Annotated in this window: 39 protein-coding genes; 16 read left to right on the top strand and 23 right to left on the bottom strand. The window is 41.4% G+C overall.

Annotated elements, in window-relative coordinates:
- Nucleotides 1–203: 203 nt before the first annotated feature.
- The 4 genes from P2W73_RS06535 to P2W73_RS06520 form a co-directional block, all read right to left on the bottom strand.
- Nucleotides 204–3,017 (bottom strand): CHAT domain-containing protein, encoded by a 2,814-nt coding sequence (locus tag P2W73_RS06535; protein ID WP_276501202.1) that lies wholly within the window; start codon nt 3,015–3,017, stop codon nt 204–206.
- Nucleotides 3,018–3,112: 95 nt separating this feature from the next.
- A complete protein-coding gene (locus P2W73_RS06530; protein WP_276501201.1) occupies nt 3,113–3,685 on the bottom strand; it encodes a hypothetical protein in 573 nt (190 codons plus the stop codon).
- Nucleotides 3,686–4,063: 378 nt separating this feature from the next.
- On the bottom strand, nt 4,064–4,801 hold the full coding sequence (locus P2W73_RS06525) for a tetratricopeptide repeat protein (protein WP_276501200.1): 738 nt from the start codon (nt 4,799–4,801) through the stop codon (nt 4,064–4,066).
- Nucleotides 4,802–4,812: 11 nt separating this feature from the next.
- Entirely contained in the window at nt 4,813–5,403 is a 591-nt protein-coding gene (locus P2W73_RS06520) for an RNA polymerase sigma factor (RefSeq protein WP_276501199.1), read from the bottom strand.
- Nucleotides 5,404–5,646: 243 nt separating this feature from the next.
- Here P2W73_RS06520 and P2W73_RS06515 point away from each other — a divergent pair, with 243 nt between their 5' ends.
- The 7 genes from P2W73_RS06515 to P2W73_RS06485 all read left to right on the top strand — a co-directional run bounded on the left by P2W73_RS06515 (nt 5,647) and on the right by P2W73_RS06485 (nt 9,904).
- Nucleotides 5,647–6,198 carry a hypothetical protein gene (locus P2W73_RS06515; protein ID WP_276501198.1) on the top strand — a complete coding sequence of 184 codons (552 nt, stop codon included), beginning with the start codon at nt 5,647–5,649 and terminating at the stop codon, nt 6,196–6,198.
- 139 nt (nt 6,199–6,337) lie between these two features.
- Complete coding sequence (locus P2W73_RS06510) at nt 6,338–7,174, top strand: helix-turn-helix domain-containing protein (RefSeq protein WP_276501197.1); 837 nt, start codon at nt 6,338–6,340, stop codon at nt 7,172–7,174.
- An 87-nt stretch (nt 7,175–7,261) separates the two neighbouring features.
- Nucleotides 7,262–7,900: a DinB family protein gene (locus P2W73_RS06505; RefSeq protein ID WP_276501196.1), complete on the top strand. Its 639-nt coding sequence runs from the start codon at nt 7,262–7,264 to the stop codon at nt 7,898–7,900.
- 35 nt (nt 7,901–7,935) lie between these two features.
- Complete coding sequence (locus tag P2W73_RS06500; RefSeq protein WP_276501195.1) at nt 7,936–8,379, top strand: ester cyclase; 444 nt, start codon at nt 7,936–7,938, stop codon at nt 8,377–8,379.
- Nucleotides 8,380–8,404: 25 nt separating this feature from the next.
- Nucleotides 8,405–8,812: a nuclear transport factor 2 family protein gene (locus P2W73_RS06495; RefSeq protein WP_276501194.1), complete on the top strand. Its 408-nt coding sequence runs from the start codon at nt 8,405–8,407 to the stop codon at nt 8,810–8,812.
- A 26-nt stretch (nt 8,813–8,838) separates the two neighbouring features.
- The gene (locus P2W73_RS06490; protein ID WP_276501193.1) at nt 8,839–9,195 is read left to right on the top strand and encodes a hypothetical protein; all 357 of its coding nucleotides are present in this window, start codon (nt 8,839–8,841) and stop codon (nt 9,193–9,195) included.
- Between the two features lie 292 nt (nt 9,196–9,487).
- A complete protein-coding gene (locus P2W73_RS06485; RefSeq protein ID WP_276501192.1) occupies nt 9,488–9,904 on the top strand; it encodes a DUF4293 family protein in 417 nt (138 codons plus the stop codon).
- A gap of 157 nt (nt 9,905–10,061) precedes the next feature.
- Here the strand turns inward: P2W73_RS06485 and P2W73_RS06480 are convergent, their stop codons facing one another.
- The 5 genes from P2W73_RS06480 to uvrA all read right to left on the bottom strand — a co-directional run bounded on the left by P2W73_RS06480 (nt 10,062) and on the right by uvrA (nt 23,732).
- Nucleotides 10,062–11,894, bottom strand: a complete 1,833-nt coding sequence (locus P2W73_RS06480) for a T9SS type A sorting domain-containing protein (protein ID WP_276501191.1) — start codon at nt 11,892–11,894, stop codon at nt 10,062–10,064.
- A gap of 320 nt (nt 11,895–12,214) precedes the next feature.
- Nucleotides 12,215–14,743: a T9SS type A sorting domain-containing protein gene (locus tag P2W73_RS06475; RefSeq protein ID WP_276501190.1), complete on the bottom strand. Its 2,529-nt coding sequence runs from the start codon at nt 14,741–14,743 to the stop codon at nt 12,215–12,217.
- A 399-nt stretch (nt 14,744–15,142) separates the two neighbouring features.
- Complete coding sequence (locus P2W73_RS06470; RefSeq protein WP_276501189.1) at nt 15,143–17,197, bottom strand: beta strand repeat-containing protein; 2,055 nt, start codon at nt 17,195–17,197, stop codon at nt 15,143–15,145.
- 612 nt (nt 17,198–17,809) lie between these two features.
- Nucleotides 17,810–20,548: a T9SS type A sorting domain-containing protein gene (locus tag P2W73_RS06465; protein ID WP_276501188.1), complete on the bottom strand. Its 2,739-nt coding sequence runs from the start codon at nt 20,546–20,548 to the stop codon at nt 17,810–17,812.
- Nucleotides 20,549–20,843: 295 nt separating this feature from the next.
- Entirely contained in the window at nt 20,844–23,732 is a 2,889-nt protein-coding gene (gene uvrA, locus P2W73_RS06460) for an excinuclease ABC subunit UvrA (protein WP_276501187.1), read from the bottom strand.
- A 306-nt stretch (nt 23,733–24,038) separates the two neighbouring features.
- Here uvrA and P2W73_RS06455 point away from each other — a divergent pair, with 306 nt between their 5' ends.
- Nucleotides 24,039–24,620 (top strand): RNA polymerase sigma factor, encoded by a 582-nt coding sequence (locus tag P2W73_RS06455; RefSeq protein ID WP_276501186.1) that lies wholly within the window; start codon nt 24,039–24,041, stop codon nt 24,618–24,620.
- 218 nt (nt 24,621–24,838) lie between these two features.
- On the opposite strand, the gene P2W73_RS06450 is transcribed toward P2W73_RS06455, so the two are convergent.
- From P2W73_RS06450 to P2W73_RS06430, 5 genes are all read right to left on the bottom strand, one after another.
- Nucleotides 24,839–26,815: a protein-disulfide reductase DsbD family protein gene (locus P2W73_RS06450; protein WP_276501185.1), complete on the bottom strand. Its 1,977-nt coding sequence runs from the start codon at nt 26,813–26,815 to the stop codon at nt 24,839–24,841.
- A gap of 70 nt (nt 26,816–26,885) precedes the next feature.
- Nucleotides 26,886–27,338 (bottom strand): protein-disulfide reductase DsbD domain-containing protein, encoded by a 453-nt coding sequence (locus P2W73_RS06445; RefSeq protein ID WP_276501184.1) that lies wholly within the window; start codon nt 27,336–27,338, stop codon nt 26,886–26,888.
- 106 nt (nt 27,339–27,444) lie between these two features.
- The gene (purQ, locus tag P2W73_RS06440; protein ID WP_276501183.1) at nt 27,445–28,119 is read right to left on the bottom strand and encodes a phosphoribosylformylglycinamidine synthase subunit PurQ; all 675 of its coding nucleotides are present in this window, start codon (nt 28,117–28,119) and stop codon (nt 27,445–27,447) included.
- Between the two features lie 151 nt (nt 28,120–28,270).
- Complete coding sequence (locus P2W73_RS06435) at nt 28,271–29,176, bottom strand: hypothetical protein (protein WP_276501182.1); 906 nt, start codon at nt 29,174–29,176, stop codon at nt 28,271–28,273.
- A 107-nt stretch (nt 29,177–29,283) separates the two neighbouring features.
- Complete coding sequence (locus P2W73_RS06430) at nt 29,284–30,804, bottom strand: hypothetical protein (RefSeq protein ID WP_276501181.1); 1,521 nt, start codon at nt 30,802–30,804, stop codon at nt 29,284–29,286.
- Nucleotides 30,805–31,037: 233 nt separating this feature from the next.
- On the opposite strand from P2W73_RS06430, the gene P2W73_RS06425 reads away from it, so the two are divergent.
- The 3 genes from P2W73_RS06425 (at nt 31,038) to P2W73_RS06415 (ending at nt 35,120) form a co-directional block, all read left to right on the top strand.
- Nucleotides 31,038–33,011, top strand: coding sequence for a KUP/HAK/KT family potassium transporter (locus P2W73_RS06425; protein ID WP_276501180.1), 1,974 nt, complete (start codon nt 31,038–31,040; stop codon nt 33,009–33,011).
- 72 nt (nt 33,012–33,083) lie between these two features.
- On the top strand, nt 33,084–33,872 hold the full coding sequence (locus P2W73_RS06420; protein ID WP_276501179.1) for an alpha/beta hydrolase: 789 nt from the start codon (nt 33,084–33,086) through the stop codon (nt 33,870–33,872).
- A gap of 99 nt (nt 33,873–33,971) precedes the next feature.
- Nucleotides 33,972–35,120 carry a hypothetical protein gene (locus P2W73_RS06415; protein ID WP_276501178.1) on the top strand — a complete coding sequence of 383 codons (1,149 nt, stop codon included), beginning with the start codon at nt 33,972–33,974 and terminating at the stop codon, nt 35,118–35,120.
- Between the two features lie 79 nt (nt 35,121–35,199).
- Here the strand turns inward: P2W73_RS06415 and P2W73_RS06410 are convergent, their stop codons facing one another.
- The 5 genes from P2W73_RS06410 to metG all read right to left on the bottom strand — a co-directional run bounded on the left by P2W73_RS06410 (nt 35,200) and on the right by metG (nt 44,701).
- Nucleotides 35,200–36,378, bottom strand: coding sequence for an ABC transporter substrate-binding protein (locus P2W73_RS06410; protein WP_276501177.1), 1,179 nt, complete (start codon nt 36,376–36,378; stop codon nt 35,200–35,202).
- Between the two features lie 40 nt (nt 36,379–36,418).
- The gene (guaA, locus tag P2W73_RS06405) at nt 36,419–37,954 is read right to left on the bottom strand and encodes a glutamine-hydrolyzing GMP synthase (RefSeq protein WP_276501176.1); all 1,536 of its coding nucleotides are present in this window, start codon (nt 37,952–37,954) and stop codon (nt 36,419–36,421) included.
- 74 nt (nt 37,955–38,028) lie between these two features.
- Nucleotides 38,029–41,862: an AsmA family protein gene (locus tag P2W73_RS06400; RefSeq protein ID WP_276501175.1), complete on the bottom strand. Its 3,834-nt coding sequence runs from the start codon at nt 41,860–41,862 to the stop codon at nt 38,029–38,031.
- Nucleotides 41,863–41,984: 122 nt separating this feature from the next.
- On the bottom strand, nt 41,985–42,422 hold the full coding sequence (locus P2W73_RS06395; protein ID WP_276501174.1) for a YbjN domain-containing protein: 438 nt from the start codon (nt 42,420–42,422) through the stop codon (nt 41,985–41,987).
- Nucleotides 42,423–42,565: 143 nt separating this feature from the next.
- A complete protein-coding gene (gene metG, locus P2W73_RS06390; protein WP_276501173.1) occupies nt 42,566–44,701 on the bottom strand; it encodes a methionine--tRNA ligase in 2,136 nt (711 codons plus the stop codon).
- Nucleotides 44,702–44,873: 172 nt separating this feature from the next.
- On the opposite strand from metG, the gene P2W73_RS06385 reads away from it, so the two are divergent.
- The 4 genes from P2W73_RS06385 (at nt 44,874) to P2W73_RS06370 (ending at nt 49,938) form a co-directional block, all read left to right on the top strand.
- Nucleotides 44,874–45,920, top strand: coding sequence for a S66 peptidase family protein (locus P2W73_RS06385; protein ID WP_276501172.1), 1,047 nt, complete (start codon nt 44,874–44,876; stop codon nt 45,918–45,920).
- Complete coding sequence (locus P2W73_RS06380) at nt 45,917–47,551, top strand: amidase (RefSeq protein WP_276501171.1); 1,635 nt, start codon at nt 45,917–45,919, stop codon at nt 47,549–47,551. The genes P2W73_RS06385 and P2W73_RS06380 overlap by 4 nt, the downstream gene beginning before the upstream one ends.
- Before the next feature lie 16 nt (nt 47,552–47,567).
- A complete protein-coding gene (locus P2W73_RS06375; RefSeq protein WP_276501170.1) occupies nt 47,568–48,479 on the top strand; it encodes a S66 peptidase family protein in 912 nt (303 codons plus the stop codon).
- Between the two features lie 61 nt (nt 48,480–48,540).
- A complete protein-coding gene (locus tag P2W73_RS06370; protein ID WP_276501169.1) occupies nt 48,541–49,938 on the top strand; it encodes a glycine-rich domain-containing protein in 1,398 nt (465 codons plus the stop codon).
- 103 nt (nt 49,939–50,041) lie between these two features.
- Here the strand turns inward: P2W73_RS06370 and katG are convergent, their stop codons facing one another.
- On the bottom strand, nt 50,042–52,345 hold the full coding sequence (gene katG / locus P2W73_RS06365; protein ID WP_276501168.1) for a catalase/peroxidase HPI: 2,304 nt from the start codon (nt 52,343–52,345) through the stop codon (nt 50,042–50,044).
- A 103-nt stretch (nt 52,346–52,448) separates the two neighbouring features.
- Here katG and P2W73_RS06360 point away from each other — a divergent pair, with 103 nt between their 5' ends.
- Complete coding sequence (locus P2W73_RS06360) at nt 52,449–53,384, top strand: hydrogen peroxide-inducible genes activator (protein ID WP_276501167.1); 936 nt, start codon at nt 52,449–52,451, stop codon at nt 53,382–53,384.
- Between the two features lie 9 nt (nt 53,385–53,393).
- On the opposite strand, the gene P2W73_RS06355 is transcribed toward P2W73_RS06360, so the two are convergent.
- The 3 genes from P2W73_RS06355 to P2W73_RS06345 form a co-directional block, all read right to left on the bottom strand.
- The gene (locus tag P2W73_RS06355) at nt 53,394–54,212 is read right to left on the bottom strand and encodes an alpha/beta hydrolase (RefSeq protein WP_276501166.1); all 819 of its coding nucleotides are present in this window, start codon (nt 54,210–54,212) and stop codon (nt 53,394–53,396) included.
- Between the two features lie 18 nt (nt 54,213–54,230).
- Complete coding sequence (locus P2W73_RS06350) at nt 54,231–54,635, bottom strand: Dabb family protein (protein WP_276501165.1); 405 nt, start codon at nt 54,633–54,635, stop codon at nt 54,231–54,233.
- Between the two features lie 102 nt (nt 54,636–54,737).
- On the bottom strand, nt 54,738–56,570 hold a 1,833-nt coding region (locus tag P2W73_RS06345; RefSeq protein ID WP_276501164.1), incomplete at its 5' end, for a T9SS type A sorting domain-containing protein.

Genomic DNA, 56,570 nt, shown 5'->3' with positions numbered 1-56,570 from the left:
CTGACATATCTAGTTTTAGATGCACGGTTTTTTTTCGCTTTTGCCATTTTTCCTTGCACTTTGGTTAATCTAAATTAACCAAACTTCAACATGGGCAAGGCTTTGATACAAAATCAGCAAACCCTAAATAGAAGAGTAAATTTTTTAAATCTGTTTTTCAATTATTGATTTATGCTTACGCTAATCTTACTACCACTCATCCTTTATGCTGCTTTTTTAGAAATGGCCCACTTGCGTGCAGCAAAAAAAACAATGCACCCAACCCCAGTTAATAGAACTATCCATTTCCAGGGTTGAGCCTTTTCCAAATGTATGGAATCACTCTTTCCTACCAGCACCGGTGCCGCCCAGTAAAATGGCAGCAATCTTTCCCCCGAAGCAGTTTCTAAAAATTCAAGTTTGGCCTTTTGCAGCGCTATATCAATCGGCAGATCTTTCGCCAGCCACTTATAAAACAACTCCGTAAGCTCATACGTCGATTCATTGTCTACAGCCCATAAATTTGTAATAGCCGAGGGAATTCCCAAAGCAGCGAAGCCACGGTTAAAGCTGAACACGCCTTCACCGTTATATAGCTTACCTCTGCCTGTTTCACAAGCTGATAGTACAATAAGTCTTGTCACAGGTTTAGATTCATGGATAAGATCGGACAGATACAATGCTGAGTCAGCGAAATAAATCACAGGTTCATTGTTAATACTGCTGTCAGCCGCATGGGTATACAGCTGAATGATTTTATAACCGGAGAACTGTCGCAAGAAATTATTTCGTGAAGCGTTGATTGCAACTTGTTTTGTACTATATCCAAAATAATTTGCTATTCGTTGCAGCGACTGATCGCTGCCCGGCAAGGATGCCAGCGAAAAAGAAACGGGATAGTTAATAGGTGCCACCCCCATAAAATTTCTTCCATTTCCCGAAGAAGTCTTAAAATCATTCATTAGAAACCTCGCTGAATAGGTATAGCTGACAGCATGATCATTTATTAAATATCCCGGCGATTTGACAGCATTAGTTGAAACCAATGATTCAAATGGAAAATATTGTCCATCTGGTGATATGATAATACGTTGCCCTGGCGGTAACTTATCGTTAAAGATCAGGCTATACAAGTGGGATGCGACCTTGATATAACCGGCAAAATCACGATTTAACAAACTACCGTTGGAAATATAGGAAATGTATTCGCTTACCGTGTTTTCATAGTCCTGCTTGTCTATTCTTTTTAAAAAACTGTGGCGGGCAGTTATCAGTAAAACGTATACCGCACTATCACCGGAAAATATTTCCAGCAGCGCCTGATTATGATTCAGTAAGTTCTTTTGTGTATAAGACAATGAAATAAACCCGGTATCAAGAAAGTTTTGATAATATAACGGGTTTTTAGTTTTTATTGATTGCTCCAGCCTGTCCAGTTCCTGTTTGGCTGAAAAAATTTGCGATTGAAATGCTGCATATTTTGCTCCCGAGCTTTTCTCGCTGACTAACCCCCGTTCAAGATTCAGGATACTTTTCTTAAGTTGAGTTTGTTTTAAAATATCCGTTTCCCCCATCCATTGCTGTTCATTGAGTTGATCATTGAGTAGTACTGCACGGCTTTTTTCAAAAAAATAAAACGCATCAGTCGTATTGCCTTGTAAGTAACAGGCTTCAATGGCATTTTCGTAAAGGCGCCGAGAATCGCTTCGCCAAAAAAGTTTTGACTCAAGTTCCTTTTGTTTTAGTTTAACCCTGTCCAGTAATAGATCCGCCATTTTATAAATACGGATCGCTTCATGGAGCGCATTCCTTTGCCTGCTGTTTTCATATTGTTTCAGAAAGGCGTTGCCCTTATCGATAAACAAGCCTGTCAGGTAATGTATCTTTCTATGCGTTATAAATTCCGCCTGCGAACTTTCTAAAACATCCTTTTCGTTACTGCCGGACTTAATTTGATCAAAGGCCAGGCGGAAGCATTGAAAAGCGGAATCATAAAGACCTTTCTGCACATATACATTCGCAATTTGGGTAAATATATTTAACGATTCAAAAACGTCATATGATTTCATGTTTTCTTCCTTATTCACATACTTCAGCGCTTTTTTGTAATAAGCAAGCGCCTTATCTCCATCCTTGAAATGCATGAAATAAATTTTATACCCAATATCTTTCAGCGTTTGTTTATAATTAAAACGGTCCCCGGTCTCCTGGTAACATTTAAGACACTGGTTATAATAAAAAAGGGCCATTTCAAAATTTCCCTTTTGTTGCTGCACTTCTGCTAATTGGCCGTATGCTAATCCCAAATACTCTTTTAGCCCTTGCTTGCGGTATTCCTCTATTTTATTTTTCATGAGATCTTCCGCCTGTTCATTTTTTTTTAATTTCAGCAGGGCATTTACCTGCCAACCCAGGCTACTGAAAGCATAACTTTCACCTATTTTTTTTTCCAGGCCTGTATTATTATCAGCATAGCCCTGGCCAAGTGATCTGCATTTGGCCGCATAATCTATACAGCGGTGGTAATCTCCAACATCATAGAAATATTTAACCTGGGTATACAATGCCTTCAAAGAGGCGTTGTCCACATGATTTATTCTCATTGCGATAGTGAAACAACTATCCAGCGCTTTCATTCTTCCGGCAATATTGTTTAATGAATCGTACATAACAGATAGATAGTAATAGTTTCTAGGCAGGGCTTCTATCTTTATGGAAGGTTTGTGAGCATTTGCAGAAATAATATCAATAACCTGGCGGAGGTATTGGGCTGCCTTTAAAAAGTCAGCCTGCTCAAAATATATATCTACAATTTTGCGGAGTAAAAATACATGGGTGGAATCATTCCGGTAAGGGCAGCTATCCATCTTATCCAGGTAGCCAAGTAATTCCGCTATTTTTTCTTGTGGAGTAAATCCGGAAGAGTCCTTTACAAAACGAATGCGTTTAAATAAAAAATCCTTATCGGGACATTGCCCCGATAAGGATGCAGTTAAGAGCAACACAGAACTTATCAGTATAAGAAGTCCTCTTCGCATAAGTGCAAAAACATTAGCAAACCGGAGTAAATAAAAAGTTGGCAAACATTCCCGGAATGTCAAGGCTGCTGCTTATTTATTGACAAGTCTATTCATTAATATGGTGGTGGCCCTCCTGGTGGATCAGGCGGATCGGGATTTAGGTCGGGTGGAGTTGGAGTGATGTAAATGGTTACCTTTTCTGCTATTTCTGTACTATCTTCATTCAACTTTATATCACCTTTACCAAACCATTCGAAATAGATCTTGTGCTCAAAAACTTTCTTATCATGGTTTTCACCGTAATATTTTAGATATAGATCTTTAATCTGATATTTTTTAAATATTACATCATGATAATAAAGAAACCCTCCGCAAAATACTTCATACCTTCTTCGTCCTTCCTTATCCAAAGCTAGCGGCTTTGTTAAATTTAAACCAGGAAAAAACTTTTTAGGATAAGTCGCTGAGTCTTGCGTTAAAGATGGATAAGTAACCCATTCTCCAAATGTATCTAAAGCAGCGCTATTTTTCACTTCTCCCTTTTTTTTCTTCTTTCCATCTTGCCCTGTTTGTGTTCCATCATCATTTATTGACGTATACTCTTCAAAACATAGGTCAATCGCTGCTTGACCTATATGATCCAGGTTCATAGCGCTTAGTTCTTCCGTTGTTTTTGCCCATTTCATAAATAAACATTTTAGTGGTGAATAAATAGTTTACATTTTTATAGCCAGGCCTGAGCTTCTTTTTTCCCATCTAATCCACTTTTCACTACCGTCTGCAATAGTTCCCTAGCTTGCTGTTTATCACCGGGCTGATCTCGTTTCATCAGAGTGAGGGCATGATAAAATTTTCCGGGCTGGAATTAAATAAATGGTACTTCAATTGTTCAAGCAAGTTTATATGCTTAATCCATCGCAGAAATCATAAGGACATATAACATTAAGGTTATTAGGAAGTAGCGATTGAAAATAGTTTTGATTTAGAATCTGTAAAACTAACTATATGTCGCAAAACGTTCTCATCCCTAATATACTTACTATTCAGCCCTTCGCAAAAAATTACTATTTCTTCAGCCACTCTTCCGCCTCTTTTTCCCCTTCAAGGTTATTTTGCACCACTTCATTTAAAAGTTGCTTGGCCGTTTCAGCATCACCGGGCTGATCCCGTTTCATCAGAGCAAGGGCATGATAAAATTTTCCGGGGTTGGAATAAAGATGAGTATAGCTTTCTAATTGAGTAAAGTGATTTATTGCTTTGTCGTATTCCCCGAGCCGGAGAGCAACAATTCCGGCATATTTTTTTGCTTCAACAGAAGCCGTATCATTTGCCACCAGGGATTCAAATTGTTTTTGCGCTTCCTGCAATTTACCTTCATTATACAAGGCCAAACCTGCCTGCAGACTGTCCTGTTTACTGCCCATCGTCACAGATAGTACCGACAAATTTTCTTTTACATATTTATCGGCCAGTTCTTGGTAAGACGAAGGTTGCCGGAAAATAGTTAAGCCCCATACAATAGCGGCGACGACTGCTGCTGCGGCAACCCAAGGCAGGATTCTTCGCATCAAAGCTGGCTGTGGTTTCGATAAAGGCCTTTCCTTTTTATACTCCTCAAAAACCCTTCTTAAGTCTGCCCGCTTCTCCATCATGGCCGAAGCAGCGAATTGCTTTGTTGACATATAAAAAGCGACTTCGTCTGCAAAAAGCGGATCGCCGACAATTCTTTGTTCAAACTCCCTTTGCTTTTCTTCGGAAAGCTCGTGGTTACAATATGCCTCTATCATTTCTATATTGCTCAAGTTATTTTGTTTTAACTGGTCCTATATAATTGCCGTAGTTTTTCCAGGCAGCGCAACCGCGTCGTTTTAACTACGTCAGCTGTTTTGTATTCAAATATGGTCGCAATTTCTTTGTCACTAAATCCGTCGGCCCAATGCAGCAGAAGCTGACGACAGTTCTCTCCTATCTCCTTCAACTTCTGCTTTAACAGGTCAGCGTCTGTTTTATCCATCATCTCCTGGATTATCGTCTTTGCATTATCGGCCATGTGCAACAATACTGCTGAAAGATCACCGGTACGATGCACACTGTTTTTATTTGTCGTCTTCTTGCGAACAAGGTCAACACATTTATGATGAAAAATCTGGAATAGCCATGTTTTCAAAGAGGATCTTCCTTCAAAAGAATGATCGCTTATCCTGGCAATTGCCGCAATAACGGTATCAGCGTAAATGGTGAAGGCTTCGTCTTCCCGGAAAGAATATTTGTGCATGGCTTGTTCAATGAAGTAAGCATATTGCGTAAAAAGTTGCTCTTCTGCTTTTTTCCGGTCAATACCGTCCTGCAATAAATTATTAATGATGTCCTGGTCAGAGCGGGATGATAGTTGGTGAAAAGGCATATACCTTTTTTGTACTCATAAGATACTGAAAAACGGGGATTAAGAAAAAAACTCTTTTGTATGTTTCCTGTATCATCTTTTATTCGACCAATACTTCAAATACACATTTTTTCGAAAAAGTGAGCCGGTTTGCCTGCCAGTTGTCAACAACTCTTTCCCCAGCCCAGGGCCCATCCTGGCAGGCGCCGGCTTTTTGAAATCATTCTTCCTTATCAAGAACCATTAACCATTAAACTTTACAAAATGAAAAGACTATTTTTTCGCTATACAACAGGGTTCATCCCGTTTATAGTACTATGCAGTGGCCTCTGCGCCCAGGAAAACCTCAATACAATATCTCCTGATCCCGGAGCAAAGGATTTAGCCCATAACGCCAAAGCTAAATCCCGGAACCTATTCGTAAACCAGGGTACGACATCTATCAACATCAACGCAAAAGCAGTAAAAGATTTTGACAAAACTTATAAGCACGCCTCAAATGCCAGTTGGTTTGAATTGAGCGATTGCTACATGGCAAAATTTGAAAAAGATGGAGTGACAACAAAAGTTTATTACGACAATAAAGGAAGGTTGCTTGGAAACATCCGCTCATATTTTGAAAACAAACTGGCCCGTGATATCCGTCACCAGGTGAAGAGCAGCTATTATGATCACAACATCTATTACATTCATGAGCTAAACGTCGGTACTCACACAGTATACCTGGTAAAATTAGAAGGCAAAAACGATTGGAAGACAATTCGGATTGTAGATGGCGAAATGGAAGAAGCGGAGTCTTTTCAAAAAGCCAAATAGCTTGCCGCAATGCTCAAAAAACCAGTTCAGTCAAGGGGTAGGTTAACCGTATTAAACTTAAGCCCCGTCTTAAAATGACGGGGCTTTTTGTTGGAAGCCTGCCTATTATTTGCGAACTTTAAATACCAAGCTGTCTCTGATGATTTATCAGAAATTTCAACCAAACGAAACACTGTCGCAATATGTGGAATGTTATTTCAATTGGCATTGCGATGAGCCATTAGATAGTGAATTTATCGTCGAGTCACCACCCAATAGTTTTTGCTCGCTTGTGATCAACTACGGAGATTCTTATTTCTTGCAAAATAAAAAGTATGACCATTTACCGGTGCCCGCACAATTCGTCTGCGGTTTGTCAACGTATAGTTACAAATTATCCCTAAAAGGTAAAATCGGGATAACCGGCATTGTCTTCAAACCAGCGGCCCTGGCCACACTCTTTGGCTTAAATGCATATGAACTAACAGAAGAACGAATCGACCTTTTCTCCGTATTACCGAAGGATTATATAAAAAATTATGCTTGCAAGGTCAGGGACGCTGCGACGGCTATTCAAAAAGCAAACTTGCTGGAAGAACTTCTTCTATATCATATCCGGCGGGTGAATCCCCAACCTGATTATATTGATAAAGCGGTCAACATTATTGTAGAAAAAAATGGCATGTTGCAGGTAAACGATTTGCTTGCCGACAGCTGTATGTCACGAAGGACTTTTGAGCGACGATTTTTTCAAAAGGTTGGATTAAGTCCAAAATATTATGCAAGGGTCAGGCGTATCGGGTACATCTTTAACCTCATGGCTGGCAAGAAAAAGGTAAACTGGCCTGAAATATTTTATGAAGGTGAGTTTTATGACCAGGCTCACTTTATAAAAGACTTTGAAGCTTTTACCGGCAGAACTCCACAGCAATATTTAAAAGAAAACCTGGAACTGGCCAACTACGTGGAGAAGCCTGTTACTCAGAAATTGACTTAGTCCTGCCGCAATTTTACAACGGGTTGACGCAGTTTTACAATGTTTCTGCACATGGCTGATGATACCTTAGCAGTAAATTAAACTGCTATGAAAAAAGCTTTTTTCTTTTTATTACTCTTGAACTTTTCAATTACTTATTCACAAAAACCGGACGGGGCTTTTACAATTGACCCCGAGGTGAAACAATGGACCAACAGCGACCGTCAATATCTTCTTGAAAATCTAATGCGCAGTAAAGCTGAGCTTGTAAATGAAACGGCGGATCTTACGAAGGAACAATGGAATTTCAAAGAAACGTCGGACAGGTGGTCTATCAACCAGGTGGTTGAACATATTGCAATTTGGGAAATGCTAATTAGCCATGATATAAGCAGAGCCCTGGCTGATGGTCAAAAACCTGATCTTTCAAAAACGTCCAGGCCTGATAGCGTTTTTGTAACTTTTATCATGGAAGAGAAACCGCATATTTCAACAGATTATACTAAACCCTTTACCTATACAGTTCCCATGGGAATAAATGAAGGGAAAAACAATTTAGAATGGTTCTTAAAACTGAGAAATGAAGCGAATACCTTTCTTATTACTACAAATGACGACCTGAGAAGCTATAATCTTAAGCCTGGAAGTCCCAACATTCATCAGCGGTATATCACCATATTTGGCCATTGCGATCGCCACCTTCGTCAAATTCGAAAGATCAAACAGCATAGTAACTATCCCGGCTAAGCCGGTATTATTCAATAATCATTCAATCTTATATTATGGACACACTCGTAAAACAACAACAGGAACTAAGTTTAAAAAACGCCTGCGTCTCTTTTATGTTTGCCTATCAGCAAAGAGATGTAGACAAGATGCTGAGTTTTTGCAATCCCGAAGGTGAAGTTTATTTCAAACCACTTGGCGATTCGGGTAAAGGAAAAATCGGCGAATTGGGAAGAGCTATCTGGGCTTCATTGATCGATTGCTTTCCTGATATTGATAACACAGTAGATGCCGCTATAGCTGAGGATGGTGATACAGTACACTGCCAGGTAGTGATAAGGGGTACGCAGGCGAAAGATTTTGCAGGTATTCCCAATAAAGGAAAATCATTTGACAGCGATCATATTTTTATTTTCCGCCTGAATCCGGCTGGAAAAATTGAAAGAATAGAGATTGAATGGGATCACGCCGATTTTCAACGGCAACTGGGGGCAAACTAATTCTTCACCATTAACCATTAATCAAATGCCAACAATTACCTTATCAAAAAGCCAACTCCTTCACCAGTTAGCCAAAGACTATGTATTAAAAGGACTAGGAGGTAAAAACTTTGACGCTATACCTTATGCCGATGATGTGGTACTAAGAGCTCCTATTTGTCCCGGCGGTTCAGCAAATCCTTTGAAGGGAAAAGAAAATTTAAGAACCCAGTGGTGGGCGCCTTTACCATCCTTGCTGGGAGGCGTTGAACTCATCGATACGTTTATCAATAGCGACGAGACAACGGTTGCTGTAGAATTTCATTGTCATATTATACAACCAGCGTGTACGCTACGGATTATTGATCGTTTCATTGTAAACGAGGAAGGGAAAATAATAGACCAGGAAAACTTTTTTGACCCAAGGGATATTACGAATCCGGGCTGGAGATGATTTTCATAACATATAAATCGGCTACGATGACAAATCGAGCTTGTAGGCCAATACTATTGGCCCTGCTGGTCATCTTTTTCTCCAGGTGTACTGATGGCCCTGCCAAAGGCCAGGATACAGCAGAGGTCAAAGGAAATTCCACGACCGCACCGATCGGTGGCGCCTGGGAGTTCGTGGGAAAAACTGTCGATGGGGAGTCTATAGAAAAGGAGAAAATCAGCCAGTTCAAAATGTTTCACAATGACTTCTTTTTATTAGCGAAAGATTCATCTGGTAATGAAACAAGAGCCGGATCGGGCACATTTTCCTTAAATGGAAATATTTACCAGGAAACGTTCAAATACAGCAAGGCACCTGAATATACCGGCGCCGCCGATTGGTAGGAATCCGAATTGAAAGGAGATACATTAATTTTTAAGAGTTTTAAAAAGTGGCATTTGCTAATGGATCTGATAAAAAACATCGAGCCACCCAAGGTTTGAAGAAAAAAGACTGAGAGTTAAATACTAGTTTCTAACCATAATTATTTTACCTGATCAATAAAATTTCATGCTTCGATTTTTGTCAAAAAGCAATCGGTAGGATACAATGAACTGTCCAAATAGGCATTATTGACTGTACCGAAAAATACCATGAAAGCATTTATGCTTATTTTTGACAGAAACAATTCATTTTATGATTCAACGGCAGCAGACACTTTGGTTATTGTTAGCGGCGGTATCTTCTTTTCTAAGTTTCAAGTTCTCTTTTTATACTGGCAATATCCTGGAGGATAATATATCACGGTTTGCAGAATTGAATGGCGGAAGTACTTTTTTTCTTTTGATTTTAACCGGTGCTTCTTTATTGATCTCAGCAATAGCTATTTTTTTGTTTAAAGACCGGAAAACACAAGTCAAACTAACCATCACCGGCACACTAATAGCCACGGCTCTTGTCGTCCTTTATTTTCTTCAGGTAAAAAAATTTACCAACGGCAACTTTGCACTCACCGCTATTTTTGTATTTGCTATTCTTATTGGGTATATAATGGCTACAAGAGGCATATTGAAAGACGAAAAACTGGTAAAAAGTCTCGATAAATTGAGGTAAATATTTTCCGTTAAGTAATAAAAGCCACAAGTTAGATTTAAACTTGTGGCTTTTTTATTGCCAGTCTCCAAACTGCCCAATCGTTTACTGAATAAGAAAAGGGCCGGCACAACTCTGAAATGGCCAGCCCTTTCTTCTCTATTGGTACTCTATACCCTCATTGAACAATGAGTGTCTTGCTTTCCCGATAGTTGTCACCGGTAATTACTAAATTATAAATGCCTGGCCTTATAGCTGAAGGCAGCTTTAATGTCTTTATGGTAGAACTTCCTTTATTATTAATGATGTCGCGAAATGCGTTTTGACCAGCACTATTAAATAGTGTCAGGTTATAATTACCCTCCCGGACGCCACTCAGTGCAATAATCAACTGGTTATTGGTAACAGGATTGGGGTATAAACTAATACCATGTTTTTCTTTATCCCTTTCCACCCGCAACACCTTACTAAAAATGATCTTCATCGATTTTTCAATCACCTTAATCCGGTAAAAATTCAGACCAGGCAATGGATTGTTATCAAAATATTGATAACTGGCTTTGTCGTCGCGGTTGCTTTTGGGAAGAATTTGGGAGACAATGGAATAGTCACTGCCATTTCCTGAGCGTTCAACAAAATAGGTGGCAATATCTCTCTCAGTAAGATTACTCCATTCTATAATAACGCCATTATTTTTCCCGTAAGCAATAACATGGTCAAACATTACCGGCAAAGGATCATTAGCCGTTGTAATATTACCCAGTGTAAAATATTTTTCTTTTTGTGTCAGCGTTACTCCCGCTGAATCTGATACCACGAAACCATTTATCCCATCAATGCTATCTTTCGAATTGCCAATTTGTGTCCATGCTGTCCCATTAGACCTGGCTACCCTTGCCGCGGAAAGATCCCTCATACTTGAAACAGGACTGCAGTTGCTATAGGCATTCCGGTATAATGTTACAAGCCCTTTGACATTCTCTCCTGTGGGGAACAATTCCCAATATTCGCAATAGCTGATATGGTGCAAAGGGGCATTGATTGTATTTCCCTTGTTTGTAGCGGGCAGCCTTTTATATTCCGCTTGTATAGACGCATTTGAATCCATAACACTAACTCCAATGGGTATTCTGCCGCCGCCACTTCCCACCCAACCTGTCGGAAATGTAAAAGGAGTATTGCCTATTTTTCTCATCGGCCCCGCCACAAATGCCTGTTCGCTACCCACTGCAACCATTCCGCCATCATCTACCACAAGCATACCTTGTTCTGAACTTTGGATAAATCCATTTTTTAGCATCAATTCACCGGTGACAGTCGTCGACCTGGAGAGGGTTACTCCATTATCTTGGTTTGATCCGCTTGCATTGTCAATAGTGAGGTTTTTGACTTTGGCCGGTAATCCTAACCCGGTTACCTGTTGTCTGGAGCCTGAATAAGCATATGTGGCATTACTATCAAAAATTCTTTTTCCTGCAACCCTTACGGCGCCCATTGATCCTGTCAAAGAAATGCCTTGTGCATGCGCTGTTATTAACTTAGCTCCTTTGTCAATTGTAACGTCACCATCGCCATCCACAACTGATTCTCCAAGATTAAGAGTAGCACCCGCTGAGACAATAAAGGTGCCATCAATTTTTGCATAAGCGTTATTAAATAGCTCCAACCCCAGCTTATTGGCAATCGTCAATGAAGCACCCTTGAAAACCGTTAATGCATTCTTTTGAGAATTGTCTCCTAACAATACCCGTTGCTCACCACCTGGTACGCCGTGTAAAGTAATTTCACCGCCACTAACAATAATTCCTTTAAAAGAATAAGCTGGTACATTGAAGATTGCAGCAGTGCCACTATTAAAATCAAGTATATCCGTTTCAACCGGAACTCCTACCGGTGTCCACTTTGATGCATCATTCCAATTACCATTCCCTCCATTCCAGGTACGGGTTTGTGACCGGGCAATTAAAACAAGCAGTAAAAGAAAAAATAGGGAATAAGATTTCTTTATCACTGTAAATAACTTTTATTATTACTGTGCAATGTTTTTTAAAAAAGACCGACAGCTTTTTTAAAGGAGTTGGATTAACTGTAAACCTGGTAGGTTATTTTAAAGGTTTAGCAGTTATCAATAAAAATTTTCAGTTACTCACCTGTTTGTAAATGGATTCGAAGGATCGGAATTCAGAAGGATTGGAGAAGATAATAGCAATACAAGGCTGTTCTCTGGCCTGATTTGAAAATAAAGTTGCTTAGGAGAGAGGAGGGACGATTCTGATAAATAATATTTAATCAATAGAGGGCCACGTTGTAACCCCCTATTGATAATATACATTATTGTACTATAAACATTTTGCTTTCACGATAGTCATCTCCGGTTATCACCATATTGTAAACTCCTGGCTTAATGGAAGATGGTAAATCAATAGTTTGAGTGAAATTGCTGCTCTGATTGGTTATAACTTGTTTATGGATGTCCTGGCCACTAACATTTACCACACGAATATTGTATTGACCACGTTTGATATTAGACAAGCTGATTGTAACCTGGTTACCGCTTACGGGGTTTGGATATAAGCTTAAACCTTTTGCGGCTTTACCAAGGTTTACACTCAACACTTTACTGTAAACAGTTTTACCGGTAGTTTCAACCGCTTTGATACGATAGTAGTTAACACCTGCAAACGGACTTGCATCAAATGCACTGTAGTCAGCCTGGTCGTTTTGGTTACTTGTTGGCGACTGTTCAGCTATGCTGCTGAAATCCCTGCCATTGGCAGAACGTTCAACGGAATAAGAAGCAACATCTTTTTCTGTCAGATTGCTCCACTCGATTTGTACACCTGTATTTTTTTCGAAGGCTTTTACGTTAGCAAATACAACAGGAAGCGGGTTTGCTGCGCTGGAGCTTGCTAAAGCAAAGGCATTGTTGATACCTCCACCAATAACGCCTGATTGAACCGTGCCAGCAGCCAACGTACCTGTAATGCCATCATTTCCTTTATCAGTCCAAACCGTTGTTTCTAAACGTGCAACACGCAGATCTAAAGGCTGGCTAACATATGCGCCGCCATTGCATGAGCTGTTAGCAGCCCATGAAAGAGTAACCCTGGCAGGGGCATTTCCTGCAGTACGATTCATTGTCCAATATTCGCAACCGCTAACTCTTGTAAGGCCGCTGCCGATTGTACCAACAGGAGGAGTTCCTCTAAAGAATTCTGCACGATAAGTATTATTAGTTCCGTTTTGAGGAGTAATTCCAATCGTCCGAAGACCTCCATCAACTTTACCAACAGGGAAAGTAAAGGATTGTCCCTGTACAGTGGTCATTTTTGCCAACGGACCGTTTACGAAAGCACCATTCAGCGTCGATGCAGTTCCCGTAAATCCCACAGTTACTAAATTAGTTGCAGTAGTCGTAACATGTCCATTAGATAGTGTTAATGCATCGCTTACCAAAAAAGACCTTGCAGCTATCACTTCACCAGTCGTAGAATTATTAATAATAAGGCTTCTCACTTGTCCTGCCGCACCACCTGTTGTGGTAAACACGCCTGTTGTAGGACCCTGGAACTCATAGTCGGCTCCACTCGAGAAAACTCTGGCTATACGGATGGAACCCGTACCACCCAATCCAGCGGGGTTCGAAGTAATAATTTTACCGCCGGGATTTAGTGTAAATAATCCAGCACCTCCGCTTAGAATAGAAGTGCCGAAGTCAACCTTGGCATTGTTGTTTATATTAAAATCTATAGTTTGAGCGATAACGCCATCATCCGTTTTTGTAAAAGATTGTACAGCTGTGCCTGCAAAATTGACTATGCCTTTACCTGCTCCGTTCTCAGTGATCCTTCCACCGGTAAGTGAAAAATCTCCCATAACATTTATAGTGCCAATGCCACCCAGTGCTGCATAGATACCTGCGAAAAGGTCGCCGCCTGTAATTGAAACATCTCCGCTAACATTCAAGGTTCTTGATGCAGGAATTGGAAGTCCCGCCACAGTATTATCGGTTCCGATTGCAAAATTACCTCCGCTTTGGCTGAAGTTACCTACGCTCAAATTTTCCTGGTCCATCTGTAAACGGGACTCGCCGGTATTCACTATAGAAAAAGTGCCTGCTACGGACATTCCCGCAGCTGCAAGCCTTGCAACCCTTTTTTGTCCCGGAGCATCCCAAACAAAATTGCCAAATGCCCTGTTGAGGAAACGGGGAGCGTCAAATATCATCCCTGTGATTCTGACAGTTGATTCAGCATCAAAGCTGGCATCAGGAATATCTCCTTCGTCTTCAGCATGTATATAAGTACTTCCTGGCAGGAAAAGAAGTCTTGTTGTTGTCCCGGTTACCAATCCCCTGTTCTCGATGATACCGCTAACTGAAGTGCTAACAGCATTAAAATCGGTTTCGTACGATGTACCGAAGTTGATAATAAAGGTTCCGGCAATAGATGCTTTTACAAACTGATCCACTTGTAAATGAATACTAATTCCATTTGGATATACACCATTACCCAATGTAAGAACAGAGCCGCCTTCAACTCTAAAGTCTGTTACATTCGGGCCGTCCTGGATTGTAATGGTATTAGCACTTGACGTGTTCTGAAGTGTTACGGTGGAAGTATTGGCGATAGTCAGCCCACCAAGAGTGATCGCTGGTACATTTAATACAGTACGGGTATTACCGTCGTCAAATACTACAAGATCACCTGTTTGAGGGACACCCGGTGCACCAACTCCTGTTTCCCAGTTAATAGGCGAAGTCCATAATCCGTTATCCGGACCTATCCATCTGCGGGTTGTTTGTGACCACAAGGTCGTTGTAGCCAAAATCATGGCTAAACCAAAGTAAATTTTTTTCATCATTCAGAGTTTTAGGTTATAGAGAATAAGAGTTCACAATCCGAGGATTTGCATGAGGAGGATCTGTGATCTTTAAACAGGAGTTGGATGAAAAAAATACTGGTTAGATATTAGTATAGCTTAGCACAACGGCTCTATACACGAAGCATTCCTTATCACAATAAAGTTTTTAGGATTTGGGTACGGAATTCAGAAGAATGTGGATAGTTGAGGATGTGTTACAGATAACACGGAACAAATCTATATTTCCATTTTCAATTCTGCAACTATTTCAGGAAAATTTTTAAATAATATTTGAGTAGCTGATGCAATGTTAAGTTGAGCTGAACCTTTAGGTTATTTACTATAAAAAGAAACCGGCTAAATTAGCCGGTTCTTTTGGTCCTCTATTTGTACACTTTATTGAACAATGAACATTTTGCTTTCACGATAAGTGTCTCCAATTACTACGAGATTATAAACACCGGGTTTAATAGTAGAAGGTAATTCCAGTGTTTGGGTCAAGGTATTGCTGCTTGCATTGATAGCTTGCCTGTATACACCTTGTCCGGCTGTATTTAAAACCCTCAGGTTATATTGACCATTTTTCAGGTTGGAAAGACTAATTGTAACCTGGTTGCCTGTTACCGGGTTTGGATACAATCTTAAAGCCTGACCCGATTTACCAAGACTTACACTTAACACCTGGCTGTAAACAACTTTACCAGAAACCTCTACTGCTTTAATGCGGTAGTAATTAACTCCGGTATTAGGGGTAGCATCGAAAGCACTGTAGTCAGCTTTGTCATTTTGGTTGCTAGCAGGCAACTGTGTAGCGACACTGCTGAAATCGCTGCCATTTGCAGAGCGTTCAACAGAATAAGAAGCTACATCCTTTTCTGTCAGATTGCTCCACTCTACCTGTACACCTTTATTCTTTTCATAAGCTTTTACATTGGCATATACTACAGGAAGTGGGTTAGCTGCGGCATCGGTAGTACCCAAAGCAAATGGGCTAAACGTGCTCACACTTCCCCAGGTTACTGATCCCGCTGCAGGAGTTCCAGCCCCAAAACCTGTGCTGGCAGCATCCCAAGACGTTCCGTTATAGTGAACAGCTCTCATAGATTGTACATCTGAAATATAAGTTCCACCACAAGGACTATTAGCATTCCAATGCAGGATAAGGCTTATGGCAGTAGTACCGGCGCTTCTATCCAATGTCCAATATTCGCATGAGCTTATGGCCTGGATGCCAGCCGCAGTAATGTTGGTACGATTAGGAGCTGTTGCACGAATATATTCTGCCGTAAAGGTATTACCTGCACCTCCAACTGCACCAATTTCAATGGGTACAAATCCATTTGCTTTTCCCACCGGGAAAACGAAAGCATCATTCCCTACTTTTCTTACCGGTCCGTTTACATAAGAAGTTGTTGCTGCGTTGGTAGCTACTAAGGAAGAAGTAGCGTTATCGTTAAATATTAATAAGTTGGTTGCATCAGTTGTTACGATACCGCTTGTAAAGGTTGCAGATTCTGTAATTGTTACTGGTTTAGTTAAGCTAATTCCTCCGTTCGTGTTTGCAAAAGCAATTCTTCTGAAACTCGTCGGCTGAGTACCACCAATTACCTGAGCGGCATTTCCGCTAAATGTAATTGTTCCAGGTCCGGAAGTGAAAGAGCCGTCATTTGTCCAGTTTCCGGCAATAGTTAAAGATTTATTGTTATTGTCAAAAGTAACTCCTGTACCAATTGTTACATTTCCTGAAATGGCTAACGTTGTCGCTCCACCTGCGCCGGGTAAACTTTTAGTTCCGGTACCTGATAAGATCAAATTGTTATAGGCTGTGGCAAACATTGTTTGATTACCATTGCTTGTATACTCAACCGTCGAACCAGGATTGCTGGTAAGATTATCAATAGAATTATCAATAGCACCACCAATCTTCAGCACGCCATTCACAACTACGTTATAGGTCGTCTGGTTATTACCTGCTCCGCCTGATAAAGAAGCCGCCGCTACAGTTAATCCTGTGCCAATGGCAAATGTTGCGCCATTACCGTCCGTGCCGTTAATTGTTAAGGCACCAGCACTGATACTACCTGCACCCGAAACTGTAGAAGTTTGGTTAGTGAGAGTGGCACTTGCCAATGTAGTTGTTGTAACCGGCACTGCAATGGAAAGATCATTACCACCAGCTATAGTAACCGTGTTTAGTGTCAACACACCTGTACCTGAAATAGCTGATGTACCAGCATTCGCTGTTGTCAATGTTGTAAATGACTTGGAAACGTCCATGTCTAACGTTCCACCGGCGTTGATAATGATCGCAGTGTTAGCGGTAATATTACTGGCTGCTACTGTTTGACCATTGTTGATAGTTGTTTGCGCAAAACTTGTTGCTGTAAAAAGCACACCAGCAAATAACAGGCTCACCTTTACGTGTACGGAGTTGAGTAGATTTGTTTTCATTGTTCAGAGTTTTATTTAGAGTATAGAGAACACGAGTACGACAACATAGGATTGGATCGGGCAAAACATGGACATATTGCTATCTTCTGATATCAATCAACAGTTCAAAACCTGGAACTGCCTCAATAAACTATTTTATATGTCACGGGTATTTGGTACGGATTTCAAGGAGTGGTTGGATGATTAGTGTTGTATTATTAACACGCAACAAAACTATATTGCAGTTTCCGATTTCGCAAGTATTTTCCACAAAAAATTTCGCTATTCAACGTAAAACTACCCGAAAACAACGCTGCATATATTACGATCAAGTATTACAAAATGTTCCTTATCAACATTATAAATAAAAATACCGCTTAAATAAATAACCAGTATTTTTTTCGAATATTATTTAAACAGCATGTTGCGGAATGGTAAATATTTGGCTCCCCTGTAATCTTACCAAGACAATTACGATAGTACAAACGCCAGGGTCGATAGAAGAAAACATACCTGGTAGTGGAAAAATTACTGGCCGGAGAGATGCTTAAAAACGGGAAGTGAGCCCTGAAATAAAACACCCGGCAATATTTTGATTGCCGGGTGTCAAAACCAGATTTATATGAAAGAACTTTATTGCACAATGAAAATTTTACTTTCATTAAACCCATCTCCGGTTACAATCATGTTGTAAGCTCCGGTTTTGAGCGAGGCTGGGAGATCAATCACCTGGGTTATTTTGCTACTAATGCTATTGATAGTTTGCGTGAATACCTGCTGACCAGATGAGCTGACAACTTTCAAATAATATTGTCCGCGTCTCAAATTGGCAAGGCTGACTGTAACCTGTTTACCAATAACAGGGTTGGGATACAATTGCAGGCTCAACACATTATTTTTCAAGTTGACACTCAAAATCCTGGTATAGGTTACTTTTCCCCCTATTTCTTCGACCCTGATACGATAATAGTTCACTCCTGTCATTGGAGCGGCATCAAAAGCCAGGTAATCCGCTTTATCATTCGCATTGCTGATTGCCTGCTGCTGAGCTATCATGGTAAAATCCCTTCCGTTGGTTGAGCGTTCAACGGAATAACTAAGAACATCCCTCTCGGTCAAATTGCTCCATCCTATCTCTACACCATTGTCTTTCTCTATTACACGTACATTGGCAAATATAACCGGCAGTGGATTAGCGGCATTACTGCTGGCTAATGCAAAAGGACTAAACGCCGATACGGCATTGGCTGAAGTAATCGTGCCGGCAGTATTATTTCCGGTTGGATTTACTCCGCCCTCATTAAGCCAGGTGCCCCCTACGAGGTGAGCCACCTTTAATGTCGACGGCTGAGTAACGTATCCGCCACCCGGGGTACAAGGGCTATTAGCAGACCACGATAATACAACTTGCGCTGCTGCTCCGGAAGGTCTTTCAAGCGTCCAATATTCACACCCACTTATCCGGGTAAGAGTTGGCGCCAGGGCGCCTGTTGGCGGAGTCGCCCTGAAAAATTCAGCTGTAAATGTAGAAACAGTGGCAGCAGTTGTAATAATCCCTACTGTCCGTAGCCCACCGGCAGCTTTTCCAACGGGGAAATTGAAAATCGTTGCACTGTTGGTATTCTTAGCAAGCGGTCCGTTTACAAACGCTCCGTTAGCAGTCGTAGCGGTTCCACCGGTTCCCACTGTCAACAGATTGGTAGTTGTGGTAAGATAACCGTTTGCAAGAGTCAGGGCACCTGTTACCAACATTGGTTGAGAAAGTGTGACATTGCTGGTTGTAGAGTTATTTACAATGAAATTTCTTGCCGTGTTAGCTGTTGGTGAAGTTGCGAAAGTTCCTGTAGCCGCACCACGGAACTCATAATCTGCCGCACTACTAAAGGTGGCTGTCAGGTTGTTTCCTGTATTAATAGCTCCCTGGACACCATTTGCACTTCCTGTAATCAATTTACCGCCCGGTAATAATTGAAACTCCGCGAATGCCGTTTCAGGAGCAGGCACATCGCCTTCAATTTGTGACGAAACCACGAAGGTGGCGGTATTTAAAACACCACCATCTTCTACTATTAACTTACCAACAAAGTTTGGAAGATTATCTCTGCTGATTCTTAAGCCGGAAGCCAACCTCAATGTACTTCCATTTGCCACTGTGAAGTTTGTATAGGTGATGTTGGTAGGCGTTGTGGCCGTGTAAATTTGTTCCCCTGCTTTATTAAAAGTAATCAAGCCGTTAATAACCGCATCATCAATTACGGTAGTTCGGATAGTACCCGCGGTTTGTGTTAAATTTCCTTTCAAATTTAAAAAAGCTCTTCTGCCGGCCGGCCCTTCATCACCACTGGTAAAATCAACATCGCCACCCTCCTGTAAAAAGTTCCCATTCAAATTAACAATGGTAGTTCCATTGTCGCCATCACTATTGACATCAGCAAAAACAAGATTTCCGCTTTTGTGATTGTAATTACCTGTTATGTTCAGGGTGATACTGCCCGTTCCTTCGTCTAACAAAACAACATTTGTTGTTGCCGGTGCTGTTTGCTGAATAATTAAATTACCAGTAACATTAAGGATAGTTAAGGGTCCATTTTCCTTGAATTCCAGTTGTCGGACAGTAGCATTTGCACTGGTTTTTACAATTTCTAAATTGCCGGCGATTGTTGTGAGAACTCCATTAAGATTAATATCTGCGGTTTGTGCATTATCCCACTTTACATTCCCAAAGGTCTGGGAAAGGTTAGTAGGTGCTGTAGCTGTGATACCGGTAATATTTAAATTGGAAGCTGCATTCCAGGTAGCCGTTGGGATTGCTCCTGCATTCCTGGCATGAATATAAGTGGCACCACTGTTAAACAAAAGTTTAATGACCTGGCTGCTGGTAACTGTTCCGCCATTATTGTTTATTATCCCAGTGGAAGTGACAGTGGTAACGGCAAAAGCGGCGTCTGTGTTATAAGTACGACCAGTCTGCACATTTAACTGGCCATCAATGGAAGCATTCGCATTTGCTCCCATTGCTAAATTTACATTAGTACTAAGGGTTAACTGGGCTCCGGCATCTATGGCTAAATCATCTCCGGCTGCGCCGTTGGAAATAGTCAAAACTCTGGCAGCTGCCGCCTGCAATGTAATAGTTGAGTTGCCCTGAATTAACAAACTGGCTAAAATTATGTTGCCGGACTGAGCCACCTGGGTTACAACAGATGTAGTGTTAGTGGGGAAAATTACTATGTCACCTGCGACCGGGATTCCATTGTCCCAATTAGTGGCAACATTCCAGCTAGCGCTTGCACTACCGATCCATGTAGTTGTTTTTGCCAAGCCGGTAATTGAAATAAAAGTAAGAAGCAGAAATAAGTAAAAATTTTTCATTGCTACCTTTTTTGTTTTATAGAGAATAAGAATTTACCAACCGTCAGGGTAGATAGTTTGTAAATGGCTTGCCGAAATTTTAAAGGAATTGGAAAAACTAAAAAGGGGTACTTCAAAACCTGACACAATTCAGACAGGTTATATTTTTTCTAAGGGTAGAATGAATAACCCAGGGCAGGAGAATGGTGTATTAATCTAAAAGGGTGGATTACAAAGCTAGGCGATTTTATATTACCTGAAATATTTTGGTGGAAAAATAATCCCTGTAAATAAAGCCAGTGTTATCAATACCTGATCAAACAAACCGGGCTGTATGACTTTCTTTTATTGACTTTATACCTGATGGCTTCCCGGCATAAACAAGATTACCTCCACCATCCCCGGCTTCGGGTCCTAAATCTATCAACCAGTCCGCACTTTTTATTACGTCAGTATTGTGTTCTATTACAATTATTGAATGGCCCTGTTCTATCAAAGCATGGAAGGATGTGAGCAATTTTTGTATATCATGAAAATGAAGACCCGTAGTAGGCTCGTCAAAAATGAAAAGAATTTTATTAGCACTTCGCCCCTTCCCTAAAAAAGAAGCCAGCTTTACCCGTTGCGCTTCGCCGCCCGACAGGGTATCAGAAGATTGACCGAGCTTCACATAGCCAAGTCCGACGTCGCTTAAAGGCTGTATGGCCCTGGCAATATTTTGTTCATCTTTTCCGGCGCCCGAAAAAAAATCAATCGCTTCATCCACGCCCATTTCCAACACGTCGAAAATATTTTTGTCGTTATACTTTACTTCCAGGATTTCTTCTTTGAATTTTTTACCGCCGCAAGCTTCACATACCAGGTGCACATCGGCCAGGAATTGCATCTCTACTACCTGTTCTCCCTCACCCTTGCAGGTGTCGCATCGGCCACCATCCACATTAAAAGAAAAATGTTTGGGCTGAAATCCACGCATTTTACTCAAGGGCTGCTTCGCAAATAAATCCCTTATTTCATCATATGCTTTGATGTAGGTAACGGGGTTACTTCGCGACGATTTGCCAATAGGGTTTTGATCGATCATTTCTATCTGACCAATACTATCTATATCACCGGTAATAGCTCTATGATAGCCTATCTTATCACCAAACTCTCCTTTAAGCTTTCTTAATGCGGGGTAAAGAATTTGTTTTACCAATGTTGTTTTACCACTTCCGCTAACACCACTTACGACACATAGTACGTTTAGAGGAAACTCAACAGTAATATTTTTAAGATTGTGCTGCCTGGCGCCTTCCACCTTTATTGACCGGTTCCATTTTCTTGCTGTTTTTGGCGGCTCGATTTTTAAAATGCCATCCAAATATTTCCCGGTTAGACTCTGGGGATTGTGAATAATATCATCATAGTGACCTTCAGCAATTACCTCTCCGCCAAGGTGAGAGGCCAATGGCCCCATGTCGATAATATGGTCGGCCTCCCGCATCATCATTTCATCATGTTCAACCACTACAACTGTGTTGCCTAAATCCCTCAACTCCTTCAACACATTTATCAAATTCGAAGTATCTCTCGAGTGTAGTCCGATGGAAGGCTCATCAAGGATATATAATGAATCAGTCAAATTACTTCCAAGACTACGTGTTAATTGAATACGCTGGCTTTCTCCACCACTCAGGGTATTGGCCAGGCGGTTCAAAGTCAAATATCCAAGCCCAACATCCAGCAATGTTTTGAGCCGATGATGAATTTCCAGCAAGATCCTTTTTCCGATTTGCTTATCATGATCGCTCAGCTTCTTTTCCATTTCGATAAACCAAACGTTCAGATCTTTTACCGGCATTTCGCCTAATTGCCCTATGTGTTTATCACCCACTTTTACATACAATGCTTCTTTTCTTAAACGATAGCCTTTGCATTCGGGGCAAAGGGCCCGGCCACGATAGCGGCTTAACAAAACACGGTACTGAACTTTGTAAAGATTCTGCTCTACTTCTTTAAAAAAGTCATTAATCCCTTCTACATATTCATTTCCCTCCCATAAAGCCTGGTATTGCTTTTCGGTGAGATCGGCAATGGGTTTATGGACAGGGAAATTAAATTTCTTCGCCTCTTTAATAAACCTTTCTTTCCAAAGACCCAGTTTTTCTCCTTTCCATGGTGCAACGGCACCATCATAAACACTAAGGCTTCTGTCGGGTATCACCAATTCAGTATCTATTCCAAGCACCTGGCTAAAGCCCTCACAGGTCGGACATGCACCAAACGGGTTGTTAAAAGAAAAAAGATTTGGCACGGGTTCTTCAAACTGTATACCGTCTAATTCGAAGCGGTTGTTGAAGTGAAGAAGTGAGTTGTTATTTTTTGCCTTTGCCTTCAACCCGTTATCAGTTGTCACCTGATCACTATCAGTCACTGGTTGCGCTTCGATGTATACATCGCCCTCTCCCTCGTAAAAGGCAGTGCCGACCGAATCAGATATCCGGTGGATATCATCTTCATCAAACTCTTTTACAACCAGCCTATCAACCAAAATATATAAACGGGATCCTTTACCGCCAAACTGCCCCTTAAGGTCTTTATCCGCCAACTCCAGCAAGTCTTCTATATTATAAACAGTGCCGGCGGGATTTTTTCCCTCTTCATGATTATAAACCCGCGTAAAGCCTTTTTGTAAAAGAATATTCAATTCTTCTTTTATATTTCTGTTTTTATGCTGCTTAAATAAGGCCAGGATAAAAACTTTGGTCCCGGGTTCCATGCTTGTTATGGCTTTCACCACATCGGTTACATCATCTTTTTTCACCTGTTTTCCTGAAACAGGTGAAATAGTTTTACCGATCCTGGCAAAGAGCAGTCGCAAATAGTCATAGACCTCTGTCATACTCCCCACCGTGCTACGTGGAGTTCGTGTAATTACTTTCTGTTCAATAGCTATGGCGGGGCAAAGACCTTTTATAAAATCGACATCCGGCTTATTCATCCGGTTCAGAAACTGGCGGGCATAAGCACTGAGGCTTTCCGCATAACGCCGTTGTCCTTCGGCATACAGGGTGTCAATAGTCAGCGAAGACTTCCCCGATCCGGACACACCGGTTACAACTACCAGCTTGTTTCTGGGTATTTCGACTGTAACGTTCTTTAAGTTGTGGACCCGGGCACCCTTGATAAGGATGTTTTCTGCGGGATTTACGGTTTTCGTCACTAAGGGTTTTTTCCCTATTATTTCTTTTTCCATTTTCTAGAATATCAAAGTTAAACCCTTATCCCACGCAAACTTCAAGGGATATGATTAACATTTTTTTTGCAATAAATTTTAAATCTTTTTTTGGAAGGGTGTTTGGAACATCAACTAAAAACTATATTTTTATTATCCAATATCCAAAAAAATGAATAACCAAAAAATTACCCCGCCTATCGCATATACTTCTACTTTTTATTAGCGAATCACCCATTTTTATTTTTAGTTTTTAAACCTATCCCATTCAACCACCTAAACTGTAGAAGTTTTATGAAAGCTTTTATCGAAAAAACCGACCATGAACTCATCCATCTTTTTAAGGATGGCAATCTTAGTGCCCTTGAAGCTTTAGTGCTTCGCCACAAGGACAAGTTGTACACTTCAATCCTTTTTCTGGTAAAGGACAAATACCTCGCTGAAGACATTTTCCAGGATGTTTTTATCCGGATCATCGACACGATGCGTGGTGGCCGCTATACTGAAGAAGGCAAGTTTCTGCCCTGGGCTATGCGTATTGCTCACAACCTCTGCGTTGATCATTTTCGTAAAGTAAAAAGAACGCCTACGATCCGCAATAGCGAAGACAAAGACATTTTTGAAGTCCTGAACTTTGCAGATGACAGTGCCGAAACTGTTTTGATAAAAAGACAAAGTCACAATCGTGTCCGTGAAATGCTTGAAAGATTACCTGAAGATCAACGGGAAGTAATCATCCTTCGTCATTATGCCGACATGAGCTTTAAAGAAATTGCAGCTACAACCAACTGCAGCATCAACACAGCATTGGGCCGTATGCGCTACGGTCTTATCAATCTCAGAAAATTGATGATTCAAAAACAAATTGCTTTATAGTCTTTGTTGATTGAATCAGTTCTTTATATCTTTGATGCAGCTTATTGAAAAAAATATTGTCATTCTGTTTCTCCCGTTGCACCTGAAAGATTCGTACTAAAAGAATTTTTCCTTTGCTTGCCCGGCAACAGGCTGTTGCAGAATGACACCAAATTGAAACGTCCCGATCAATGATCGGGACGTTTTTATTTAATATGACTAATAGTCGAATGATGATCTTATTTTGCCATCGTTGTTTGATTATGTTTTTGAAATGCATCTAGTCCACACTGCAACCATTCGGCAAACTCGGCTGGATCAGGGGTATAAAACTTTGTTTTGACCATCGCTTTTTCATCAGCACTGATGATTGCGTATTGTGGCTGGGAAGTAGCGCCAAAATTTTCTGTTTGAAAAGTCGACCATTTGTCTCCCACGGTTATAATGGACTTTTCACTGCCATTGGGAGCTCTATACGTAGTTTGTTCTGTTAATGGCAGTTTTTTTCTTTCATCAACATACAAGGATAACACAACAAATTTTGTCCGCATCAGGCTATCCACCATAGGATCGGGCCATACTTTCTCCTCCATTCTACGGCAGTTTACACATGCCCAACCCGTAAAGTCAATCAGAACTGGTTTATTTTCTTTTTTGGCAATAGCCAAAGCTTCTTCATATTTATTGTGTATGGGCTCGAAGACACTTTTATTATTATCAAAATTGTATAAGCTGTATGTACGTGGCGGTGGAAATCCACTGATCAATTTCAAATCCGCCCATTTTGTTTTAGAAAGGCCCGGCAACAGATAAATAGTAACAGATGCAAACAAAACAATAAAGGCTATCCTGGTAAAGGAAAAACGCTTTACTGGTGAACTATGCGAAAATTTCAGTTTTCCCAGCAGGTATAATGTAAGTAATATTCCAATTAGAATCCAAAGGCCTATAAAAATTTCTCTTTTCAAAAATCCCCATTGTTTTACAAGATCCGCGTTAGATAAGAACTTAATCGCTAACGCAAGCTCCAGGAATCCTAACACTACTTTCACATCCGTCATCCAGCCACCTGATTTTGGTAATGAATGAAGCCAATTTGGAAACATGGCAAACAATGCAAAGGGCAATCCAAGCGCAATACCAAAACCAGCAGCCCCTGCTGTTAAAGGCCAGGCACCTTGCTCTGCAACACCAACCAACAGCGTTCCCAATATCGGGCCTGTGCAGGAAAATGAAACGATCGCCAGCGTTGATGCCATAAAGAAAATCCCACCAATATTTCCTAGTCCGGATTTTGAATCCATTTTATTTGCTAAGCCAGCCGGCAGCCCTATTTCAAAGAGGCCAAAAAAGGACAGAGCAAATACAACAAAGACAGCGAAGAATAGTAAGTTCAACCAGACATTAGTGGAAATATTATTAAAGATCTCCGGGCTTATTGCTTTGTCAGCGATATGAAAGGGAAGAGTGATCAGTACATAGATCAGGAAAATGAAAAGGCCATAAAGAATAGCGTTGGTTATTCCCCTGCTTTTATCATGCGATTTTTTGGTGAAAAACGTTACCGTTACAGGTATCATAGGAAATACGCAGGGTGTCAGCAAGGCTATGAGTCCCCCGAGTAAGCCAAGCAGGAAAATTGACAATATGCTTTTATTTTTCGTGCCCTCATCCCCACACTCGTTTACAGGCTTTCCTATATTTATGGAAGGAACTAAGATTTTTGTTGAAGAAGCAACACCTCCCTCCAGCTCTACAACAAAAGGAATAGCCGTAGCCGGATAAAACTCATCATTCTTACCATAAGTATATAGCAACCTCCCTTGCAATTGCGCCGGTGTATTGCCGTCGATTGTGACCGTTACTCTCCAAACAGCGTCGCCGGGAAATACTTTGATGATTGTATTTTCAAAAATTGAACTGGGTTCCTCTTTTACTTGCGAAGCTTCTATCTTAAACTCTCCTTCCTGCCGGATAGAAGAATCGGCAAAAACTAATTCAGTTGTTTTTACGTCAAGCAGGGTTTGATTAGGCGCATAAATTTTCCACTCACCAGTCGCAGCAGCAGAAAACGAAAGCTCATATTTACCTTCAGCCAGCTTCTTGCTTGCAACTTTCCATTGATGAGGAACGGGGATAGAATCCTGGGCAAACGAAGTGAGAAATAAAAATAGGTTTGCAACAATAAAAATAATGGCTTTGCTTTTTCTACGCATTCGTTTGCCTGTTTAATAAAAAAGGGTTCTAAAGAAGAACCCGCTAAATTTTGTACAACAATTTAATCAGCTATTTGACGGGAACACTAAAATTAACAGTCTTTGGTGGCAGACATTTCTTATCATCACAAGTCTGAAACTCCACGCTGCCGGTAAGATTTGTTTTTGCGTTGGCCTTTAATTTCACTACCTGCACAAAATCTACTTTATTGGCGTATTGATTGGCCGATACCTGCAGCTTTGCATCATGAAATTTTTCCATTTTTCCAACCTCTTTAATCTTTCCGTCCAGGGAAAGTAAAGGATTATTATTGATCTTAAAATCCGTAGGCTGAGCGATGGCATCCTCCGGCTGAACCTGTGAATATAAATGCCATCCCGACTGCATGGTTGCTGTCAGGTGTATTTCGTAAGTTTTATCATTTATTTTTTTTGAAGAAAAAGACCAGCTAACAGGATTCAATTGGGCATTCACCGAAGTCGTTGCAAAAGCCAACAATAAAATTGCTAAATTTTTTTTCATTCGAACGTGGTTGTATTAATACAAGGCAAAAATAGAATACAGCCGGGTATTTAATTGTCAGCAAAGTGATAAAAGGCTGCTAAATATTTCCTTGTAGACGATGCAATTACCCTACCAGTTGCCCCGCCATTAACAGATCTTTAATTATCTGGCGCCCATCCGTATTACCCAGCGTGTCAGAACAAGCCCTTTCGGGATGCGGCATCATACCAAATACGTTACGATTTGAATTGCAGATTCCTGCAATATTGTTAATAGCGCCATTAGGATTAGCAGCAGCATTTACCTTACCATTCTCGTCGCAATAGCGGAAAATGATCTGTCCATTAGCCTCCAAATCACTGAGTATTTTGTCATCCGCGTAATAGCGGCCTTCTCCATGCGCCACTGGTATTTTATAGATATTTTCTGCCTGGTCTTTTATGTAAACGTTTTTACAAACAAATTGTTGATTACCGTTTCTTAACAAGGCGCCCGGCAAAAGATGAGACTCACATAATATCTGGAAGCCATTACATACTCCTAATACCTTACCCCCGGCATTAGCAAATTCGATAACACTTTGCATCAATGGACTAAACCTTGCAATGGCACCACAACGTAAATAATCGCCATAAGAAAAGCCACCGGGGAGTATGATGCAATCTTCCGTATTAAACTGGCTGAGATCTTTGTCTTTGTGCCAAAGCATCGTCACTTCCTGCCCCAGGTCGTATTTGAGGGCATCATGCATATCTCTGTCACAATTAGAACCAGGAAAAACAACTACCCCGAATTTCATTTGCTGATGTATTATTTTGTTAAGCCCAATGGAAACGATGCTGCATTTTCCATCTTTTACGGCTAAAATTTAAAACGCAAATATAAGCAACAGTGCCCAAGCTGCAAGAGGGATAAATGACCTGTTAAACTAAACAAGTGTTGGTTTGAGCCTACCAACCGGGCCCATAATATTGATAAGTAAAAATAAAGGCAATGGTTAACCAGAAAATAATAAGCGGGAAAACTCTCCATTTTGACTGCAGATAACCATATCCATGAAAAGTAGCCATCGGCACCATGGCCATGATCCAGTTTTCAAATGTGGCGCTGCTATTCACAAAGGGAAGCAACAAAGCCGCCAACAGGTACAATAACAAAAGGCTCCAGCCTTTCCTGATGTTGATCAACATCTTCCGGAGATTTTCCTGCACATGATACCCCCCGCTTAAAAAAGGTATCATCACCAGGAAAATGCTGCCAGCCAGCCAGGCTGATTGCTTAAGCGATGGAACACCCAGGCTAAGCTGGGGAATAAATTCCTGCCACGTGAAATTTCCATTTATTACTGTATAGATCGCATAAAAATAAAAGGGAGTTGTTATACCAAGTAGGCAGATCAGCCATTCATTGATTCTAAACGGCCGCATTACAGCTAATGCCAGCAAAACCCAGATGATGAATGTCAATGAAGAAATAAATAGAAACCCGGCAATTCCTAATGCTAAGCCCACATTGTAAATGGCGCCTTTGGCATTGGGCTTATTGTAAACCCCAAATAATGCCGATAAAATAAATAACAGTATTGTATTACAAAGCAACGGGGCTGAAAAATAATTCCACTCCGGCAAAAGCGAAGTGATAAGCATGTAAGCAATCCCCGCCAGGTAATTGGGCTTATTCATCATCCGCTGGTTATTGATAAAGCGGGTGATCATTACAGCCTGCAAAAACAATAAGGCAAAGGTCAATACCGGATAAAATACCGGGTTCGATTTAGCGATAGGATCAAAAAATGCAATAATTCCTTCAAACAGGATTCCATCAGCTGGTCGCACTACAGCCGCATGCGGTCTCATAAACATGGGCATTTTGATCAAAATGCCGGTTATAAGCAATAGTAAAAGGTTGGCCGGGTTTTTCTGTTTAAATAGTGCGATCACGGATAAAGGAAAAATTATATCGTTTAATTGTACTCAAGCTTTGCAAAGCAAATATAATTCCTGTACACACACGGTATAATCACCTGCCTCGAACTAACCTGCTTAGCGTATTTGGGCATTAATTCGTAACCCCTGTCAAGGTTTTTTAAAGTTGGATTACGGGTAATCTTACCATCGGGTTGTAAGCTAAAATCGCTGAGAAGATTAGCCCTTTTTTCAAGGTTGTTAAACAAAAAATGCAGTTGTCCGCCGGTGTTCATGACCTGGTAAGATAACAGGTCATCCGATTGATCGTCAAATTGCTCCTTGGTGATAACACTGCTCCATTTATGCTTTCCATCTTTATCGAAAGATAATATCGTTATGTTATCAGCCTGGTAACGGACCGATTGCCCCATATTCCACCTGTTTGCCCACAGGCTGTTATAAGAATACGGTGAATAGTAATAATAATCATAAGACCGAAGGAAAGGCGAACCGTAAAGGTTGCTCCACCTATTCCAGCCGCCACCTCTTGAAGTAGTATAGTAAGATTCACTCGTAATAATGAAACCGCCATCACGCTGGTTAATGATATTACGAATAAAGTAGTCATTAAATGCCGTACGGGTTCCCGCATTGCCTCTTGCTTCACGCCGCAGCTCATCACTAAAAATCAAGGTATCCTCTGCAACCGGCTGCCCTGTTTGCTTATCCCAGATATAAAAATAATAGCCGTCCACATTACCACGTCTCTGCTTGTAGTAGAAAGAAGTGATCAGGTACCGCTTATTATAATTATCAGGTTTTATTCTTATTTCATCCAGGTATCTTTTTTCTGTATCCAATGGCGTTACTTTAAACGAGTCAGCCTGGGCATATTTAATTATAAAAGCAGCATTACCGATGTTTTCACTGTTTACCCGGTCGAATTTGGTAAAAATCAAATCACCGTCATTGTCTACCTGGAACTCGTTCAGGTAATCATCCCGGTCATTCATTTCCAGTGATAACCTGCTTTTTTTAATAAGGGAAAGCTTATCATCCATCAGCAGGGTGGTAATTTTATATAACTTCTTGTTCTTGCTATTGATTTTAAACAGCATGATCTTACTCTTGTCTTCGCTCGTCACCACAGAATAGATCTTATTATCAGCACCAAAGTTTACCTGCGTGGTATCCAGTTCAGTCAGCTCCCCTACTTTTTGACCGTTGCCGTCAATCTTAGCGGCGATGCAATAAATAATATTTTTCTTGCGGTACTGGTAAATCATGTACACAAAATCGCTGTACGGGAAAAAATCAACATTGATCACCCTGTCATTATCGGGGAGATAATCCTGTTCAACACTTTTAACCAATTTCATGTCGTTGTCGAGCAGGGCGATCCAATTTTTATTCCTTACATTTTTATAGACAAGAAAATTGCCGTTGATCTTTCCAACTATTTCAAAGTTCAGCCGGCGGGTATCGTCTTTTTCAGGCTCGGAATAAACGAGTTTTTGTGATTGGGCGGATAACGCGACGAAAAACAAAAAGACAATCAACAATCGTCCACGAAGCATAATATTCTGATTTTTTGCAAATTAAAGTTACACGTTGGCTGCCAAAAAATGTGAAGTTTTATTTTAGTTTGGCGGCATCAGGGAGACGGCTTTTGGTAACGTTTAGTTGTATTAAATATTGCTATGCACAAAGTTTTAACAAGCCCTTCTTTGTAATTGAATTTTGCCTATACCTTTGCAGGCAAACTGTTACAGAATCAATTTCTGTACCTGGATAACAACAACCCCCGATAGTGAAAAAAAACACTAACCAAGCTACAGCGGCTGGACTACTCATTGCACTAGGAATTATTTACGGAGATATAGGTACATCCCCCCTCTATGTATTTAATGCGATCATCAATGGCCGGATAGTCGATGAAGCTCTTATTCTCGGTTCGCTTTCCTGTATCATCTGGACGCTTACTTTACAAACGACCATTAAGTATGTAATTCTAATCCTTCGTGCAGACAACCGCGGTGAGGGTGGCATATTTGCGTTGTATGCATTGGTAAGAAGAAGGCGGAAATGGTTGGTAATTCCAGCCATGCTCGGAGGGGCGGCTTTATTAGCTGATGGCATTATCACCCCTCCTATCTCCATCACTTCGGCCATCGAAGGACTTGGCGAACTTCCGGCCTTAAGAGGCATGCCTGTTGATACTATTGTGATCATTGTGTTGGTTATTCTCGCTTCGTTTTTCTTCCTGCAACAATTTGGCACAGCTTCTATTGGCAAAATTTTCGGACCAATTATGTTTCTCTGGTTCACCATGCTGGCAATGTTTGGAATCATCCACGTCTTTGATGACCCTACGATTTTCAAAGCAGTAAGTCCTCATTATGCTATTGAGTTTCTCCGGACTTACCCGGAAGGATTTTGGTTATTGGGCGCCGTCTTTCTCTGTACCACGGGTGCAGAAGCACTTTACAGCGACCTGGGGCATTGCGGCCGGGGAAATATTCGTATTTCGTGGATTTATGTAAAAACCTGTTTGCTGATCAATTATTTTGGACAGGGGGCAAACTTGTTAGCACACAGGAATGGGCTTCAAATCACCCCGGAAATCAAAAAAGCAATGGGCATTAACGCTTTTTATGACCTGATGCCGGAATGGTTCATTATTCCCGGGGTAGTTATCGCAACAACGGCCGCCATCATTGCCAGCCAGGCTTTGATCTCAGGCGCCTTTACGCTGATCAGCGAAGCCATGCGATTGAACCTGTGGCCAAAGATGAGGATCCGCTATCCCTCGGAAGAAAGAGGCCAACTTTTTATTCCCGGCATCAATATTATTCTTTTTGTCGGTTGCGCTGGTGTGGTCCTGCACTTCAAACAGTCTTCTTCCATGGAAGCTGCCTATGGCCTCGCCATTATTATGACTATGCTTTCAACGACCATTTTGTTTGCCAATTACCTGGTACTCCATCGATATAAGGAGTATAAGATATATATATTTCTAATAGGCTACCTGATCATTGAGATCGTGTACTTCGTGGCATTAATGGACAAATTCGTTCATGGAGGTTATATCACTTTATTGATCGGCGGCGTGATGTTTACGATCATGTATGTGTGGTATCGTGCCCGTAAGATCAAAAACCGCTATGTGGAATTTGTCAGGATGGAACATTATGTACCCAAGATACAGGAGCTGAGCAATGACAAGGCCGTGCCGAAATATGCTACGCACCTGGTTTATCTTACCAGTGCTAATAATCCAAAAGAAATTGAGCATAAGATCATCTATTCCATTCTCAATAAAAAACCGAAACGTGCCGATATATATTGGTTTGTTCACGTAGACACCGTGGACGATCCTTATACCTGCGAGTATAAAGTGGACCATATTATTCCGAATGATATTATTCGTATCGATTTCAGGCTGGGTTTCAGAATGGAGCCACGTATTAATTTGATGTTCCGTAAGGTAGTGGAAGATTTAGTCGCCAATAAAGAGGTAAATATTATCAGCCGTTATGAAAGCCTCGCCAGCAGTAATACCGTAGGCGACTTCCAGTTTATGGTCATGGAAAAATACCTGAGCCAGGATAATGAATTACCCTTTATGGAGCGGGTAGTCATGAAACTTCATTTCTGGTTGAAAGATCATAGCCTTTCCGAAGAAAAGGGTTTTGGATTGGATGTAGCGAATGTTACCGTAGAAAAATTCCCCCTGATCGTGGCGCCGGTTACCAATATAAGATTGAAAAGAGTGGAAGATTAGTTTGTGTTACAATAGTTTTTGAGTTTTTCGGGAATCAGGCTATCTTAACTCCAAAACTATAAACCTTAAGAATTGCCCCCATTTGTTCTGTATATCATTGGAGGTATTATTGCCTTATCAATCGCTGTTTATTTTTTACAGGAAAAATTCATCTTTAAGCCCGAAAAGCTAAACCAGGACTTCCAGTTCAAATATGATATTCCGTTTAAAGAATACTTTTTTGATATAGAGCCCGGCGTACGGATCAATGGCCTGCATTTTTTCAGGGAAAATCCCGCAGGACTTATTCTTTATTTTCATGGTAATACCCGTAGTATCAAGGGCTGGGCGAAATATGCCCGGGATTTTTATCGTTACAACTACGACGTGGTGTTAGTGGATTACCGGGGATTTGGCAAAAGCACTGGCAAAAGAAGTGAAAGGGAAATGCTGAATGATATGCAGTTTGTCTATAAAACACTATTGCAGTCGTATCCTGAACAGCATTTGATAGTGTATGGGCGAAGTATCGGCAGTGGCTTTGCTTCAAAAGTTGCTTCTGATAACAATCCCAGGTATCTTATTCTCGATGCACCCTATTATAGTTTTTTGAAAGTAGCGGAGAGATTTTTGCCGATCCTGCCTGTTCGTTATGTGTTACGATACCATTTGCGGACCGATAAATGGATTGCTTTGGTAAAATGTCACACTTATATTATTCATGGCACTAGAGACTGGCTTATCCCCATTAAACACAGCGAAAGGCTGCAAAAGATCAACCCTAAAAAAATCACCCTGATCCGTATACAGGGAGGTGGGCATAACAATCTGCCGATGTACGACGAGTACCATAATTTCGTAAGGGATATCCTGAAGTATTAAACCCCCATCCCCTAAAGCGGTGTTAAGGTTTATTTAATTCACCTTTACGTTAATAACATCTGATATAAGAGAAACGTCCAACTATTTAAATGAAGATTTATGAAACTGAAACTTTACTCACTTCTTTTTTTTGCCAGCAGCCTTTTTTTCTTCTCCTGTAAAACGGCAGAGAAGCTTTATTCGAAAGGCCACTATGACCAGGCAGTAATGCTTGCCACTAAAAAGTTGCAAAAGAAACCGGGTGATACCAAACTTATCAATATTGTCCAGGATGCTTATAGATTTGCAGCAGAGGATCATGAAAGCAGGATCCGCAATTATTCCAATAGCATTAACACGCTGAAGTCGGAAAGCATTTATCATGAGTATTTGCAACTTCAGGGGCTTTATGAAGCTATCCGCCGTTCACCTTCCGTCTTCAAAATTGTTCAACCTATAGATTATTCATCGTATATAACTACTTATAAAGAAGAGGCTGGCAACGCCCGGGTGGAACGTGGGTTGGAGTTAATGAATCAAAACAGTAAAGCCGGTTTTCGTGAAGCTTATTATGAATTTCAAAAAGCATTATCACTAAAGCCAGGCGATCTTTCTATCAAGCAAAAAATTGATGAGGCATATGAAAATGCCGTGACCAATGTTGTGATTCGTCCACTGAGCCGGTACGGATTCCAGCACGGGTCTTATAATTTTGATTATAATAATTTCAACTACAACCTGCTTCGCTATCTGAATAATAATAACAAAAGCAAGTTTCTTCGCTTTTACCAACAGGCAGGGCCCGGTAATCAGCAGGTGCGTACGGACAATATGGTTGACATGCGTTTTAGCGATGTAAATATTGGCCGCTATCGTGATGAAAGGGATACAAGGGAAGTATCGAAACAAATTGTAGGCAAAGAAATTGTTGTCTCGAAGGACTCCGTAAGAAAAGAATATATCACTGTTAAAGCCAAAATCACAACCACTACCCGTACTATACAAGCTAACGGCCTGCTGCAGGCTACGATCAGGGATTACGACAACCGCTGGTTATGGAGTGATACATATCGCGGCGATTATAACTGGATAGCATCCTTTGCCACCTTCACCGGCGATGAAAGAGCATTAAGCGATGAAGACAAAAAACTCATCAATCAAAAGGAGCAATGGCCACCTTCGAATGATGAAATCATTCGTATCATCATGGATGATATAAGAAGAAAAACGGAATGCGGTATCGGGGAATATTTTAACCGGGTAAATTAGGTTTTTCAAATAACTAAAAGGAAAGGGGAAAATTGTTTAAAACATCTTTCCTCTTTCTTTTTCTGCCTATCCAAAACTCTTACCAATTCACTCCTTTCACTATCCCATCCTCCCATTTAAGAAAGTATAATTTTTTATTTTCGAAATAATCCAGCTCCATTGTTTGCTTATTCAAAACAGGCTGAATATCGAAGTCGGTAAATATATTGCCTTGTTTGTTACCGATGTTAGAAGCAAGATCGTTTTTATATTTCGCAAGAAGTTTGGCAAACTTCCAGGTTACTTCATAACCACGAAATACCATATCACTTGGCCTTGCAAACATAACAGTGTTAAAATACTCATTAATGGACTCGCTTACTTTATCGGTCTTGGCATTGTAGAAAGGAGAACTGTAGATAATTTCTATTCCTTTAAACTCAGGCTTGTTAAACTCTTTGATGCCATCCCAGGTGGGCATCCCCATTACCACGGCAGGATACTCATTTACCAAAGATGCAAGGCTTGAAGCAAGACGCTTCCCAAAATTTATATCCAGGCTTCCGGCCATGCATAAAGTGGTGCGATTGGAATCAAGATAGGCTTTCAACTGCGTTGTCGAAAAGTTGTCCGGCAACTCAACGTATTTAATTTTCAATGGTACAGATGAGGTGCTCTTACTATAGTCATCCAGTATTTTTTTTATCTGGTCATCAAACGTTCCTTTTCTTTTAAACATTATTACCGGGTTGATAGCAAAATATTTCTGGATATACCGATAGATGCCTTCACACTGTGTTTTCAAAGTGGGGTTAAGAATTACAAAAAAAGGATTGGAAACAGTACCTGCATCATTAGGTACCGTCGTATTAATTACCGGTATCTTTTTTTTGAGAGCCGTCTCTGCTAGCAAGCGTACTTCATTATTGCTGCAATGGGCGATAATGAGAGACACGTCATTTAATTCGGGCTTCATTAGCTGCTCTTCAAATTTCTCAGTAGCGGATCTTGTATCATATACATACACTTCCAGCTCTGCGCCTTCTTTATTTAATGAATCAAGGGCAAGGCGGGCACCTTCATAGAACTCAAGACCAGAGTTAATAAATTTTGGAAAAACGTTTTTTGCGTATTTGTAATTATTGACGCCGTCAAAAGCTGAGTCAAGATAAAGCGGGGCAAAAATGGCAATCTTATACTTGCTGAGAGTGTCCTGGGAAAGTACAACTGATTGTGAAAGCACTAATGCAAAAATCAAGTACCATGCTTTTATCTTCATTTCTAGTAATTTTTTAATTACAATTTCAGTTTATACTGCCTTACTCCCATTCAATAGTAGCCGGTGGTTTGCTGCTTATATCATACACTACCCGGTTGATCCCCTTTACGTTGTTGATGATCTCATTGGAGATATAAGCTAAAAAATCATACGGTAAATGCGACCAATCTGCCGTCATTCCATCTACGCTGGTAACGGCCCTTAATGCCAGGGTAAACTCATAAGTCCTTTCGTCACCCATCACTCCCACACTCTTTACCGGAAGCAAGATTGCCCCGGCCTGCCAAACAGTTGCATAAAGATTTCGATCCTTTAACCCTTTAACATATAGATGATCGGCCTCTTGTAATAGTTTTACTTTTTCCTCCGTGATTTCACCCAGGATGCGTATGGCCAATCCAGGGCCGGGAAAAGGATGCCTGTCGATCATCTCCGCAGGTATTCCCAACTCACGGCCTACTTTTCTCACCTCGTCTTTAAACAAAGAACGCAATGGCTCAACCAACTCCAGGTGGAGGTGCTCCGGTAATCCGCCTACATTGTGATGCGACTTGATGGTCACAGAAGGTCCATGCACGGAAACACTTTCTATCACATCCGGATAGATGGTTCCCTGTCCCAACAACCCGATACCTTCAATTTTTTTGGCTTCTTCCTGGAAGATGTCAATGAACAAACTCCCGATTACTTTTCTTTTTTGTTCCGGATCTTCTTTGCCCGCCAGGCCGTCATAGAATCTTTGCTTTGCGTCAATGCCTTTTACATTCAACCCCAGTTTGGCGTAAGTATCTAATACATTCTGAAACTCATTCTTTCTTAATACTCCATTGTCAACAAATATGCCGAATAGCCGATCTCCAATCGCTTTATGAATAAGGGTTGCTGCAACGGTTGAGTCCACTCCCCCGCTTAATGCCATTACTACTTTCCGGTCACCAATCTGTTTTTGTAATGCCTCAACAGTATCGGTAATAAAATGAGCAGGCGTCCAGTCCTGGCTGCAACCACAGATATTGACCAGGAAGTTTTTTAGGATTTTTTTCCCTTCCGTAGAGTGATATACTTCCGGATGAAACTGTACTCCGTATAAAGGGTTGAAGTCAGCGCCATTTTTTTTGAAGGCCGCTACCGGTATACTTTCGGTATCAGCCAATAGTTCGAATCCAACAGGCAATTCCTTAATGGTGTCACTGTGGCTCATCCAGGCCTGGCTGTGTGCCGATACATCCTGCAATAAGATATCCTGCCTTTTCAATTGCAGCTGGGCCCGGCCATACTCTCTTTTATCGCTTTTTTCTACCCTTCCACCATACCGTTTGGCAGTCAGCTGTGCCCCATAGCAAATGCCTAAAACGGGTACTTTTTCAATAAATCCCTGCACATCCACATCAGGAGCATCCTTTTCGTTTACTGAAAAAGGAGAGCCGGAAAGAATAATTCCTTTTAAAGCCGGTTCAAATTCAATTTTTTTATGATAAGGGATTATTTCGCAGTACACACTGGCTTCTCTTACAGCACGGGCAATTAACTGAGTGTATTGAGAACCAAAGTCAAGGATCAGTATCTTTTCTGTCATGGGGGCGAAGGTAAAAAAAGGTTTTGATTAAGACTTTACCATATTAAAACCGCCCTGACCCAAACGTTTGTAACCTATCCCGGCTTTACTATTTTGAAACTGCGATGAATGGTTTGTTGTTTATTCTTTCGTGCAAGCCGGTCGTTTTTTTTGAGGCCAATGCTGCTGCTGACTCCGCTCAAGGTAATCTTAACAAGGTAGTTAACAGCCGACCGGTTGCGAAGTCGTTTGAAAAAAACTGTTCCTAATTTCTCCGTGTTTTTATTCTTTACCATGCTATTGGCAAAAAAAGTAATGACCCCGCGGAAAACAGACTTCTTTTCATCCTTTGCTATTATTCTGACTTTTAAATCGTGGTAGGCCATTTTTATTTTCCCATAAGCCATTTCCTCACGACCAACCACATACATATACATGCTATCAAGATAACCTGACTTTAATTCCGCCAGGGCCAGCGGCTTTAAAACGGGATTTAAAACAGTCAGGTCTGTAGAATCCATTTTTACAGTCATCACAAAGCCACCCAGCGGGTCGGTATAAGATTCTTTTACATTCAAGTGAGTGTGCAGTTTGTTCTCAATATAGCCGGTTGCTTTTAGCTGCAGGCTGTCACGGTTCCCTAAATTATAGTTCCGGATTTGCGTAACTGTACCATTTAAATCACCCACGGTTATTTTTCCTGGAACACCTGTTTTTTCATTCACTTCTTCATATTCTACATGGGCATTTTTCAGGTTCAATGTATCAACCAACAACCGCACGGGGATTTTTTTAATAAGATTGGCCGGCAAGAGGCGAATGACACCTGGCTCTTGCGGCTTTCGTTTATCACGATAACTACTAAATGAAGCTTCGTTAATAGTTACAACACCCATCTCGAAAACACTGTCCTTTCCATACCTGTCAATATCAAATGGGCCGATAGCGATTGCACCTGTTTTCGCCACGATATAGTCAGCCTGGTAAGCTGCGTTTTGAATAAACTCATCCCTGCTTGCCATTGGATGATAGGTAAAAGAGTCCATGGTAAAATACCTGGTGCTTTTGTCATAAGTTGTATTATACCAATCAAAGCGGCTTTTGCTGTTTTGATAACTTCCTGTTATTTCCTGCAATCGGGATGAAATATTACTCTTCAGCATTTCATGAAGACTGAACAGGTTAGCAGAATTTATTGAGAGGTTCTTCAGTTTACCTTTTTCAATAAAAAGTCTTCCTGCATTTTTGCCGAGGCTATCTGCTGTAATATTGCTGGCGCCGAGGCTTCTGATGAATCCACTCCAATCCCAGGCGCCCACATCATTTTGTTGTAACCTTATTTTTTCTATGTCCGCTTCCAGTCGACCTTTTCCCGCATCTATTGTCCGGCCCTTTGGAGTTGAATAGGAAAACTTATGAAGCGACAGTTTCAGGGCAGCAGCGGAAATTTCAGGCGACGATTGATGATTGATAAAGAGATTGGTCAATTCAAAAACCTTCCCGTCGCCATTCCATTTTAAGCTTGACATTCCATTTTCCGTTCTTTTGCTAAAGTCAAGGACCGGCCCTTCAAGGACAAGACTGCCAATTTTTGTCTCCGGCCATTTCTTAATCTCTTTCGTTTGGCTCGCCAGTTGTTTGACAACATAACTGGTGATAAGCGGATTTACAATATGCACATCGCCTGCATATAGTTTGCCATCGATAATCGTGTTGATATCCGGCGTTGTCCGAATAGATGGAATTATCACTCTTAACGAATCTGTATCTGTTTTTTTCAGGTATAAAATATCTTCAAGCACCGATGCCCGTTTATCTGCAAGATTAAATTGCCCAACCTGCAGTTTTTCGTTTCCGTGCGAAATGCTCAACTTATTGCCAGTGGCCGCCAACCCCGCAAGCAATAGTTTGTTACCGTCGCCCGTTGACAGATCATCTACCTGAATATTTTTAAGATATACCGAAAGTTTCCTGGAGCTATCTTCGATTGACACCTGTGTATTCGCACCCTTAATGCCGCTCAACTTAAATACAGTTGAATTAGCCTTGTTTTGCTTCGGAGATGTGAAGAGCCTTATATCAGCCTGTTTCCAATCAATACCGCCGATCCTGGTGTGCTGAAGATCGTCGTTGATGATCATGGAATGAATGGAAGCGTCTTTAACCAATACATCCAATTCATTTTTATTTTTGATACGAATGGTACCGGCTTGCAAATGGTTCGCAGGGCTTCCTGTAAAGTTTACATCAGCCAGGTCCGCAACCAGTTGCCCCATTTTAAAAACCCCTTTTTTAAAATAAAGTGCCGTAACAGAATTTTGAATGTTGCTGATCTTACGTGAATCTACGAGGCGCCGGCCCAATACATTGATGTTAGCATTCTCAAGTTTTAGCTGGATATTATTCTTAAAAAAAAGATTTACCTGGCCATCATTGATCGTAAGGTTTTCCAACTGCATAAAGTTTCCAATATCAGCCAGCGTTTGAAATATATCTTTTGATTTATACTTTTTTTGCGCAACGGTGTAATTGATAACCGGCCTGTAGAGATTCACTTTATTGGCGGCAAGCCGTTTGTTAAAAACCAGGTCATCCCAGGACAGACCCTGCAATTCAAACTGGGGCATGCTCAGTGTATTTACCGGTCTTCCATTCTCCAGATCCTGGAATTTAAAATTACTCAGGCTGATCCTGTTGTCATTGATATGGATACTATCAAACTGCATTGCATAACTGCTGTCACGCAAAAAATTTTCATAGTTGCGGATAGCCATTACAAATTTTTCAACCGTCAAAGGTTTGGGGCCATACTTTCTTATCTGTAATCCCTGCAGCTCAAAATTATTTTTCTCAGAAGTAAAAGAACTTAATTGTCCATCCCTCGTTGTGTTAATATCAAAAGACCCATTTTCCACCACCACGAAAGCCAAGTGCATATTACCAGTTAATTGTCTTATCAATTCATCGAGACGGGGAATTGATTTGCCTGCATCAGACCGGCGGGTAATATCTACATCCAGTTTAAATCTTGGGTTAATACAATAAACAGAATCAGCTTTGATGATCTCATCATGATAAAGTGTTGAAAAATCAATATTGGTCATTTGCAGCTTATCAAAAAAGATGCTGAACGAATTATTTGTACTGTCGCCTTTCGTAGCCATGACGGTACAGCTATCAAACTCCGCCAGCCGGTTCATGATATTGATGCGGAAATTTTTAAAACTCAACCGGTGCCTTCCATCAGGAAACACAATATTCTGATTGGATGTATGAAGGGCAACATTATCGCTGAACAATATCTTTTCTTTATTCTCTTTTTCCGTTGTATCAACCTGCAGGTTTTCCAAATGAAAATTTATATCCGTAATGACGACTGGCGGCTCTTTGGGCCTGATCTTGTTGACCAGTGAAAACCTGCCTTTGTCTATCTGGAAACGATCTACTTGCAGCACCCGCAAGGCATCCTGTATGGAATTGTAAATCCGTCCCATTTCCTGCGGAATGGACATGCTGGTATCCGACTCATCGGTTGAATCCTTCAGGGATCTTAACCTGGTCACTACTATATCGGGATTGATGAGTTGAATCGAATCAATCAGTATTCTTTTTTCTAAAATAAGCGGCAGTATTTCCTGGACCTTTACTTTAATTCTTGCTACGTTGAACTGGTAGGAAGTAGCAGCACCAGTATCAGCAGAGTAAAAATTTGCTTTCCGCAAATCCATCCTGTAGGTAAACCAATCAAATTTGAACCGGTCAATTTTTAATTTCAGTTTTCCATTCGACTGTGCACTCACCATATCTTCCAGCAATTGCCCGGCATGATTGATAAACCAAATATGAAATGCCGTCATCAATACCAGGATACCACCCAGTATGAAAGCGGTAATCTTCAGCGTTCGTATTGACAGGCGTTTTAACGTCAAGGTGCGGAAGGATTAAGACCTGAATTTACTAAAAATAGGCGGGGTAAAAAACACAAAATCAAATAAATACATTGATTATGAATCTTATTTGACGCATGAATGGGAGAATTGTTACCAGCTGGTCAGGCGTTGCCAAACTTAGCGGTAAGATAATCATCCAAAAGATCAGCGTAGTTGCTGATATCACTAATGAGACTAATGAATTCGTGGTAGTCCATTCCATCGATATCCCGTTCAGCAATGACACACAGCAACCCCTTGTCGGGAATGCTGCTGAGTTTAATGCCCATGTGTTTTGTGTTCAATTCAAGCGCTTCCTGGAAAAGATTATGCCTGGCAACAGGGTTATTGGGTATTGAAAAAACAGGAGCGAAACAGCGAATGAATGTGCGGCTGCCGCCATCTTCTTCTTCTTTACTGGTCAGGAACACTTCAATAGTGGATGAACCTCTTGAAAAATACCAGGCACAGGTTTTCGAATTGTAGATCTGGTGCGATGTAGTCCCTATGTCTTTGCAAAGACGTTCAATATAAGCTTTTACAAATTCAATGGTTGACATTTCATGGCGAGTTGTGAGTAGTAAACGGCGAATAAGTCCTGTTCATTGTTTTTCCCTTTTTAAATGCATTGGGCTGAGGCGTGACAAATCTCTTTTTCACTCATCCTTGGCGAAGTCGAAGGGTTTACTTCTCACTATTCACTCTAACTCACCGACGATCCATTATTGACCGTTTCATCAGGATTCACAAATTTCAATTGCCCTTCGGCATTTTCCGCCATCAGGATCATCCCATTGCTTTCAATACCTCTCATTTTACGTGGCGCCAAATTAGTGACCACCACTACTTGTTTACCCACAATTGTATCCGGTTGAAAATGCAATGCTATACCTGAAACGATCGTTCTTTTTTCGAAACCAAGATCCACTTCCAGTTTTAAAAGTTTATCTGCCTTCGGTACTTTTTCTGCCGCAGTTATAGTTCCTACTTTTAAATCAAGTTTGACAAAATCATCGTATTCGATTTGAGGCTTGAAGTTTGAGCCTTGAGCTTTTTCACTTTTCACTTCTGACTTCTGACTTCCACCTTCTGACTTCTGACCCGCTACATCAGATTTCACCAATCCCGCTTTCAATTTCTCTACCTGTGCACTAATCTCCGCATCTTCAATTTTTCTAAACAATAATTCCGGTTCCCGCAAAGTATAGCCTACACTTAATAATTTAAGGCTTCCTGCATTCTCCCATTCCAGCATTTTATCTACCACTTTCATCATGTGCAGCATTTTCAATGCGGTGGTTGGCAAAAATGGATTGATCAAAACAGCCAGGTTAGCGGTCAATTGCAGGCAGAGGTGCAAACTATTGTCAATGCTTTTTTGCGCCGCCGCCGCTGCTCCCTCTCCTTTGGAGATGGTTGGGGTGAGGTCTTTGGCCACTATCCAAGGCTCTTTGTCCTGCATGTATTTATTACCACTTCTTGCCAGGTCTATTACTTCAAACAAGGCATCACGGAAACGGAAATTTTCCAATGCCGATTGCACTTTGGTTTTGGCCGCTTTTATTTCGGCAATAATTGCCTTATCAGTTTCATCCAAAATGTCTTCGTGCAATTTTGGCACTTTACCACCACACAGTTTATGCATCAACACAAATGTGCGGTTCACAAAATTGCCAAAGATCGATACGAGTTCGCTGTTATTTCTGTCCTGGAAGTCTTTCCAGGTAAAATCATTGTCTTTTGTTTCGGGTGCATTGGCACAAAGCACATACCGCAACACATCTTCACAACCGGGAAAGTCTTTGATGTATTCGTTCACCCATACGGCCCAGTTACGGGAAGTAGATACTTTGTCGCCTTCTATATTTAAAAATTCATTGGCTGGTACATTGTCGGGCAATACAAAACCACCATGTGCTTTCAGCATTGCGGGGAAGATGATGCAATGGAAAACGATATTATCCTTACCGATAAAGTGCACCAGTTTGGTATCTTCTTTACACCAGTAATCTGCCCAATGGCCGGTTAATTCTTTGGTAGCGCTGATATACCCTATCGGTGCATCAAACCAAACATACAGCACTTTACCATCCGCACCCGGAACAGGCACTTTTACTCCCCAGTTGCTATCTCTCGTCATTGCCCGGCTTTGCAGCCCGTTGTCGAGCCAGCTCCGGCATTGGCCGTATACATTGTTTTTCCATTCCTGATGATCTTCGAGTACCCATTTTTTTAAAAACGGCTCATAGTTCTGCAAAGGGAAATACCAATGGGTAGTTTTCTTTTTTACCGGGATGGCGTCACTTAATGTACTGCGTGGATTGATCAATTGCTCCGGTGATAATGAGCTTCCGCATTTCTCACACTGGTCGCCATAAGCACCCGGGTTGCCGCATACCGGACAGGTACCTGTGATATAACGATCAGCCAAAAATGTCTTAGCTTTTTCATCATAAAATTGCTCGGTTTCTTTTTCTTCAAAAAGACCATCGTCATACATTTTTTTAAAAAATGCGGCAGCCGTTTCATGATGCACCTTATTCGATGTTCTTGAATAAATATCGAAAGAGATGCCCATTTTCGCAAAGCTATCTTTGATGATCGCATGGTATTTATCCACCACTTGCTGGGGTGTGATGGCTTCCTTCATCGCCCGGATGGTAATTGGCACGCCGTGTTCATCACTACCACAAACAAATTTTACATCCTTTTTTTGAGCCCGCAGAAAGCGAACATAGATATCAGATGGTATATAACAACCAGCCAAATGACCAATATGAACGGGGCCATTGGCATAGGGAAGAGCTGCTGTAACTAAATATCGTTTGAAATCTGTCATATCCTTTTTTAAAGCTTGAGCCTGCAAAAATACCTTAATCAGGGTCATTGCCCAAATGATGAGTGAACCTGGTATATCCCTGTTTTATTTTCTCAAAACCGAATAGCCATTAGATTCTGCTCCTGTCATTGCAATCGCAGCAAGTTTTACATATTTCTGATAACTTTAAAAAATGAAGCGATCAGATTTTTTGCATTCGGCCACAAGTTGCATTGCCGGCACCACCCTGGCTCCTTTTATGGAACAGTTGATCAAAGCCGGTACAGCTCATACAAGGGATGAAGAGGCATTGTCCTCAATTCCACCTTATTTAAAAAAAGGTAGTGTTATAGGTATTACTTCTCCCGCTGGCTATATCACCCTGGAAGAAATACAACCTGCCATGCAATTGATGGAAAGTTGGGGATACACCATAAAAATCGGCGACACAATCGGCAGGAGAGATTTCACTTTTGGGGGCACTGATGCGGAAAGAGCCTATGACCTGCAACAAATGCTCGATGATAAAAAAATAAAAGCCATCATGTGCGCAAGAGGCGGCTATGGCTTTATTCGCATTATCGATAAATTGAAATGGGAAAAATTTAAAGAGCATCCTAAATGGATCATCGGCTTTAGCGATGTGACGGTTATTCACTCCCATCTCAATAGAAATTTGGGTATTGCCAGCATTCATTCAAAGATGTGTAACAGTTTTCCCAACAACTGGGAAAAAGCGGAGCCTGTGCAGGCCGAAACTATTCTTTCCATACAAAAAGCACTAAGCGGCGAAAAGATGAAATATAGTTTTAGCGTTAATTCGTTTAATAAACAAGGTACTACTGTTGGAAAACTGGTAGGCGGAAATTTAGAAACCATTGAAAGCCTGGCCGGTTCAAAGTCAGATATTGATACGACAGGAAAAATCTTATTTGTAGAAGATACCGGGGAATATATGTACAGCATCGACCGGATGTTCTGGAACCTGAAGCGAAGCGGCAAATTATCATCCCTGAAAGGATTAATTATTGGCGGCTTTAAAGTAAAAGTGGATGAAGACAGTGACGAGTTTGGAAAAACGTTGGAAGAAGTTGTGCTGGAGAAAGTAAAAAATTATAACTATCCCGTTTGCTTCGATTTTCCGGTCGGTCATCAAAAAAATAATTTCGCCTTAAAGTGTGGGGTAAAACATAAATTAGTCGTCGAACCCACTCAATGCACACTAACTGAAACTATATGATGAACCGGAGAAATTTTTTGAAAGCCAGTTCTGCAACGGGTATTGCTGTTACATCACTTGGACTGGCATCCTGCCAACCAACCAGCACAAAAGAAAATAAAGCGACAGACCATAACGACGCCGGTCAATTTTCTGACGATTTTGAATTAAATGAAATAACGATCGATGCGTTGCAGCAGAAGATGCAATCGGGAACTTATACGGCAAGATCCATCGCTGAATTGTATTTAAAACGCATTGAATCCATTGATAAAAAAAATCAACAATTAAATTCCGTCATCGAAATAAATCCCGATGCGTTAACGATTGCAGACGCCATGGATAAAGAAAGAAAGGCAGGCAAAGTTCGCGGACCATTGCATGGCATTCCTGTACTGATCAAAGACAATATCGATACCGGCGACAAGATGATGACGACTGCAGGTTCGCTGGCATTGAATGGACATAAAGCTTCAAAAGATGCTTTTATTATTCAGCAATTAAGAAATTCCGGTGCTGTTCTTTTAGGAAAAACAAACCTGAGTGAGTGGGCCAATTTCCGTTCAAACCGATCCACCAGCGGGTGGAGCAGTCGCGGTGGTCAAACCAAAAATGCCTGTGTACTCGACCGAAATCCCTGCGGTTCCAGCTCAGGTTCCGGTACTGCCGTTGCCGCTAATCTTTGTGCTGTTGCCATTGGCACCGAAACAGATGGGTCGATCATCGCCCCTTCTTCTTTCAATGGAATAGTTGGCATCAAACCAACCGTTGGCTTGTGGAGCCGATCGGGCATTATTCCAATTTCAAAAACACAGGATACAGCTGGCCCCATGACAAGAACGGTAAAAGATGCGGCCATCTTATTAGGGGCACTTACCGGCATAGATGAAGCAGATGCTATAACGCTGGAAAGTAAAGACAGGATAAAAAAAGACTACACCACTTTTCTCGACAGTAATGGCCTGCAGGGGAAAAAAATAGGCGTTGAAAAATCTTTTTTAGAGGGACATGAAGGCGTTGTATCCCTTTTTAAACAAGCCATTGAGTTGCTTAAGACGAAAGGAGCAACCATCGTGGAAGTGGAACTGATCAAATCTTGCAATAAATTAGGCAATGATGAATTTTTGGTATTGCAATATGAGTTCAAGGATGGTCTTAATAATTATTTGAAGGGCGCCAATGCTGCTGTAAAAACATTGGCAGATGTTATTGCCTTCAACAAAAAGAATGAGCCAAAGGCAATGCCTTATTTCAAACAGGAAACACTGGAGCTTTGTGAAACAAGAGCTGGGTTAGAAACAAAAGAGTACATCGCTGCATTAAAATCATCAATGAGTGCCCGCAAAATAATCAATGACATGATGGTTGAACATAAGCTGGATGTCATCGCCGGGACCAGCATTGGTCCTGCTAACTGTACCGACCTGGTGAATGGCGACTATGCAACGGGATTTTATTTTTGCCCGCCTGCTGCCATGGCCGGTTATCCGCATATAACCGTACCGATGGGAACTGTTCATGAGCTACCGGTTGGCCTCTCCTTTATCGCTGGTGCTTACCAGGAGGGTGAGCTGTTGCAAATTGCCTACGCTTATGAACAAGCATCCCAAAAAAGAATGGCCCCTAAATTTTTAAAAACGATCAACAGCTAAAATCTACCTGACAGTCATGATCAAAACACCCCCCTATTTAAAGAAAGGAGACACGATTGGCCTGGTATGCCCTGCAGGCTATATGACATTGGAGAGGTGCGCCGAATGCATCCGGGTACTGCAGGATGAATGGGGATATAAAGTAAAAGTGGGTAAAACCATTGGCAGTGACTCCGCCACTTATTTTTCCGGAACAGATGAAGAACGTTTGAATGATTTTCAGCAAATGCTGGATGATGATGAAGTGAATGCGATACTTTGTGCAAGGGGTGGTTACGGCATGGGGCGTATCATTGATCAACTCAACTTTAAAAAATTTAAAAAACAACCCAAATGGATCATTGGCTTTAGTGATATCACTGTTTTGCATGCACATCTTTATTCCAACTACTATATCTCTTCCCTTCATGCACCAATGGCCGGGGCATTTAATGATGCAGGATATATCAATCGCTATGTACAATCATTAAAGAGTGCTTTGGAAGGAAAATGGGCGAAATATGCCGTTGACGGGCATGAGCTCAACCGCAGTGGAGAAGGCATCGGCGAATTGATAGGCGGCAACCTTGCCTTGTTGGCCAATGTAGTTGGGACTGACTCGGATTTCAAAACCCGCGGAAGAATTTTGTTTCTTGAAGATATCGGCGAATATCTCTACAATATTGACCGGATGCTTTACCAGCTAAAACGAAGTGGTAAGTTATCCAAACTGGCGGGCTTGATCGTCGGAGGCTTTAGTGATATGAAAGATACTGAACGGCCATTTGGCAAACCCGTGTATGAAATTATTTACGATGCAATAAAAGAATATAAATACCCCGTTTGCTTTGGTTTCCCGGTGAGCCATGTCAAAGAAAATTATGCGTTGAAAATTGGCGCAGGGTATAAGTTGAAAGTGGGTAAGAACAAGGTGCTGCTGGAGGAATAGCTTTACAATAACTTAATATTTGACACCCGTTACCCTGAGTAACTTTGAAAAAGTTTTTTGAATGTTATCGAACCAAAACAAAGACCTGTGGCTACGTATTAAAGATTTCTCTATTGACGATCCGCTGGCAAGTGTAAAATATTCTGACAAACTTGCTTTCTACAGTGGCTGGTCAAAAGATTACACGAAAAGAGTTATTGAAGAATACAAGAAATTTATCTTTCTCTGTTGCGTACTACCCGGAGGAGCTTCACCCTCAAAACCTATTGACGAAGCCTGGCATCTCCACCTTACTTACACCCATAACTATTGGAAAGAATTCTGTATTACGGTCCTGGGAAAGGAAATACACCATTTCCCATCAAGGGGTGGGCCGGAGGAAAAAGAAAAGCATTCATATTGGTATGAATGCACGTTAAAAGCTTATTTTAACTATTTTGAAAAAGAGCCTCCCGATGATATTTGGATTCATGATACTCCTGAGTCCATGCAGCCAAAAAACGAACCGCTCAGTAAAACGCTGAAAGACTATAAACAGTTTTACAGGAAGTACCTGTACATTTTGCTGCTCCCCTTTCTTATCCCGCTGATCTTCGGAAAAATACATGCCTTTCAAATTACAGGTCCCCAGTTTCTTGTCTTTTACTCCACTTTAGCTATCTCTTCCATTATATTTTTATTGTTAACCGGCAGAAAAAAGAAAGAGGAATTACGGCAATTAATCGCAGAAAAATATAAAGGAGATGCCGACATCTATCAACTTGCTCGTTTTGTTTTCGGTAAGGAAAGTTCGCTGAGAGCAGCCATAGTAGACCTGGTGGAAAAAAGAGTTCTCGAGCCTGTTAGAAAAAACAAGTTCATATATCATTCGGCCAACTATCGATATTCTTCTCTTGAAAAAAATCCCTTGGCCATTTCTCTTTTAAAGAATATTAAAGATGGTGAAGCTATCCACTTCACTTCCTTATCGAATTATTATAATGAAGAGAATACTTATCATGCTGATCTCTCCTCTCTATACAAATCAATCTCGGCAAAAGATTATATTCCCGTAGCTATTTTTATATCGATTGGTCTTATTGGAGTTGCGCGGATATTGCAAGGAAATTATAATGATAAACCTGTTTCATTTCTTGTAGCCATCTGTGTTATTTATACAATAGCAAGCCTGGTAATTATAACCAACTACTCCGGAACAAGTCTTTTGAAGGGTGAATTCCAGAAAAAATATCAGAACTCAGAACTTCCCGAGTTTGCTTCGTCAGCTATCGCTTGTACTTTTGTTTTCTTTGGACTCTCTTACCTGCCCTACATGAACGGGGATTCACATCTGCGAAATACTTTTTCAAATTACAACGGGGGTTCGGATGGTTCATCTGGCTGGAATAGTTCAGGCTGCGGAAGTGACGGAGGCAGTTGCGGTGGTGGTGGGTGCGGCGGATGTGGCGGAGGTGATTAATCAAAAAAACCGCCTCGTTAAAAAACGAGACGGTTTTCCCGGCTTTACTTAAGCACTGATAAGTTTAAGCTGCGGCAACTGCTTAAGGCTTACGCCAAAAAAATCAAGCGAGGTCAAAGCGATCAAGGTTCATTACTTTGTTCCATGCTGCTACAAAATCCTTCACAAATTTTTCTTTAGCATCTGCACTTCCGTAAACTTCAGCAATTGCCCTAAGCTCTGAGTTAGAACCAAAGATCAGATCTGCACGGGTTGCTGTCCATTTTGGTTTGCCTGTTGTGCGATCAATGCCTTCAAACAATTCTTCCTGCCTGCCGGTAGGCAAGGTATGCTCATCAGCTGCTTTCCAGGTTGTGCCCATGTCGAGCAGATTTATAAAAAAATCGTTCGTTAGCGTTTCCGGACGTTTAGTGAAAACGCCGTGTTTAGATCCGTCAAAGTTGGTGTTCAATACACGCATACCGCCTACAAGAACTGTCAATTCAGGAGCAGTTAATGTCAGCAATTGTGCTTTATCAATCAGCAACTCTTCTGTCGACACGCTGTATTTAGTTTTTAGATAATTACGGAAACCGTCTGCAATAGGTTCTAACACCGCAAATGATTCCACGTCTGTTTGCTCTTGCGAAGCATCGGTACGACCCGGAACGAATGGAACCTTTACAGCATAGCCTGCATCTTTTGCAGCTTTTTCAACAGCTGCAGCACCTGCTAATACTATAAGATCCGCCAATGAAACTTTTTTATCTCCCGATTGAAAATCTTTTTGAATCGCTTCCAGCGTATCCAACACTTTGGCTAATTGAGTTGGATTGTTAACTGTCCAGAATTTTTGAGGAGCTAACCGAATTCTGGCGCCATTTGCACCACCACGTTTGTCAGAACCGCGAAAAGTTGACGCAGAAGCCCATGCTGTAGATACCAACTGTGATACCGGCAATCCTGAAGCTAATATTTTAGCTTTTAATACTTCAATATCTTTTTCATCAATCAATTTATGATCAACTGCCGGAACCGGGTCTTGCCAGATCAATTTTTCTTCGGGGACTTCAGGCCCTAAGTAACGGGCACGGGGTCCCATATCGCGGTGCGTCAACTTAAACCATGCACGGGCAAAAGCATCTGCAAACGCATCAGGATTTTCAAGGAAGCGTCTTGAAATTTTTTCATAAACCGGATCAAACCTTAGTGAAAGATCCGTTGTAAGCATTCTTGGTGCGTGGCTTTTTGTTTTATCATAAGCATCCGGGATCGTACCTGCACCTGCTCCATTTTTTGCTACCCATTGATGGGCGCCTGCGGGGCTTTTTGTCAACTCCCATTCGAAGGCAAACAGGTTTTCAAAAAAATTATTGCTCCATTTCGTGGGGGTCTTAGTCCATATCACTTCCAAACCACTGGTGATCGTGTCAGCACCTTTACCAGAGCCAAAACTATTTTTCCATCCGAAGCCTTGTTCTTCAATACCGGCCGCTTCGGCTTCAACTCCAACATACTTTCCGGCTTCGGCTGCGCCATGTGTTTTTCCGAAGGAATGGCCGCCGGCTATCAATGCAACAGTTTCTTCATCATTCATGGCCATACGTTTAAAGGTCTCACGAATGTCACGGGCAGCTGCTATCGGGTCAGGATTGCCATCGGGGCCTTCAGGGTTTACATAGATCAATCCCATCTGTACTGCAGCAAGTGGGTTTTCCAAATTACGGGAATGGATATCACCATCTGCATTATCGTCGGTAACAACCACGGCACCTTTTTTCTCTACGCCTTCGGAACCATGCGCATAGCGTATATCACCGCCGAGCCATTTGGTTTCTGCTCCCCAATACACATCTTCCTGGGGTTCCCAAACATCCGGGCGACCACCGCCAAAACCAAAAGTTTTAAAGCCCATAGATTCCAACGCAACATTACCAGCGAGGATCATAAGATCAGCCCAGGATATTTTGCGACCATATTTTTGTTTAATCGGCCAAAGCAACCTGCGGGCCTTATCGAGGCTCACGTTGTCGGGCCAGCTATTGAGTGGAGCAAAGCGTTGTTGTCCGGCTCCTGCACCACCGCGGCCATCACCTGTGCGATATGTACCTGCGCTATGCCATGCCATACGAATGAACAAACCCCCATAGTGTCCGAAATCTGCCGGCCACCAATCCTGTGAATCGGTCATTAGTTGATGAAGGTCTTTTTTTAACGCTTCATAGTCGAGGCTTTTAAATTCTTTTGCATAATCAAAATCTTCGCCCATCGGGTTAGATAGGGAAGACTGCTGACGCAGGATGTTTAACTTTAGTTGATTTGGCCACCAGTCGCGGTTTCTTGTTCCGCCACCGCCAACTGATTTTTTTAAAGCCGCCCCATTGTGAAACGGGCATTTGCTGATGTCGTTATTGTTATTTTCACTCATAACTAAAGAATTTCAACGGTTTGTAAATGTCTGGCGAATGTATGATTATTTACCTATCAATGAAATCGATTAATTTTATAATCCAATAGATAAAATCTATATCATGACATTGGTACAACTGGAATATGTAGTAGCCCTCGATCGTTTCCGTCATTTTGCATTGGCGGCTGACAATTGTTATGTGACTCAGCCTACTTTAAGCATGCAAATTCACAAGCTGGAGCAGGAACTTGGCATGAAGATATTTGACCGTAGCAAACAGCCGGTGATGCCGACTGAAGCCGGGTTGGCCATTATTGAACATGCAAAAAAAATATTGTCGGAAAGGGATGCGATGAATGAAATGCTGAATACCCGCAAAGGCATTTTGAGCGGCGAGCTGAAAATCGGTATCATTCCCACACTAGCCCCTTATCTTTTGCCCTTATTTGCCCAGCAGTTCACCAAAAAATTTCCGCATGTAAAATTGATCGTCAATGAAATGATGACCGATTTGATAGTAAACCGCCTGCGTGAAGGAACAATTGATGCCGGCATACTGGTGACACCGCTGCAGGAATATGGCGTGAAAGAACATATACTTTTTTATGAAGAACTATTGGTGTATATCTCCAGGAAAAACAAGGATTTCAAAAAACATTATGTACTGGCGCAGGATATTGATCCACATAAACTGTGGCTGCTGGAAGAGGGACATTGTTTCCGCTCACAGATCATGAATCTATGCGAGCTGCAAAAGGCCAGTAAGGAAGGTCAGTCTTTTGAATACGAAGCGGGCAGTATTGAAACACTCCGGCGCATGGTGGAATTGAGCGACGGCATCACCATCCTGCCTGAGCTGGCAAGCATGGAACTTAGCAGCAAACAGCAGGAACAATTGCGTCAATTCAAACGCCCCGCACCGATGCGTGAAGTGAGCCTGGTGGTTCACCGCGACTTTGTCAAAAAAAGATTGGTGGAAATTTTAAAAAGCGAGATCATCAATGCCGTTCCGGATAAAATCAAAAAAAATAAAGCTGTGCATGTGTTGCCAATATAAGCTCAATGTCTATTGCAACAACTTATCCAGTTCCCGTTGAAATACGGGAGAATTATTTAAATTATTGTGTTTGCCGCCTTCAATGGTCACCAGCTTTATCGCGGGGTTTTTATTGACCAGTTTTTCTGATTGAGCATATGGAATGACTTCATCATCGGTACCATGAAAAAGGATAACAGGCGATTCTACTTTTTTCAAATACTCATAGTTAGGAAAATGATACCGGAGCATCCAGCTTACCGGGTAGATAAACGCATAATGACTGGCCAGCGCATCGATACTATAATATGGCGTCTCGAGTATTAATTTTTTACAATCTTTTACCGAGGCCAATTGTGCAGCCACGCCGGTACCGATCGATTTTCCATAGATGATAATACTGTCTTTGGCAAAGCGGGCCCTTGCCATTTGATAAAGGATGGCTGCATCTTCATACATCACTTCTTCGGTTCGCCTGCCTGTTGTTTTGCCGAAACCAGGATAGTCGATCATCCATACTTCATAAGTATGCTTGGTGAAATTGCCGGCATAAGGTGCATAGCGGGCAATATTCTTCCTGTTGCCGTGAAAATAAAGTACCACTCTTTTACAAAGGGAATCCCTTGTTTTAAACTGGATGATGTTAAGCGACTTTTCCTTGTTTACCGGCAGGTTTATTTCTTTGAAGGGAACACCGAAATTATAGGGATAGTCACGGTGTAATTTTTCCGGATGAAATAAGATCCTTTCCTGTAAAAAGTATAAGCCGATTCCCGCTGCTATGTAAACAGCCAGAATGATCAGCAACCATCGTTTCAGCGTTCTGATTTTTTTTCTCTGTAAGGACACTTCTGTTACTGATAAAAATTACACTACATCCATATCATATACGACCACTTTTTCCCAGAGATGGCTGTATTTTTCTACAAAGGCTTTATGAATAGGATGAACCTGGTAGGCATTCTGCCCTTCTATGCTGTCAAAAAACATGAGCTCTGAAACATCATAGCTATTGTCCACCACTCCCCGCTGTTCTGTTGGCGAAGGCGTGCCGACCATAAGTTTTTTTACTTCTTTGATCCCTGCAAGAGTTTGGAGACCTTCTATTAATTGCCGGCGATCTGCGACTGACCCTTTATTTTTTAACCAGAAAAAAACATGGTGCACCAATTTTGTCGAATCCTTTTTTTCTCCAAACTCCTCCATTACCAACGGTGCAGCCGCCATACCGGAAGCGGTGGCAATAAACTGACGACGATTGTATTCCTTCATAGATTTTAAATAAAGGATGAAATTAGGAAAAGATATGGAACGATCATCCACAAAAAAGACCACCTGTTTTTTAGACAGGTGGTCTTGATGTATGGAGTCGCCTTAATTTAGTTTTATCACTTTCAGGATGGCTTTCTCCCGCTGTCCCGGTTGCCTTGCTTCCAGTATATACATACCTGCTGCGGCATTATCACCGAAACGCAATGACTGACCCGGAGCTCCTCTTTCCACCTGTATCACCTTACCCAATACATCCACCATCCTTACCTCTACTGTTGCATTGACCGGGCTGGTCACTTTCACAGTGAAATAGTTTTCGGTTGGATTGGGGAAGGCTTTGAGTTCGAAAGAGAGAGCCGCAGGTAATTCTGGTTTTACTTCAGCCGCTACATCTGTCTGTGCATTCCTTGCCTGCGTAACAGCATTTGTTGTGGTACTACTCGTATTCACAATCACAATCTGGCTGCCGTCATTATTTACTGCTGTAGTGGGGGCATCTGCATCGCTGGCGCCGGGCTGATTGTCGTAATAAACCTGGTTTGTATTCTTATTGTAAATCTTCATGCGAATCTTATCCACTCCGCCGCCGTTCAACTGGCCATCTATCACAGTCATCATAAAGTAAATACCACTCTGAACAATCAAACCTCCGTTGGTGATCAACTTTCCTGATCCTTTAAACTGTGCAAAGGCTCCATTCACTGCCAGGTAATCAAAGTTCAAAGCATTAAACTCCATATCACCAATCTTCAAGTCAAACTGAGTTTCTCCTTTAGGATTCGTAGCGTTTTTGTAATAATTGCTCTGGAATCCAAAGCTTACTTTCCCGGTCAATGTCGGGTTGGAAGGAACTGCTCCCGCAGGTGAATTAAAAGATCCGCCGCCGTAGGTATAACCGCCATTAGGATCATAAGCTACAACGATAGCTTCCAGGTCACCATTGGTATTTGCGTAACTGGTAATTCCTTTCTGATCTGTAATATTCATCTGTAATTTATATACGCCTGGCAATGTCAGTTTGTAACTGCCTTTTGCCGTGCCGCTCTTCAGCCCAACAGGTTCAGCAGTTACAGTACCGTTCGCACTTGAACCATCTATCAGCCACTTGGCTGTATGCTTATTACCCGGTATATCCCAGAATGTTCCTGTCATATTTATCGTTGTACCCACTTTAACTGCATATCCGCTGGATGGACCAGTAATATTATGTGCAACTATCACCGCAGCTGTGTTACTTGTAGTTGAATTACCTGCTGCGTCTGTACAAGTAACAGAAATAGTATATATTCTTCCGTCGCCGGTACCAGATCTTTCTGCACGAAGTCTTATATGATGATCATCCAAAATTTCCCAGTCAGGACCCGTATCTCCATCTCCTAATCCATTTTCCGGTTCATTGCTCGTAACAGTGATTGCACAGGTAGTTATACCTCCGCAATTATCGGTTGAAGTGTAATTAAGAGTTACATCCCGCATTTTATGGTTTGGCGGCCACAGGCATGTTGGTGTTACGGTTAAAGAGATCGGTGACGGTGCCGTCTTGTCACCTCCGGTATTGGAATAACTCTGGTTTGTCAACTCATTACCGCATGCATCTTTTACTTTGAAGGTATAAGTTACTGCCCATGTAGCATCAGTACCCGTTACGCTTGTATTGGTCAGGTGGGCGGTTACTGCGCCGCCGCAATTATCACTGTAACCCTGGATCGCATCTGTTGCACTGAACGGTGCTGCTGTTGCTGCATTGGCTTTGCATGCATTGGTGCCTGTTGTTCCTGCGTAAGGTGTTCCGCTCAGCGTTGGCGCTGTCTGATCACTTCCTGTATGAGAGTAAGTCTGACCGGTGAGCTCATTGCCACAGCCATCCACCACTTTAAATGTATAAGTGATCGTCCAGCTGCAATCGGTTCCCGTTACTACTTCTGTTCCGGTTTC

Origin of the sequence: Terrimonas pollutisoli (genome assembly GCF_029360765.1) — a bacterium.
Taxonomy (GTDB): domain Bacteria; phylum Bacteroidota; class Bacteroidia; order Chitinophagales; family Chitinophagaceae; genus Terrimonas_B; species Terrimonas_B pollutisoli.
This window is presented reverse-complemented; position numbering and strand designations above follow the sequence as displayed.

What these genes read in the sequence shown, in the direction of transcription:
- P2W73_RS06535 (WP_276501202.1), bottom strand. Translation starts at nt 3,017, where the DNA reads ATGCGAAGAGGACTTCTTATACTGATAAGTTCTGTGTTGCTCTTAACT.
- P2W73_RS06530 (WP_276501201.1), bottom strand. Translation starts at nt 3,685, where the DNA reads ATGAAATGGGCAAAAACAACGGAAGAACTAAGCGCTATGAACCTGGAT.
- P2W73_RS06520 (WP_276501199.1), bottom strand. Translation starts at nt 5,403, where the DNA reads ATGCCTTTTCACCAACTATCATCCCGCTCTGACCAGGACATCATTAAT.
- P2W73_RS06515 (WP_276501198.1), top strand. Translation starts at nt 5,647, where the DNA reads ATGAAAAGACTATTTTTTCGCTATACAACAGGGTTCATCCCGTTTATA.
- P2W73_RS06510 (WP_276501197.1), top strand. Translation starts at nt 6,338, where the DNA reads ATGATTTATCAGAAATTTCAACCAAACGAAACACTGTCGCAATATGTG.
- P2W73_RS06505 (WP_276501196.1), top strand. Translation starts at nt 7,262, where the DNA reads ATGAAAAAAGCTTTTTTCTTTTTATTACTCTTGAACTTTTCAATTACT.
- P2W73_RS06500 (WP_276501195.1), top strand. Translation starts at nt 7,936, where the DNA reads ATGGACACACTCGTAAAACAACAACAGGAACTAAGTTTAAAAAACGCC.
- P2W73_RS06495 (WP_276501194.1), top strand. Translation starts at nt 8,405, where the DNA reads ATGCCAACAATTACCTTATCAAAAAGCCAACTCCTTCACCAGTTAGCC.
- P2W73_RS06490 (WP_276501193.1), top strand. Translation starts at nt 8,839, where the DNA reads ATGACAAATCGAGCTTGTAGGCCAATACTATTGGCCCTGCTGGTCATC.
- P2W73_RS06485 (WP_276501192.1), top strand. Translation starts at nt 9,488, where the DNA reads ATGATTCAACGGCAGCAGACACTTTGGTTATTGTTAGCGGCGGTATCT.
- P2W73_RS06475 (WP_276501190.1), bottom strand. Translation starts at nt 14,743, where the DNA reads ATGAAAAAAATTTACTTTGGTTTAGCCATGATTTTGGCTACAACGACC.
- P2W73_RS06470 (WP_276501189.1), bottom strand. Translation starts at nt 17,197, where the DNA reads ATGAAAACAAATCTACTCAACTCCGTACACGTAAAGGTGAGCCTGTTA.
- P2W73_RS06465 (WP_276501188.1), bottom strand. Translation starts at nt 20,548, where the DNA reads ATGAAAAATTTTTACTTATTTCTGCTTCTTACTTTTATTTCAATTACC.
- P2W73_RS06455 (WP_276501186.1), top strand. Translation starts at nt 24,039, where the DNA reads ATGAAAGCTTTTATCGAAAAAACCGACCATGAACTCATCCATCTTTTT.
- P2W73_RS06450 (WP_276501185.1), bottom strand. Translation starts at nt 26,815, where the DNA reads ATGCGTAGAAAAAGCAAAGCCATTATTTTTATTGTTGCAAACCTATTT.
- P2W73_RS06445 (WP_276501184.1), bottom strand. Translation starts at nt 27,338, where the DNA reads ATGAAAAAAAATTTAGCAATTTTATTGTTGGCTTTTGCAACGACTTCG.
- purQ (WP_276501183.1), bottom strand. Translation starts at nt 28,119, where the DNA reads ATGAAATTCGGGGTAGTTGTTTTTCCTGGTTCTAATTGTGACAGAGAT.
- P2W73_RS06435 (WP_276501182.1), bottom strand. Translation starts at nt 29,176, where the DNA reads ATGAGACCGCATGCGGCTGTAGTGCGACCAGCTGATGGAATCCTGTTT.
- P2W73_RS06430 (WP_276501181.1), bottom strand. Translation starts at nt 30,804, where the DNA reads ATGCTTCGTGGACGATTGTTGATTGTCTTTTTGTTTTTCGTCGCGTTA.
- P2W73_RS06415 (WP_276501178.1), top strand. Translation starts at nt 33,972, where the DNA reads ATGAAACTGAAACTTTACTCACTTCTTTTTTTTGCCAGCAGCCTTTTT.
- P2W73_RS06410 (WP_276501177.1), bottom strand. Translation starts at nt 36,378, where the DNA reads ATGAAGATAAAAGCATGGTACTTGATTTTTGCATTAGTGCTTTCACAA.
- guaA (WP_276501176.1), bottom strand. Translation starts at nt 37,954, where the DNA reads ATGACAGAAAAGATACTGATCCTTGACTTTGGTTCTCAATACACTCAG.
- P2W73_RS06395 (WP_276501174.1), bottom strand. Translation starts at nt 42,422, where the DNA reads ATGTCAACCATTGAATTTGTAAAAGCTTATATTGAACGTCTTTGCAAA.
- metG (WP_276501173.1), bottom strand. Translation starts at nt 44,701, where the DNA reads ATGACAGATTTCAAACGATATTTAGTTACAGCAGCTCTTCCCTATGCC.
- P2W73_RS06385 (WP_276501172.1), top strand. Translation starts at nt 44,874, where the DNA reads ATGAAGCGATCAGATTTTTTGCATTCGGCCACAAGTTGCATTGCCGGC.
- P2W73_RS06380 (WP_276501171.1), top strand. Translation starts at nt 45,917, where the DNA reads ATGATGAACCGGAGAAATTTTTTGAAAGCCAGTTCTGCAACGGGTATT.
- P2W73_RS06375 (WP_276501170.1), top strand. Translation starts at nt 47,568, where the DNA reads ATGATCAAAACACCCCCCTATTTAAAGAAAGGAGACACGATTGGCCTG.
- P2W73_RS06370 (WP_276501169.1), top strand. Translation starts at nt 48,541, where the DNA reads ATGTTATCGAACCAAAACAAAGACCTGTGGCTACGTATTAAAGATTTC.
- katG (WP_276501168.1), bottom strand. Translation starts at nt 52,345, where the DNA reads ATGAGTGAAAATAACAATAACGACATCAGCAAATGCCCGTTTCACAAT.
- P2W73_RS06360 (WP_276501167.1), top strand. Translation starts at nt 52,449, where the DNA reads ATGACATTGGTACAACTGGAATATGTAGTAGCCCTCGATCGTTTCCGT.
- P2W73_RS06350 (WP_276501165.1), bottom strand. Translation starts at nt 54,635, where the DNA reads ATGAAGGAATACAATCGTCGTCAGTTTATTGCCACCGCTTCCGGTATG.